This is a genomic window from Flavobacterium sp. W21_SRS_FM6, from assembly GCF_052119645.1.
In the GTDB taxonomy this organism is placed as follows: domain Bacteria; phylum Pseudomonadota; class Gammaproteobacteria; order Enterobacterales; family Alteromonadaceae; genus Paraglaciecola.
The window spans coordinates 1-50019 of the sequence record NZ_JBGQOM010000018.1 but is presented as its reverse complement, the minus strand read 5'-3'; the positions used below and the strand labels follow the sequence as shown (position 1 = coordinate 50019).

Below are 50019 nucleotides of genomic sequence, written 5' to 3'. Positions count from 1 at the left end.
ATCAATGCACCAAGAAGAGAGAAGCGTTTGTAGCCATAAGAAAATGTATTGTTTGCTTCTTTATCACTGAGTTTATTTAAGCCCCAAGCAGTGCCAATGGATAAACTATCGCCCAAGTCATGCACTGCATCGGCCATTATAGCCGTGCTGTTTGTCAGCCATCCGCCTATAAATTCAATGATAGTGAATACGACATTCAAGAAAAATGCCCAGCCAATGCGTTTTGATGCGCTGTTATCACTGTGACTGTGGTTATGCATCGTTGATTTTGTCCAATATAGCTTGATTTTCAGCACTTACCGGTAGTCGTTTGAATGGACTGATATTCGTGCCACCTGTGTTCCCTTTGGGTACAAGGCCGATAGCGGTTTTGGTTGCAGCACCAATTATTCTTATTACTTGTCCAAAAACGGCTCTCCAATCTTTGTTTCGAAGACCATGTTGCAGCATTTTACAATGAATTAAACAATGATAATAAGTAGAGTGCTGACCAATTACATGTGCGTCCTCTAGTGTAGAAAATGCTTGTTTTTCATTATTATTTGACATTGCGCCCGAGTAGTCCGTCAATTTGGAGTCGATATGCGGCTTAACAGCTTGGTTGTATTTCATAGGGAGCTTCTCACATTGTCTTTAGACAGTTCATTGTTAAGCAATTCCTGCTTAGCGTCTTTTAGGATCATCCATGCCCCGCGTAGTACGACTATTGATACGATACAACCTATGACAATATCGGGTATCCGGCTATCAAGCCATACCACCAGAATACCAGCGATGATGACACCCATGTTGGCGATGACATCGTTGGCTGAAAAAATCCAGCTGGCTCGCATATGTACTTCGTCATTTTTATGATTACGAATAATTATCAAGCAAGCGACGTTTGCAATTAGTGCAATGAATCCCATTCCTATCATTAGTGATGAGATAGGCTCACTGCCCAAAAATAACCTTCTGGTAATATCAATGAGAATGATCACGCCCAGCAATAACTGAAAGTAGCCACTGATTTGCGCAGCTTTGGCTTTGTGAAGTATAGATTTACCCACAGCATAAATACCTATACCGTATACAACCGCATCCGCTAGCATGTCCATAGAGTCTGCTATTAAAGCAGTAGAGTCAGCCAAAATACCAACGGTCATCTCAACGAAAAACATTGTCGCATTGATGCCGAGCAGCCAATACAGAACCCGTTTTTGTGAGGCATCTTTGATTTCCACTTCACAGCCGCAACCACTCATTATTCAACTCTTATTCCCAAAACTATAGATACAGTGTAAAGTCTATACCAAGTATAGGGTCAACAGCACAAAGTCATATTTATGAAAATAGGTGAGCTATCAAAAAAAAGTGGGTGTTCTATTCAGACGATCCGTTTTTATGAAAAACAGGATTTGTTTGAGGCTTGCAGCCGCAGTGAAGGCAACTACAGAATTTACGACGCCTCATCGTTGAGAGCACTGCGATTCATTAAACAATGTCGCTCATTAGATTTGACCATAATAGAAATTAAACAGCTGTTAGATACAAAAAATAATCCCGATAAAAGTTGTTCTAGTGTGAACAATTTGATCCATCAACACATGGTTGACGTCACACATCGCATTGCAGAGCTTGAGGAGCTAAAGCTTACCTTATCTGACATGGCTTCGGCATGCACAGATGATAGAAAAGTTAAAGAGTGTGGGGTATTGCAGTTGCTTGAAGAGTAATACTCATATCTATCAGTCTTATAGTTTTAAACTTTCCTACGGTTTCATCATGGTTCAGATTAGGTAAAGTTACTAATACATAGTTTTCTTCCTTAATTCCATATATGGCAAGCACTCATCAATACTAATCAACTATATAGTTGCCTGCTTTCTTAGCACTGACAATCGTCATCCATTATAAATTGATGATCCACAATTCGCTTGAAGCTGACATTAGACAATAAATAGATGCGTCTGCTACCTTGGGAATAGCGGCCGGACGACTACGATTGGCCGAACGACCGTTGATCGCTCAAAGCCGTCCGTCGTGTCAGTCAGTATTTTTGCCGTTCGATTCATTAATTTGTTTGGTCCGCTTTGGGCGTTTTCCTGCACAGCAGTAAATTATTTGGAATTGCGATTGAAGCAAAGTAGTGTAAGATTTTTTTTAAAATAGACCGTTAACGTCACCAACTAATATGTAAACGTTCCAATGACCTTGAACAACGAAAATATTCTAGATGCAGTATCAGAATCATCTGAGCAAGATCTGCTTGATAAAAAGTGTTCAAATCTAATGACCAAAATTCACAGGAAATTGGATTTGAGAAATGCACCGATTAAAACAATCGTCCAGGTACTTGGCGTAACTCCCGGACAAGCCAGAAACCTTGCAAAAGGCAACATTGAAAAATTCAGTTTTTACGAACTTCAAACATTTCTACAGCGGCTGTCGTCTGATATTAAATAGGCGGGAAATTCTTGTTGAATGACTCGGGACGTGAAGCCGAAGTTGTTGTGTATAAATTAAAAAAGTACTTTATAACATCCCTTTGATTACAAAAATTAAATACTGATAGTTATTTAAAATGGAGGGCTGAGGAAAAAGTATATAAATTATTTGGACACGGTGTGGACACGGGCTTGAAACTTCGCTGAATTTGGTCACAAAGAGCAACGGTCATTGTGTATGTGGCGAGATAAATTGGTTTTGAGTTATAGGGGGAATTGCTATTTTAAAAATAACATTACAAATCAATAGTTTGGCGCACTCGGCGAGATTCGAACTCACGACCTTCGCCTCCGGAGGGCGACGCTCTATCCAGCTGAGCTACGAGTGCATCATTAGTTTTGTGAACAATTTGGCCGTTGTCCTCGGATGATACCACACAAAACGCCCGTTACCTCCGGAGGGCAGCGCTCTATCCAGCTGAGCTACGGGTGCATTTTGATAGTTAGCTAAAAACCCTGAGGTTTTTTGCGAGCGCTGATTCTAATGAAAACGGCGCTGATTTCCACTGTTATTTTACTATTCCGTCGATTCAAGGCTTTGTGTTGTGGCATTATTCACTTTGTAGTGTATTGCTATTGCTTGTTTACCAACTATTACTTCTTTTCACCAATTTTGTCTTGCTTTTCATGGGGCGTGAACTTGCTGCTAAACAAAATATGGCTTTAAAACAGCAGCTTTTGTCCTTGCTGCGGAATGATGATTTCTAAACCTAAATCATTAGCGTCATCCAGCTGTTGTTTGATCTTTGTTCTCGGGTTAGTGCCGCTGGCCATGGTGTATTTAATGTGGCTGATCAGTACTTTTAAATCACTTAAAGGTTTATCACCACCGACTTTTTGGGCGAGATGATGTAATTCTTGCATAAGTAATTCAGGGGTGAGGTGACCAAACAGCAGATTGTGCGGGCGTTCATTTTCAAATGAGGTTTCAACAATCATGCCGCGCAGGTTTTTATGTGTCATTTGCTTGGCAAGATAAGTCCAAATTGCGTCCAGCTTACCCTGTTTTTCTACAATGTCTGGGCCGGTATCACCAAAATAAACAAATAAATCGTTAGCGTGTTCGATCACGAAGGCGCTTGATTCAACAGGATGGCTCAAGCTAAAAGCGGTGACTTTTAATTGAGTGCCTTCGATGTCAATGGCTTGTTCTGGTGGTAGGTCTACGATGTGATATTTGTTTAATAAAGGAGGAATGCCACGGTCACTGAAATTGGCCCAGGCTTTGCCATTAAAATAGGTCTCACCAATCATGGCGTTGACTGAGGTCAAGGCATAGATATTTTTAGCGCTGTCTTCAGGTGAGGCCACAAGCATTCCATTGACATGATCTAGGTGGGCATGGCTAAGTAAATAAGCCTTAACATGGTGGCGTAAGATGTTACCTGCAGGCTGCCAATTCGCGTCATCATATAGGGCTAAGTCAGAAAATGCCCCTTGTTTTAGGCCTTCATTAATGCCGTTTACTAGGGTACCTGCATCTAAGGCAATGTAGTGAGTTTCTGTAAGTGAGCGCAGTAAAAAGGCGCTTAAATTACCATCTTCAATGCCGCCACTATCACCTAAGACCACCACTTCAAATGCGGGTGCGCTTAGACTGTCGGAAGCAGTTGGTTTAGACAACGTTTGAGCAGAAAACAACAGCGAGAAGCCTAATAAGCATCCCGCCTTTTGTATCATGTGACGCATTTGATTTTGCTTTTTATTACGCACCAGGTTGTGCCATGCTTTGTTTAAACAATGCCAGTGCTTGCAAGTTATCTTGCTGGGCTTCTTTTATCGTTGCCATTAAACGTAAGTCTTCTTGTTTATGGCCTAGTTTGATGGCTTTATTGAGGACCTTTTCCGCCAGAATTAAATCGTTAGCGTGGTAGGCCACATGTCCCAAGGTTGATAGCAATTCAACGTTATTTTCGTCATATTTAAGCCAGCCTTCGAGTTTTTTCAGGGCTCCATTTGGGTTGGGTAACTTAATTTGTTTGAATAAGGGGATCAGCAGAGCGTGAGGTGCTGATTTTTGGTATTCGACTAAGGCTTTTTCTGCCTCGCTGTGCATGCCTTGAGCGATAAGTTGTTGAATATAAGCGGCTTGCTGAGCGGGGTCTTTACGCACCGAGCGTGACGAAGCGAGCCAATTTTCAATTAATTTAGTGCCGCCTTCTTTGCTAGCAATCTCGGCAAATTGGCCCTTGCTGGCCTGTTGCATCATTAAGTCGTAATCAGGGCCAAGGGATTTTTTCCAGCTGGGCAATTTATCTTTTAATACTTGCCACTTACCGGCTTCAGCGAGCGCTTGCGCCCATAGTTTGATAATAAGGGCTTGGTTACGCTGTTTTTCTGGCAGGTTGGCAATTAATTCGAGCGCATTGTCGGGCTGTCCTTGTTGCAAGGCGTCGCGGAGCAAGCATTGATTGGCAGCAAGTGACGAGCTGCTAATTGCTGCCGCTTTGTGCCACAAGGCTTTGGCTTTTTGTGGTTCGCCTAGTTGAAGTTCAACTTGGGCGGCAGCTAATAAATTGATGCCATCAAAATCGTCATTTTCAATTTTGGCAAAAGCATTTCTGGCTTGCGGGTAGTCATTTTCTGCCATAGCAAGTAAACCACTTCTAAACGCTTTTTGTTTTTTGCGAGAACCAAAATTGCCAAACCAAGCACGTGAAGTCGAGGTGGCATTAAAACTGAGATTTATTATCCAATTAAATAAAAGCAGAGTAATAAATACCAGTATCAATGAGATCGCCAGTGACATAACGTTCATTTCTATGGCATAGCCATTAAACTCAATAAACACGTAACCACGATCGTCGAATATCATGGCGCTGACAACTAACATAATCAACAAGATGACAAATATCATACAGATTCGAATGAAGCTCTTCATAATCAATTATTCCCGTTAGTGAAACGGTTGCCTAAGCGATCATTAATAATATCTTGTAGTGCATTACTGGCGGTAAATTGTTGCGGATAAGTTTGCTCTACTTCGCTACTACGCAGACGCTGGAGGCTTTCAGTAAACTGCATCACATTGCTTTGAGTGGTATCAAAATGTTCATTAACTAAACGTAAAGCGTTGTTTAATTGCTCTTCAAATACCACAGACTGTTGTTGTAATAATGCTGTTTGAGCGCTGACTAAGGTAAATTTAAGCTGCTCTTTGACCAACCACTGTTGCTGCTCAGACATGAAGGGTTTGACTTCTGTGGTGATTTTTTTGACGCTGAAAAATCCTTTTAACACTTGGCTAATACTATTGACCAAGTTCGTGTACCAGTCGTTGTCATCATTGACGATGTCTGAACTTGCTTCTAGATCTTCAGGTTTTTGAAAAAAGGTGAGGGGTAAACTGGCCACTTGTTTGCTCAAGCCACTGATTTCGAGTGCTAAGTTGGTCGTCGACAGAGGATTCAGTTGTTGCAAAGTGTACATATCAGCAGCGAGTTTTTCTCGAACCATCAATAGACTGGTGTCGTTCATATCTTGTAAACGGCCATCAGCGGCTTGTAGCATCAGTAATGAGGTGGCAACATCATGTTCTAACCACAATTTACGTCCTGCCATGTTGAGTAAATAATTGGCTTCGGCAAGTAACCAATCTGCCGGTCGACGACCAGCAATTTCATTGACTTTATTCAGAGTGCTAGCAGCTTGTTGGCTATTTTGCTCAATGGCACTGGCCATCACATTTAAGCGATCTTGTTCGGCTTGGCTCTGCTGCTGCCAGTCACTTTGTACCAATTGATTAGCGGCAATGGATTGTTGAATTTCAGCTTGTTGTTTGGCTAAACTGCTTTCTTGTAGAGCGACAAATTGTTGTTGCGCTTCTGTTTGGTTTTGCCATTGCAGCCAGCCCCAATAAGCTGCGACGATAACGCCAGTTAGTAGTAATAAATTGAGAAGCGTAAAAAACCATAAAAAACCGGTTTTTGCTTTCGCTGCCACAGGCTGTGATTCTGATTTTTGGGTATTCATAGTTGGTTGTTTTGGCGGCGCTTGGTCGCCCATCCCAGTTGGTTTTTTGGTAGATGCCGTTGACTGACTTACTGACGCTGTTTTGCTGAGTTGTTTTTCTAAGTCTTCCAACATTTTTTGGTCTTTGGGACTCAGCTTGTCTTGATTATCTGCCATTCATTACTCCATAAAATTTTAGCCATCGCCTATGGGCGATGAGATGCAGCCTTGGCACTTTTAATGAGCGCTTGGTCACTAGCACTGTCACTTATTTGTACTTGCGTTATGCCAAACTGGTACGCAATATCTGCGGTTCGCTCACTGACAACGATCCAAAGTTTAGTCTGTAGCCAGCTCGCTGCATAGTGATTAAATGCGGCTGCAATCACTTCACCGCTGGTGGCAATAATGCATTGTATTTGTTCGTGATGCCATTGGCGAGTGCAAAAGGGCTTAGCTAAGGCGACTCTTTTATATAATGCCCATTCTCTTACCTTTGCGCCGCGTAGGGTCAATGTGTTTGCTAACAATTCTCTGCCGCCAAAACCTTTTATAATAATAACTGTTTTATCAGCTACATCATTGAGCATTGGTAGGGCTAATAAACCCTCAGAACGGGCTTCTGTTGGCACAATGGCAGTCAGTCCCGCCTGATTAAGTATGTCAGCGGTACTTTGCCCCACAGCAAAAAATTGTACCTGAGAAGGCCACATGGACTTAAATAATACACATTGCTCAGCGGCCACGGTACTGGTGACGATAACCAGTGACTGTGTACTTAACTGTGCAATATGGTGCGGCAAAGCGGCTAAGGCTTGTTCATCAAGTTCGGTATCAATCAGTCCACAAGCAACCGCATTTAGGCCCTCATTGGCAAAGGCTTGCGCACTGCTTACGCACTTGGCTTGTGGACGAAAAATTAAAAAACTCACAGCTAATTTGTTTGGTGTAAGGCGTTTAATATTTTAGCTGCACCTTGTGACAATAAGCTTTCTGCGATTTGTGTGCCTAAGCTTACTGCCTCAGCTACTGGCGCGCTGGCGCTTGCTTGTAACAGTGTTTGTCCATCGGGAGAACCAACTAAGCCGCGTAATCGAATTGTACCGTTGTCAATTTCTGCAAAGCTACCAATCGGCACTTGGCAACCACCGTTTAATCTTGCGTTCATGGCCCGTTCGGCAATGACTCGGGTCGCTGTTTCAAGGTGATTTAGCGGGGCAAGTAAGGCAATAAGCTCTTCATCATCATTGCGACACTCAATACCCACAGCACCTTGTCCTACTGCCGGTAAGCTTATCTCTGGCGGAATTTGTTGTTTGATGCGGTCATGCATCTCGAGACGAATTAAGCCCGCTGCTGCTAATATAATGGCATCGTATTCACCGGCATCTAGCTTGGCTAATCGGGTATTAACGTTGCCGCGTAAGTCTTTTATGATTAAATCGGGGCGCATTTTTCGTAATTGGCACTGACGGCGTAAACTCGACGTTCCTACAGTGGCATTGAGCGGTAACTCGCTCAGTTCTGAAAATTGATTTGATACAAAAGCGTCAAAAGGGTTTTCACGCTCACAAATTGCGTGTAATCCAAACCCGCTAGGAAACTCAACCGGAACATCTTTCATAGAGTGCACGGCAATATCTGCACGGCCTTCAGCCATGGCAATTTCAAGCTCTTTGATAAATAAACCTTTACCACCAATTTTAGCTAAAGGGGTGTCGAGAATTTTATCGCCTTGAGTACTCATAGGGACTAACTCTACGCTAATACCGGTATGTGTGGCCTCTAGTTTGGCTTTTACATATTCAGCTTGCCAGAGGGCGAGGGCACTTTTGCGGGTGGCGATACGAATTACACGGTGTGTCATTATTGTCCTTGTAGGGCGAAGAATGGCTGAATCAATGCCTTTTTAGGCTTTAGCGCATTTAAAATCTGGAGCAAAGTTTACCAAAAGCCGGTGCAAAGTTAAGGCTAATTTACGCTTAGCTACCAACATTATGGGCATAATTGCGCACAGGGGCGAACAGGCTCTTCTTTTGGAATGTTAAACTGTTGTAAGTTGGCTTGGATAAATGCGTGGTTTGCGTTTAACCACTGGTTAAATTGCTCGATAATTTCTGGGTATTTTATGGTTGATAATTGATGGCTAAATAGGTCTTGAGGCAAGGTGTTACTGTAAGTCAGTACGTGGTTTAGGCCTAAGGTGTTGAGATAATAATCGGCCACCGCTATATCCACATCTATGCCATCGACCAAACCATTCACCAAGTGTTTAATCAATACCTTAGTGCTCGAATCATCAAGAATACTCACTTCGCCTTTGATTATTTCTTCTCTCCATAGGGTGGGGTCGAATCCACTGATCATGCCCAAGCTATGGAAGTAAGTCTTCGGTTTATCTGAGTTTTCTAGGAGCACAACCGTACCGGCACGTAAGTAAAACAAAGGGTCGCTGTAATATTCTGCGTTGTGTTCAGTAGCTGAAGGTTGATGCCAGCGTTTATTGTCAGGGTACTTAAAATCAATGTCGTTTTCGTATAACCACTTAGAAAACTTTTTTACGGGTAGGGCAACATAGGTGAGGGTGTAACCGTTGTCAGCAGCAAACTTATCAAGAATCGTTTTACTTAACGATGTGTCGCTGCCCGTGTAATCAAAATAAGGATAATAGGCGATATCTTCGACACCGATAACTAAGTTTTTTGCCTGCTGGGCCTTAGCACTAAAGGCGCAAAGAAAAATAAGCAAACAGCTATAAAATGACAACTTGGCCAAAACGACACTAAATTTCAGCAACACATCTTTCCCTTAATTATTATTCTGCACATACGTCATAATTTTTCACAAGCTAATAGTTATAGATGGCTTTTTTACAATTGTCTTTATTACACCAGCCTTTGTTTATTAAGGGGTAAAAGAAAAGTGGGTAACAATCGTCCAGGTATACTACCCGAGGGCTTTTTACCCTGCAGCTTGGCTCCAAATTTTATGTAAAAATCGCTGGCGTTTGGATCACCCTGAATAAGCATGCTTGTATAACCCTGCTGCGTGGCGGTTTGTTTAGCGAGGTTGATAAGTTGTCCACCAATTCCTTGACCAATAGCGCTTGGTTCAACAAACAAGGCTTCAAGTTCTACTGTTGTTGTTTTTGAATGCGCCAAGACATAAAACCCCAGTATTTGGTGATGATAATAATCTAAGGCTTTAATAAAGGTATAGCTGCCAGAGGCAATGTGCTCTGGCAAATAAGTGAGTTCGGAGCGACACCGCTCAATAAACTGCTGATCATAGCCCCAGTAACCTTTTGAGCGCAGTGCGAGAGCACTTAAATGAGCCGCATCCTCAGGTTTGGCTAGTTGAAATTCGACTTGGGTAATCATACCTTATGGCCTGTCTGCCTCGATACATCGATAACGCCCTTCTCTAATGGCGCGAGTCGCCCTTATGCTAAGCGTTGTTGTAACCAAGCTGATATGTCGTTGAGCTCTTGCATACACACATTGTGCTGCATCTGATATTCATGCCACTCAACAGCATACTGGTTACCCTCTAGTACTTGGCGAGCAGCGTTACCCATTATCATTGGAACAACGTCATCATGTTGCCCGTGACCAATAAAAATAGGAGTTGATTTGTTGGTTTGTTTGGCCTCAGCGGCAAGCTTTTCAGGCTCACTCATGTAGCTTGAAAGTGACATGATCCCAGCCAGTTTTTTCTCAATTCGAGTGCCCAAATGCAATGCAATGACGCCACCTTGAGAAAATCCAGCTAAAACGATTTTATCGGCTGGAATGCCTTTGGCTATCTCAGCGTCAATCAATTGCTCGACTAAGGCAGACGATTCTAAAACGCCCTTACTATCTGCGCGATTATTAAAATCGAGACTGGTAATGTCATACCATGCGCGCATTTTCATGCCGTTGTTGATGGTAACAGGGCGTACTGGTGCATGAGGAAAAATAAAACGAACAGCCAACTCTTCAGGTATCATCAGTTCTGGCACAATTGGCGCAAAACCATTACCGGAGTCACCTAGGCCATGTAACCAAATAACTAGGGCTTTGGGTGGATTTGTAGGGTTTACTTCGACAAAATCTAGCACGTGTTCGCTCATTTAATTCTCTCGTTATGCTCTATTAAAGGTAACGGGTTGTCCCGCTTGTTTACTGGCTGCGTCATCTAAAAATGACCAAAACTCAAGGCCGGTACGTTCATCAATCCACAATCCATCTTTAAAATTAAAGTGATGGCCGTTGAATTTAGTGGCAACCCATAATTGCAGTAAAGGCGGCTGTTTATTGATAATAATTTTACTGCCGTTGGTAAAAATCATGGTTAGAATACTGCTCGCCGATTCATAATCAATATCGGCACCGCAGTCGTCTAACATTTCTTCAATATCGATCAACAGATCGTCTACCATCTGATGATATTGGCTTTCGTTCATAAGCATTCCTGATTATTGCTAAGGGCAGATGTTATCCAACATTTGGAGACACCCGCTATGGATCTGGCGACATTATGCTAACATTGCAACTTACCGCCGACACTTTATTTATTGAAACTAACATATTATGGCCCACACCTTAGGTAATTTATTTATATTAGCAGCGCCATCAGGTGCTGGAAAATCTAGCTTAATCAAAGCCTTATTACAAAAGCATAGTGAAACAGGCTTGCATAATAATGCCATGCAAGTATCGGTATCACACACTACGCGTGCCCCTCGGCCAGGTGAAATAAACGGTGAGCACTACCACTTTGTCAGCCGTGAAGAATTCCAAGCGCTGATCAAACAAGATGCGTTTTTTGAGTGGGCCGAAGTGTTTGGCAACTACTACGGCACTTCTAAAATCGTGATCGAACATACTTTACGTCAAGGTATCGATGTATTTTTAGATATTGACTGGCAAGGTGCTCGACAAGTTAAAGCGCAAATTCCTGACACCGCGACTATATTTGTCGCGCCGCCTTCTCAACAAGAACTGTTGCGCCGCCTCACTGACCGCGGCCAAGATTCTGCAGACGTTATCGATAAACGCATGCAACAAGCGGTGGCTGAAATTTCTCACTACCATGAATTCGATTACATTGTGGTTAACGATGAATTTGAAGCCGCATTGGCTGAGCTCGATGCCATTGTTACCTCGCGCCGTTTACGTAAAGAAAAACAAGTGATGCGTCATCAACAACTGTTTGAAAACTTACTCGCACCATAAGTAATAAGGGCTGGCGTTTTAATGCCAGTCCCTTTCCCAATCCTTAAATATTGCTTGATAGCCTCTTTGGCTCAACATACTACTTATCTCTTGAACTGAGCGTTCATCACTTATTTCAAACTGCTCAAGTGCCTTGCTTGGGTTGGCATAACCGCCCGGTTGAGTTGAACTGCCTGCACTCATATGCGTGATCCCAAGGGGAATGAGATGGTTGCGCATGGGGGCACTTTCTCGAGTCGATAAGCTGATCTCAAGGTGAGCGTTAAATAGCCTAAAAGCACAAATAAGCTGCACTAAGCCGCTATCACTTAGCACAGACTTTGGTTGAATGCCGCCCACACAGGGCCGTAAGCGCGGTAAAGAGATACTTAATTTACTGCGCCAATAGCGGTTTTCTAAATGTTGAAGATGATAGCCCATCATCAATGCATCAAGTCGCCAGTCATCTAAACCGAGTAAAACCCCTAAGCCAATTTTGTCTATACCCAACTCGCCAAGCCTGTCGGGACTAGTGAGCCGGTAGCTAAAGTCCTGTTTTTTACCGCGGGTATGATGTTGAGCATAAGTCACTTGGTTGTATGTTTCCTGGTACAACATGACACCGTCTAAACCAAGCAGTTGCAAACTTGCGTAGTCCTGACTCGAAAGTGGCTGTACTTCCATATTTACCTGACTAAAGTGTTGCTTAATGGTGGGCAGAACTTGGCAAAAATAGTCAATGCCGACCTTGCTTTCATGTTCGCCAGCCACTAACAGCACAGAATCAAACTTGTTGCGTTTTAATATGTCGATCTCTTTGTTTATCTCCGCTAAATTCAGGACTTTTCGCTTGATTTTATTACTCATGGTGAAGCCGCAATAGTCACATTCGTTAGCGCATAAGTTGGACAAATATAGCGGAATAAACAGGTTAATGGTGTGTCCAAAGCGCTGTTGGGTCAGTTGTGACGCACGCTGAGCCATGGTCTCTAGGTAGGGTTGGGCCGCTGGCGACAGCAAGGCCATAAGTGCCTGAATATTGCCTGCCGGATTATGTAATGCTTGCTCAACTTGAACAGGTGTGGTGGCATAAAGTGCGAGGCGCAGATCCACTTGGTCAAGCTTTGCAAAAACGCTATCAAAGTGCATTGAGTCCTCCTTGATGCTCCTGATTTTCCCGTAAAAAACCTGTTAGCGGACTAGTGTGTTGGGCATGTTGGTACACCTGACCTAAACCTGCTTCATAGGCCATTCTGCCGGTTTCAACCGCTTGTTTAAAACACTGGGCCATTTGCTGCGGCGAGTGACTTGAAGCAATCGCGGTATTGACCAGTACAGCATCAGCGCCTAACTCCATCGCTGCGGTGGCATCGGATGGGCAGCCGATACCGGCATCAATGACGACCGGAACCGTTGATTGCTCGATGATGATCTGTAAAAAAGCTTTGGTGACTAAGCCTTGATTGCTGCCAATAGGACTAGCGAGGGGCATGACTGCCGCGCAACCTAAGGCTTCAAGTCGGCGACACAAAACAGGGTCTGCGTGTACATAGGGCAATACCACAAAGCCTTTTTTAACTAGCGCTTCAGCCGCAATTAATGTCTCGATTGGATCAGGTAATAGGTACTTTGGGTCTGGGTGTATTTCTAATTTCACCCAATCAGTGGCAAACATTTCACGACCAAGCTCAGCGGCAAATAGCGCTTCTTTGGCGGTTCTGGCACCTGAGGTATTCGGCAATAATTTAATGCCTGTTTTTTGCAGTGGCAGCATGAGATTGTCGGTGTGGCTGTGCCTGTCGATGCGTTTCATCGCCAGCGTTACCAATTCAGAGCCAGAAGCGTGTAAGGCATCTAGCATAGTTTGACTGTTGGCAAACTTGCCTGTGCCACAAAATAAGCGGGAGTTAAACGTGTGATCAGCAATTTTTAACATAGCTTACCCTCCCGCTACGGCAGCGAATAACTCAATATTGTCGCTGGCTTGGCATTGGTAGTGCGGCCATTGGCTTTTGGGCACAATACATTCGTTTACTACGGCGGCAACATTCGCGAACGCCTCATGCGATTGTTGAGTAGTTGTAACTAGCGCTAAGATATCGCGCAAGTTGGTATCAGCAGGCACTGAGAGTGGCTGACTATTAAAATATACAGTAATCATAACGACGCCTCTCGTTGGTGTGTGCTAGGGGAGTTGGATGGCGTGCAACATACTGGGCAATGTCTATCACGCTGGCGTTTTAGCTTTCGCCAACTAAGGGTATATCCATCATAAACATGCAGGTGATCGTCAGCTTCGCCAACCGTCAGAATATGTTTAAGGGTGAGCGCGGCTTGCATACTGGCGACCACTGCCACTGTCGGGCCCAAAACACCCATACTTTGGCAGTCTTGCGTTATAGCGTGCTCGTTAAATAGGCAGCGATAACACCCAGCGTGCTGGGCGTTTTGCAGATCCACCAGCAGCAATTGGCCACAAAAGGCACTCACGGCGGCGCTCACCAGTACAAGTTTGTGCTCAACGCACCACAGATTAACGCTGTGCCGAGTGGTTAAATTGTCAGAGCAATCCAATACCGTGAGTTTTTGCTGGTGCAGGGCGGCTGATAGTAGCGGCTGTTGTTGGATAAAGGTAGCGACAGAGTCAAGATCAAAGTGCCAAGGCCATGCAACAACATGGACATCGGGGTTGTGCTGGCGGATTTGCCTTTTAGCAATATCGACTTTGTTTTGGCCAATATCGGGCGCTGCAAAAAGAACTTGTCGTGGTAAATTTGAGCGTTCAACCTTGTCATTGTCCATCAGGTAAAGATGCCCCACACCCGCCGCCGCCAATTGTTGAGCAACATGTGTGCCTAAGCCGCCCACTCCTACAATTAGTACATGGCTTTGCAGAAGTGTTTGTTGGCCAGATTCCCCCACTTCTGGTAGTAAGATTTGCCGGTAGTAGTGGACAAAGCGCGTTTCACTGAGTGATGTTGTCATGCTTGCATCTCCCATTGCTGTTGCAAATATTGCCAACTACTAGCAGGGCACGATGCTTGTTCTATGGCGCGCACAATCGCGACATCGCCAATGCCCGTTCTTTTGACCTGTGCAAGGTTATCGGCGTTAATGCCGCCGATGGCGACTAAGGGCAGTTTGCCGCTGAGTAACTGGCAATATCGCTTGAGCTTAATTAGGCCCTGTGCCTGTGATGGCATGGTTTTGGTGGGCGTCGCAAATATGTGCCCAAGAGCCAAATAACTTGGGTGTAATTGTTGAGCAATGAGCAACTCGAAGTAGCCGTGAGACGACAGCCCCAATGCTAGACCTGCATTGGCAATACACGTTAAGTCGGCCTGAAGTAGGTCTTCTTGTCCAAGATGCACACCAAATGCCCCGTATTTTACTGCGAGCTGCCAGTGGTCATTAATAAACACCTGTGCCTGAAATTGTGTACCTAAGGCAACCGCTTCTTTTATTTGTTGCTCAAGCTCCCATTGATTTGTTGTGGATTTGACCCTTAATTGCACCGTGCGAGCACCCGCTTCAAGTACTTGCTTGAGCACTCCTAAGGATTGTGTCACGGGGTATATGTTAAGTGGCGTCGTCACTGGCGCGAAATCTAGAGGCTGATGGGTGTGTAACAGAGCAACGTGGGGTAAGGTAATTGTCGGGAATAAAGATAAAGTGTGCGGCCAGCCGTTTCTGGCAAGTACGCCCGCCCCTTGTCCTACTTTATAACCTGCTAACAAGCCTTGGTTAACATACGCTTTTGCAACACATACTGCATCAAGCATAGGATAATCGAGGGCTAAGACGGTGGCGATAGCCGATGAAAACGTACAGCCGGTGCCATGCTGATGGGGCGTATTAATGGCGGCACTTTTAAAGCCCACAATTTGGTGTTGATGTTGCTCTGAGCTATAGGCAATGTCATGTACCATCATCCAGTCAACGGCATAACCTTGCTGCATACCACCGCCGGTCAACAGCACATTGCTGCGTATTGAATGAGCCAGTATTTCAAGCCATAACCACCACTGTTCAGTATGCTCAACGGCCACATCTGCGTTAAGTAAATACCTAAGCTCTTGGGCATTAGGAGTCAGCAAACTCACTTGTTTGGCTAAGTGCAAATAGTCGGCTAGTAGCGGCGGGGCGCTTTTATCGGTTAAGCTTTGGCCCGTGGTTGCCAGCATCACAGGGTCCCAAATGATGGGTATCGACACTTGAAGCTGCTGTTGGTAATTTGCAAAGGTCTCACTGAGCCATTGACTCAACCAGCGTACCTGCTGCGCATTGGCCAGTACGCCAATTTTTATCGCCTTTGGCGGCATATCTTCCAGTAGACAGTTGACTTGCTGCGCCAAAATGGCCACCGAGGTAGCGACCATGTCTTTTACACCAAGTGAATTTTGCGCAGTAATCGCGGTGACAATATTACAGGCATGTCCGCCTAAATCGTTGATAGTCAGGCTATCTGCTTGAATGCCAGCGCCGCCGCCACTGTCTGAAGCAGCGATGCTCCATACAATGGGGCGAACCGCCTGCGACTTTGCATCGAAGGTCGCCATCTTTATACCGGCTCTTTTGTCAACGTCTGAGACAGCGGGGCATAAATCTGCGCACCTTGTGCCCTAAATTCAGCCGACTTTTCTTGCATATATTGTTCAAGTTCTTGTTCGTTGAGCATGCGACTGTCTACTAATCGACTGGCGTCTGGCTCTACTTCTATGGCTTGTTTGGCGCTGTAATCTCTGACTTCTTGAGTGATTTTCATTGAGCAAAATTTAGGGCCGCACATCGAGCAAAAATGCGCAACTTTGGCGGATTCTTGAGGTAAAGACTCATCGTGATAAGCTCGCGCAGTATCAGGATCAAGGCCTAAGTTATATTGGTCTTCCCATCTAAACTCAAAGCGTGCCTTAGACAAGGCGTTGTCGCGAATTTGCGCGCCAGGGTGTCCTTTGGCGATATCGGCGGCATGTGCAGCAATCTTGTATGCCATTAAACCCTGTTTAACGTCTTCTTTGTTGGGTAAACCTAAGTGCTCTTTGGGAGTGACATAACACAACATGGCACAACCATACCAAGCGATTAATGCCGCGCCAATGCCCGAAGTAAAATGATCATAACCCGGCGCAATATCGGTAGTCTGGGGGCCTAAAGTATAAAACGGTGCCTCGCTACAAATCGCCAGTTGCTTGTCCATATTTTCTTTAATCAGTTGCATGGGAATATGGCCAGGTCCTTCGATAATGGTCTGCACATCGTATTCCCACGCTATTTTTACAAGCTCGCCGAGGGTTTCTAATTCAGCAAACTGAGCCTCATCATTGGCATCAGCAATACAGCCTGGGCGCATGCCATCACCTAAAGACAGTGACACATCATAGGCCGCACAAATTTGACAGATTTCACGAAAGTGGCGATACAAGAAGCTCTCTTTATGATGAAATAAACACCATTTGGCCATGATAGAACCACCACGGGACACTATGCCCGTAAGGCGTTTGGCGGTCATGGGTACGTAGCGCAGCAACACGCCAGCGTGGATAGTAAAATAATCTACGCCTTGCTCAGCTTGCTCAATTAGCGTGTCGCGAAATACTTCCCAGGTTAAGTCTTCGGCCACACCATTTACTTTTTCTAAGGCTTGATAAATGGGTACCGTACCAATAGGCACAGGGGAGTTGCGAATAATCCATTCGCGAGTTTCATGAATATAACGCCCAGTCGACAAGTCCATTACCGTATCGGCGCCCCAGCGTGTTGACCATACTAGCTTTTCGACTTCTTCTTCAATTGACGATGTAACCGCTGAGTTACCAATATTGGCGTTGACCTTCACCAAAAAGTTTCGACCAATGATCATGGGCTCGGCCTCAGGGTGGTTAATATTCAGCGGAATAATCGCTCGTCCACGGGCCACTTCATTACGTACAAATTCCGCGGTAATGGGCTTGCCAATATTGGCACCAAAGGCATTGCCAGGCGCCTTTTGCGTTAATACGCCGTCACTCACGTGCTCGCGGGCCATGTTTTCACGCAGAGCAATGTACTCCATTTCTGGTGTAATCATACCGGCTCTGGCGTAATGCATTTGGGTAACGCATTTACCTTGTTTAGCTTTAAGAGGTGTTTGTAAGGCATCAAACCTGAGATGATAAAGGCCATCGTCAGCAAGGCGCTGTTGGGTATAGTGTGAACTGACTTGGTTAAGTTGTTCTACATCACCTCTTGCCAGTATCCATGCCTGACGGAGTTTGCTTAAGCCCTGGTGCACGTTAATTTCTGCATCTGGATCGGAATAGGGGCCTGCGCAGTCATACACCATAATGTCGGGATTTGACTCGGTGATTGGGAAATCTTCAGTGCCCCCGAGTAAAGTATCTGCTTGACTAATAGCGCGCATGCCCACTTTGATATTGTGCAGAGAGCCTGACAAATACACTTTTTTAGAATTGGGATGTAATAAGGGTTTTAAATTTTCAATAAATTGTTGTGCCTGGGCACGGGTTTGACGACGATTTGACATTAGCAATCTCACTTGTAGTTAAAAAGAAAGTTGCTTGTCTGGAGAAGTATTGTGTTGAAAAGCACTAACAACGTTTTATTTTCAGCCGCTTGATGTGGCACAAAAATACGGTTGTTAGCAAAATGATGAAAACCAATTAGATTCACTTTCATGAACAATTAGCGCTATCACGCTTGTTTCCTTCGCGAGTACTAACTCGATCAGGTTCAACGGATCCCGAATTAACGGTCTCAGCCCTTAGGCACTCCGACAAGAGCTTTAAGTATAAACATAAGAGGAAATTAGCCACAAGTGATTTGTTAATGAGGAGTAAGTCGATCTGATTAGTGCTTTATCGATCAAATTGCTTTTAAACGGGCGCATAAATCAGTACACTATGCGACCTTTTTTCAATAAACATTTAACGGAAATCATCATGGCTCGCGTAACAGTTGAAGATGCTGTAGATAAAATTGGCAATCGATTTGATTTAGTTTTGGTGGCAGCTCGCCGTGCTCGTCAAATAGCTATTGAAGGAAAAGATCCTTTAGTATCAAGAGGCACTGACAAGCCAACCGTAATTGCATTACGTGAAATTGAGCAAGGTTTAGTTAACGCTAAAACCCTTGAAGAGCAAAGCATTCGTGATCAACATGAACAAGATCGTGTTGAATTCGCATCTGTTGCAAACATCCTTTCTGAGCATTAATTCTATTTTTTTATAGCAAGGCTAAACATTCTCTGTGTTTAGCCGTTGGCTTGTAAACAAAATCCCCGTATTCTTGCTGTATTCATCACTGACTAAAAGCGTAATTTGTGTATTTGTTTGAGGGCTTAAAACAAAAACTTGAGAGCTATCTGCCACCCGATAGGGTTGCGGACATTCAACGTGCGTTTTTATTAGCACGTGATGCACATAGCGGACAAATGCGTTCAAGTGGCGATCCTTACATTACGCACCCTGTTGCAGTAGCCGGTATATTGGCTGACATGCGCCTTGATTACGAAACCTTGATGGCAGCGTTATTACACGATGTTATTGAGGACACGCATCACGACAAAGACGACTTAAGTGCCCAGTTTGGTCAAACTGTGGGTGAACTGGTTGAGGGTGTCAGTAAGTTAGATAAAATTCAGTTTAGTAGTACCCAAGAAGCTCAGGCTGAGAACTTCCGAAAAATGATCATGGCCATGGTCAAAGATATTCGCGTTATTTTGATTAAGTTGGCTGATCGCACGCACAATATGCGGACCTTGGGTTCATTACGTCCAGATAAACGCCGCCGCATAGCGCGCGAAACTCTTGAAATTTATGCCCCGATTGCACATCGCCTAGGTATTCACGAAATTAAAAATGAGCTTGAAGACTTAGGTTTTCAAGCCATGTATCCACTGCGTTACCGAGCGTTAAAAGGGGCCGTAAAACAAGCCCGTGGTAACCGCAAAGAAGTGATTGAAAACACGCGCAAAGAAGTCGAATCGCGACTCGCCGCTGCGGGCATTGAAGCCACAACCAGTGGCCGCGAAAAACACTTGTATTCTATTTATCGCAAAATGAAGAACAAAGAATTGATGTTCAACGAAGTGATGGATATCTATGCCTTTAGAGTGGTTGTAGAAAGTGTTGATCATTGTTATCGCGCGCTGGGGGCGATGCATGGTTTGTATAAACCCATCGAAAGTCGTTTTAAAGATTATATTGCGATTCCGCGAACGAACGGCTACCAGTCTTTACATACCTCGTTGATTGGTCCGCACGGTATTCCGGTCGAAATACAAATTCGTACCCTGGCCATGGATCAAATGGCAGATAAAGGAGTCGCGGCCCATTGGCTGTACAAAGATTCTGATGACGTAAATGATACCACCGCACAGGTAAGAGCCCGTAAGTGGATGCAGTCGTTAATTGAATTACAGCAAAGCGCGAGTTCTTCGTTTGAGTTTATTGAAAACGTCAAAACGGATTTGTTTCCCGACGAGATTTATGTTTTCACTCCAGACGGCCGTATTATCGAATTGCCTATGGGTGCTACCGCAGTTGATTTTGCTTATGCAGTGCATACCGATGTGGGTAACTCGTGTGTTGGTGTAAAAGTAGAGAGACGTACTTTTTCCTTAAGTAAGCCACTAGAAAATGGGCAAACGGTTGAGATTATTACTTCACCGCGAGCTAAACCGAACGCGAATTGGTTAAATTTTGTGGTCAGTGCGAGAGCACGGGCACATATTCGTCATTATCTGAAAAATCAGCGCTCAGAAGAAGCGGTAATAATGGGTAATCGCCTTCTTCGTCATGCACTAGGCACGGTAAAATTAGATGAGATCCCACAAGCCGATATCAATCGTGTCGTTTCAGAAACCAAACATGATAATTTTGATGCACTACTCGCCGATATAGGTTTAGGCAACGAACTCAGTATTATAGTTGCGCGTCGTTTATTGGGTGACTCACAACATTTATCTGACAAACAATTAAAGGTGGCAATCAGAGGCACTGAAGGGTTACTGGTTTCTTATTCCCGCTGTTGTCACCCTATTCCTGGTGATGAAATCGTGGCCATACTCAGTCCTGGCAAAGGCATGGTTATTCATCAGCACGGCTGCAGTAATATTCGTAAATTAAGCCGCGAAGAGCCACATCGTGTATTGGTGATGCAATGGGACAGCAATGTAAGTGGTGAATTTAATGCAGCACTGCGTATTGAACTGGTTAATCATCAAGGCACTTTAGCTACACTTACGAATACGGTTGCCAGCTGTGGTTCGAACATTATCAGCCTGCAAACCGAAGAAAAAGAAAGCAATATCTATTACATCGATATCGAGCTAACAACGAAAAACCGAGTGCAATTGGCCAATGTCATGCGCAAAATTCGGATCATGCCAGAAGTCCAACGCGTATCGCGACATAGTCAAAGTAGACACTCCAAGTCGACGAACGTCTAACTAATAAAGAAGGGTTAACATGTCTAAGTCTGTAATTCACACTGATCAGGCACCACAAGCTATTGGTACCTACAGTCAAGCTATTAAATGTGGCACTACCGTTTATTTATCGGGCCAAATTCCTCTAGTTGCTGAAACCATGGAGATGGTGTCAGAAGATTTTGCTGAACAAGCACACCAAGTATTTAAAAATATTACCGCTGTATGTGAAGCAGCTGGTGGCTCTACTGCCGACTTAGCTAAGGTGAATATTTACTTAACTGATCTGGGTAAATTTGCGACAGTGAACGAGATCATGAGCCAATACATTAAGCAACCTTACCCTGCACGTGCTGCAGTGCAAGTGAGTGCCTTACCTCGTGGTGCTCAAATTGAAATAGACGGTGTGATGGAATTACCTGAGTAAGGGAATATGCCTATCCGTTCTAAAAGTAACGAAGCGGCCTACACTACTATGTCAGCCGAACGTTACCAACGCATATCAAGCTTTGTTGACTTGCGCCAAGCAGACTTAACTGTCTGCTTGGAACAAGTGCATAAACCTCATAATGTATCTGCGGTGCTTCGTAGCTGTGACGCCGTAGGCATTCATACAGTGCATGCGGTATCTCGTGAAGAACATTTGATGCGCAAAGATACGGCCATGGGCGCCGAAGATTGGGTATTTACCCAGCGTCATAGCACCATTGAAAACGCCGTTGAATATTTTCATCAGCAAGATATGCAAGTGTTAGTCACCCATTTAGCCGAGGATGCGGTTGATTTTCGGGATATTGATTACACCAAACCCACTGCAATATTACTCGGCCAAGAAAAGTTTGGCGCGACACCACAAGCCGTTGCGTTGGCAGACAAAAAAGTCATCATTCCCATGGTTGGCATGGTGCAATCACTGAATGTTTCTGTTGCTGCAGCCTTAATCCTTTACGAAGCCCAGCGTCAACGTCAACAAGCAGGAATGTATAACAAGACGCAATTAAGTTATGAGCAACGCCAGTTATTGCTGTTCAAAGGCGGCTTTCCGCGCCTGTATGCCTTGTGTGAACGTAAGGGGATCAGTCATCCACCGATTGATGCCGCGGGTAAAATTGTGGCCGACCCTAGCTGGTGGCAACAAGTACAATTTACCCCCAGTCGTTAGCCTTTTCATTTCAATACTACGCCTTTCACCTGCGCAAAAATCACTCTAATCTTTTTTGTTTGTTATCACGTATAGTGTGGCTACGTCTTCTTGGTTTTCTTTTTAATGTTATTTAAGTATCTGAATTTTATTAATATTTCTTAATATAATTTTTGATCAAAGTGCTGCTTTGCACGGTATTAATGGAGTGTTAATTAATGCGCTAAGCCACTCTTTAAAATGGCTTACTGCGTCGTAAAAGCGATGTGAATTATCTACATAAATTAAGGAAAAATATGAAAAGCACTCTATTAAAATTTATCTCTGCAAGCGTAGTATCACTGTCACTAATAGCTGCACCTGCTATAGCAGGTCATCATGACGAAGCTAAAATGGATATCGTCGAAACCGCAGCGAGTAATTCCTCTTTTACAACTCTAGTTGCAGCTGTTAAAGCCGCTGGTTTGGTTGATACCTTGCAAGGTGCTGGACCTTTTACGGTATTTGCTCCTACTAATGAAGCGTTTGCAAAACTGCCTGCCGGAACAGTAGAGGACCTGTTAAAGCCAGAAAACAAAGACAAGTTAGTTGCCGTGTTGACTTACCATGTTGTTGCTGGCGAAGTGTACGCCAAAGATGTGGTGAAATTAACACAGGCTAAAACAGTACAAGGCGGCAATGTCATGATTAAAGCCAGCGACGCTGGAGTCATGCTCAACAATGCCAATGTAGTACAAACTGACTTAAAAACCAAAAACGGTGTGATACACGTTATCGATACCGTTTTATTGCCTTAGGCAATAACCATTAGCATGAGGCCATCTTAGATGGCCTTTTTTATGTTTATCTATCGGTTTTATGCAATACAAACTCCGGCCAGTTGACCTTTAGGGTATGTGTTTGCAGCGAGTTGTACAGTATTTAAACAATGAAGCACGAATGTGATGTAGTTGATCTACTTGAATGGGTGATGAAATGGTAGAAATGTAGCACAAACGCTTTTTACTCTTTGTGACTGATTTTTGACTTGTTTTGCAACAGCGTTTCACTAGGCCTACAAATCAGGGCCGCGCTTAAAAAGCGTGTAGATTGAACAAAATTTATACCACAAAGTTCAACAGGCCTTAAACAAGGCTTATCGATGAAAGTATTTTGCTTTGGCCTAGGTCTACCACAGTAAATCTTATTTTTTATTGAGGAATCCATGAAATATTCACTACTTGTTTTAATTTTTGTTGTATGCACAAGCTTATTTACACAAGCAGCGAGTGCTTTTGATCGCACTCAAATAGCTGATGTTGCTGATGACGTTAGCCCATTATTAATCGGCCAAAGTGTGCCTAATAGTACGCTTTTAACGGTTGATGGGGCGCCAGTGAGTTTAAAAGCACTGACCTTAGAAAAACCGTCTGTTATCATTTTTTATCGTGGTGGATGGTGCCCTTACTGTAATCGTCAGTTAGCGGGCCTAAAGGATATCGAAGAGCAATTAGATGCTTTAGGTTATCAAATTATTGCCGTATCACCTGAAACCCCTGCTCAATTACAAGCCCAAAAATTACAAGAAAAATTTACTGTGCGCTTGTTGTCAGATGCCAGCTTAGACACGATCAAAGGTTTTGGTATCGCTTTTTATGTTGATGATAAAACTACCAGTAAATATAAAACCAGCTGGGATATCGACTTAAATCAACAAGATAAAAGCGGTAAGGCAGTGCTACCTGCACCCGCAGTGTTTATTCTCGATACTAAAGGAAAAGTGAAGTTTAGCTTTGTTAACTCTGACTTTAAAGAACGTTTATCGCCAGAATTTCTGCTATCTGCTGCGCAATTACTGCAATAACGTTCCAGTCATTCAACTCAGAAAAACATCAGTATTCAAGTAATGCTTAAGCTCAATCTATTCGGTTGAGCTATTTTTTGGGTTTTTCCTTTTCAATGGATCCCAAATATCCGGTAAGCCTTTTGTCGCATTTGTTGTATTATGCCGTTCAAATTGTCACATAATTGCGTTTATTAGCGCCCGGTTTAACAAGGAATTCATGCGCGGCCTAGCCTTTACACTGGTCTCTGAGCTAAAAGGCGTTGGAGCCAAAGTAGCAGAAAATTTAGCTAAACTGGGCATCGTTAATGTGCAGGACTTATTGTTTCACCTGCCGCATCGCTACGAAGACCGCACCCGTATCTATCCTATTGTCGATTTACAGCCGCACTTATCTACCAATGTGCAAGGTGAAATCATGTCTTGTGATGTGCAGTTTGGTCGTAAGCGCATGTTAATTGTCAGAGTCAGTGACGGTACCGGTACCTTGACCTTACGTTTCTTTCATTTCAGTGCGGCGCAAAAAAATAACTTAGAAGTGGGAAAAACAGTACGTTGCTTTGGTGAAGTTAAAGCAGGCAAGTTTGGTTTTGAGATCATGCATCCTGAATACAAACTGGTAAATTTAGATAATCCCTCCCCAGTTCAAGAATCGCTCACACCGGTTTACCCTGCCACAGATGGCATCAAGCAAATTACCCTGCGAAACCTAACAGAGCAGGCTTTAAACCTAGTGCGTAAAGGGGGCTTGGCTGAATTGCTACCCGATGGCTTGTATCACCAACAAATACGCTTAGTTGACGCCTTGCAGCTGGTGCACCGTCCACCACCTGACGTCACGCTTACTTTGTTAGAGCAGGGTAAGCATCCAGCCCAGCAGCGCTTGATCATGGAAGAGCTGCTTGCTCATCATCTGAGTGTTTTGCAAGTAAGGGCGCAAAGTCAGCAGCATCAAAGTTATATGATTAAACCCAGTAAGGCACTGCTTCAACAGTTTTTAACCAACTTACCTTTTTCGCCTACGAATGCACAAAGCCGAGTATTAAAGGATATTCAGCAAGACATGCAAATTAATCGGCCCATGATGCGTTTAGTGCAAGGTGACGTGGGCTCGGGTAAAACCCTAGTCGCAGTGATGGCGGCCTTATCTGCCATTGATGCGGGTTATCAGGTAGCGTTAATGGCTCCCACTGAATTATTAGCTGAGCAACACGCGAATAACTTCAAGGAATGGTTAGCACCACTCGGTATTGAAGTAGGCTGGTTGGCAGGCAAGATGAAGGCAAAATCCCGTGAGCAAGCACTTACTGCTTTGCTATTAGGCGATATTCAGATGCTGGTTGGCACTCATGCCATTTTTCAAGAACATGTGCACTTTGCTAATTTGGCGCTGGTGATTGTGGATGAACAACACCGTTTTGGGGTTCAGCAGCGTTTAGCGCTAAGAGAAAAAGGCGAGTCTCAAGGCAGATTTCCCCATCAGTTAATTATGACGGCTACGCCTATTCCACGAACTTTAGCCATGACTGCCTACGCAGATTTAGACACCTCTATTATTGACGAACTGCCACCCGGTCGTACGCCAGTTAAAACGGTGGTGTTACCCGATACTCGTCGTGATGAAGTGATCCTCAGGGTGCGCAATGCCGCTGTTGAGCAGCATCGTCAAATATATTGGGTGTGTACTTTGATTGAAGAGTCAGAGTTTTTACAAAGCCAAGCGGCTGAAGACACCGCCGTCATTTTAACGACCCTTTTGCCAGAACTTAAAGTGGGTTTAGTCCATGGCCGTTTAAAAGCAGCTGAAAAACAAGCCATCATGGCGGAGTTTAAAGCCGATAATCTTGATTTATTAGTGGCCACTACGGTGATTGAAGTCGGGGTAGATGTGCCCAATGCCAGTTTAATGATCATTGAAAACCCAGAGCGCCTAGGTTTAGCGCAGTTGCACCAACTTCGAGGTCGTGTAGGGCGTGGTTCGGTAGAAAGCCATTGTGTGCTGATGTATCAAAGCCCTTTGTCAAAAACTGCCAGTAAGCGCTTATCGGTATTGCGTGAGTCAAATGATGGTTTTTATATCGCCCAACAAGATCTTGAAATACGAGGGCCGGGCGAGCTACTTGGCACCAAACAAACCGGTTTGGCCGATTTAAAAATTGCCGATTTAATCCGTGATGCTGAGTTAATACCGCAAGTTCAAAATATGGCGCAGCACCTTTGGCAACATTACCCAGCCAACGCCCAAGGAATTATCAACCGTTGGCTCGCTCATAAAGCACACTTTGGTCATGCCTAATATGTCACAAACTACTGATTGTATTCCCGTTACGGTGGCGGAACATGCCACTGAAATCCTCCGGATCAAGGCGCAACAAACCGCTCAACAATGGGGCTTACCCTTTGTTGAAATGAGCCATCAAGGTTTGGTGTTAGTACAAAGCGAAACCCATTTGGGCCTCAAGCAACTAGACGAGCCGAAAGTAGGGGAAGTGCTAGTCGATTTTGCATCTGAGGCATTAACGTTTCGCCGTTTACATGGCGGCGGTAAAAAAGAGGCGATTGCCAAAGCGGTGGGCTTAAAAGGACAAACCGCTTTGAGTGTACTAGATGCGACAGCAGGCTTAGGTCGTGACGCTTTTGTTCTGGCGAGTCTTGGTTGTAAGATGCAACTCATTGAGCGCTCACCTGCCGTGGCTGCACTATTGGCTGATGGTTTACAACGGGCTGGTGAACATGCAGAACTGGCTGGCTGGTTGCCACAACGAATGAGCCTACAGCATGGTATTGCGGTTAATATCATGGCAAATTGGCAAGGTGAGCGTCCTGATGTGGTGTATCTTGACCCGATGTTCCCGCATCGCAAAAAATCAGCAGCAGTAAAAAAGGAAATGCGCTTATTTCAGCAATTACTCGGCCCGGATGAAGATGCTGATGCTTTACTTGCACCCGCCTTAGCCTTAGCTAAAAAACGCGTCGTGGTTAAACGTCCCGCAGGCGCACCGTATTTAGCTGACAAAAAACCGCAGCTTGAATTACAAGGCAAAGCTAACCGCTTTGATATTTATCTGAGTCTCACAATCAAGGAAGCGGGTTTATGATGATAAGCAATATTAATCTACTAGGGCGTGTTGACCTTTGGTGTATGAATTTTGTTCAAATCCAAACGTTTTGATCGCGACGACGGATTACAGGCCTAGTGGGCTAAGTCAAAATCCGGCAACAAAGAGCAAAACGTTTTGGGTTGAACCCTTCGGGCAACGTTTGTGCAGCATTTCTACTGCTTCATCACTCGCTCATGTAGAATAACTACACCGCGCTCGTGCTTTATTGTATAAATACCGCACAACACGCTGCAAAAACACACACCAAAGGTCAACACGCCCTAATTACTGACTATGATCGCGCTATCGATTTTTATGTGAACAAGCTGGGTTTTACCTTGCTGTGTGATGTGGCTATTAATGAAGAGCAGCGTTGGGTACGTGTTGCACCAGCGACAAGCGCTGAATCAAGTAGCGCTTTGGTTTTATGTAAAGCCAATCCGCAGCAAAAGCAACTTGTAGGTAAGCAAGGGGGGGATGGCGTATTCCTTTTTTTGCAAAGCGATGATTTTTGGCGAGATTATCAGCGAATGCAAGCGGCAGGCGTGGCGTTTCTAGAGCAGCCACGAGAGGAAATTTATGCCACAGTAGTGATATTTCGTGATTGTGAAGGCAATAAATGGGATTTATTACAAGCTAAAAATTAATGAAGGAAAAAGGAGAGAATTATGATTAAAGTCGGAGATAGCTTACCTGAGGTCACGTTTAGTTTACGTAAGAATGGTATTAACTCAAACCCTACAACGGCAGATATTTTCAGTGGTAATAAAGTCGTGATGTTTGCTGTACCTGGAGCATTTACTCCAACCTGTTCAGAAGCACACTTACCCGGTTATGTGACTTTGTTTGATGAATTTAACGCTAAAGGCATAGATAAAGTTGTGTGCACTTCAGTGAACGATGCGTTTGTGATGACCGCTTGGGGCGATCTGCATAATGCTGAACATTTAATTATGTTGGCTGATGGCGGGGCTGATTTTGCCAAGGCGGTGGGTCTTGCCAAAGAAACCGGTACTTTTGGTGGCACGCGTTCAGTGCGATATGCCATGTTAGTAGAAGATGGTGTGGTTAAAATCCTTAACGTTGAAGCCCCTGGAAAATTTGACGTCAGTGATGCAGAAAGTATGTTGGCACTCATGTAATTGGTTTAAGAAATACGATTGCCACTGTTACAGTGGCAATCGACCGCTATTTACTAAGCCAATCAATAATCCAGCAAAACCCGTGCCCATACCCAGCACCATGCCCCAGAGGCCACAAAAGCGTTGGATCTTTCTACTGCGCAATTCTTTTGGATCAAGGCTTGGAACTGAATAAACCTCGATTTCAATTAACCTATGCATTCTTCTCACTAAGACAATAACCCCAGCAGCAAATAGCGAATAAGCACAGACAGGTGCCCACCATCCTGCAGTTAACTCATAAGCTAGAGTGAGCAATATGCCACCAAAAAGAATCCAGACAGTCATATGTTTACGGTAGTGTAGAACCTGTTGTTTGGCTTCCTCGCGACTTATTTTTTTAAGTAACAGTACCGTACTGAGGCGGATGGCAATGATACCAAAAAGTGCCCCGAACATTGAGCCGCCGAGTAAGGCAGCAAATTTAGCCAAAAAGCCTGATTTACCGCTCGCCGCACTGCCAGCTAGGGTGGCGGCAGCTACTGGGCTGCTGGTAGTGAGTGCGCCCAAAACTAAACTACTCAATCCAATGGTTGGCGCAGTAGACAACAATAAACGGCCATGTTTAGACAATATCTGTTCTTGTAGTAATTTTCTGACTCGCGACAGCTTCTGCCTAATATTGGCTTCGCTTTGTTCTAATAATCGGGCAACTTGCTGGCTTGATTGGTCTTCACGGTAATATAGCAAGACAATCTCGCGACTTTCTTCAGGTAGTTGCTGTATAAAATCACGGACAATGGCACTTTGTTGGTCGCGTTCAAGGGCGACATCTAACGTTTCTTCAGGGTCGCAAAATTGTGATAGCAACAAGTCCGCCTGCACACTGTCTAGTTTTTGTTTTACTTTGTTGTCACGTAAAAAGTTTAAAGCTTTGTAGCGCGTCATTTGGCGTAACCAAGGCAATATGCTTTTGCTGTTTTGCAAACTATCCAATTGTTGCCAAGCGCCAATGTAGACTTGCTGCGCCACGTCTTCACTGCTGTCTAAATCTTTCACAATTGACAAAGCAATGCTGCTGACCATCCTACTTGTTTGTTGAATTAGGCGTGAAAAAGCCTGTTTATCACCTTGCTGAGCCATTTCTACGTCGGCGAATAGTGTGTCATTTAGGTTAGAACTGATGCTCATAATGCTGCTCCTAAAAACTCACGTATTTGCGCATTCAGCCATTGCGAATCATCAAACATAATAAAGTGGCGTGACTGAGTATTCATTTTAAGTTTGGCGTTAGGCAGCGCCGCTAATTGCGCTTGATAAAGTTGCTCAGCTGCTGCTTGTTGCGCCTTATTATCAAAACCACCAGAGGCACCTAGTAACAATGTCGGTGCTTTTATGTTGGCAATATCTTGGCGTAAATCCGTGCTTAACAGCGTGTAAATGGCTTCACCTACTGTTGCTGGGTCAGACGTCGCTATCATAGCCATGACCTTGGCTTGCGCTTCTGCGCTGGTCGCTTGAATAGCCAAACCGTAACGACTTTGCGCGCTGAGTTGCTGCTGGGACATTAACTGATACATGTCTCTATACTGTGTTGCTTGTGCAGCCAAACTTGTCACCGTTGACGTATTGCTATGGGTAAATACTGGGCCAATATAGGGTAGGCCGTCAATGGAGATCACCGCGCCAATACTATCGGGTTGGCTACTCGCTAACCAAAACGCCATAAAACCCCCCAAGCTATGGCCTATCACAGCTGGATTTTGTAACTTGTTTTGCTCAATATAGCTGAGCAGTTGCGTTTTAACGTCAAGCAAGGAGGGTCGCTCAATGGCAGGTGTTTTGCCAAAGCCCGCTAGGTTTACTAAGTGCAGTTGATAATGCTTGGCTAACGCGGTACTTAAACCTTGCCAAACGCGTTCATCTGACATTAACCCCGGGATCAATATCACCGGTTTACCTTGGCCTACCACCCTCACCGTAAATTGATTGTTGGACCTTTCTTCGGCAAACACGAGGCCATTAGCCAATAGCTGAAAAACGATTGAGGCGATAAATATTGTCGTGAATATAAGCTTAAATTTGAACGATCTGCGGATACATATAGTTTGCAGTAGGGTTTTCATCTCTAGGTCTTCCTTTAACGTTGTAGAGTGGGTACAAAGTAAAGGCACGACGACTAAAGAATGTGTGACAAAAATTTTGTAAAAACCTAAAAATTGCTGGTACAGCGAATTAGCCGGTTAACATCGCCAGCTATTTAGGTTTCAGGTAGTTATCCAGCCAATTGATTGTCAGCTCAATCAGCTCTGACCTATTTTTATCTAAGCTATGGTTACCGCCAGCAAAAATAACCAATTTATGCGGGTAAGCTTGTTCACTCAACACTGCGGCCAACATAAGTGATTGTTCAACATTCACGCGCTTATCTTCTGAGCCATGCACCAATAAAATTGGCATATCAGCCGGTAGCCTATCGACCCATTTTATTACTGAGCGTTGGGCTAGCTGGTTAGCTCTGTCGCTTTGAAAATCCGGTATTCTGGCCTGATAAACTCGCTCCATTTCAGGGCGTATTACTAAGGCTTTTTCTGCATCTGCGTTACCGGCAATGGCCACTATCGTCTTAACATTTTTTAATTTTTTTGCCGCCAGATAAGATTGCATAACACCACGGCTCCAGCCAACCAATGCAATGTTAGCGCTATCAACATTTGGTATAGATTCGGCTAATGTAACGAGCGCGATAACATCGTTTACATCATTGCCACCAAACTCATCGTTACCATTATTTTGAATAAAACGCGTACTGGCACCACGATATTGACTGCCAATCACCATATAACCGTGCGTTGCAATGTCGGCAATAAAGTCCATCTTTTTATTAAAACCCACGTACCCAAAGTCAGCGTTACCGCCTCGGTTAAAAATCACAAGTGGTAACTTTTTATTATCATGCTGTTTAGGTTTAAGGTAGTAACCTTCGATGGTTAAACCGTCAACCTGATACGTGAAATCGACACATTCCAATGTGTCTTTTCGCTCATTGAATTTACTTTTTGGAAAGTATGCTAAGAATCGCTCTTTGTTAAAATTCTTTTTTGTGGCTGAATAAGCGATCCAACTTTCGTGACTCTCAAATGATCCTCTGAAACAGCTTCTGGAATCGTTTATCCCATCATTAGCGTGGCAAAATATGCTTATTAAAGTCAGATAGAAAAAGACTAAAAATAGCTTCATGCAACATTCCTTTTGAATATGACTTTTGCTTACACCGAAGCATAAAACCGGCTTTACTTTAAGTATTTAAATTAACCGACTGTGTTATTTTATAAAAGTCATTAGTAAGTGCTCCTTCGTTTACTTACTGTATTTATAGTAAGGATAACTTGGTATTAAGCAAAGCAATGATGCTTATAGAAGTTCCGAAACTTAAAAGTGGTTAATTTTTCTAGAAGGAGATACCAGTTTTTATGAATGGAATGACCGGTTTTTATCACTTATTATCATCCCTACTTCTGCCATTGTCTCGACAGTCTATGTTGCAGTAAACAATGTATACCACATTGGTGAAAAACAGATTAAATGTGCTGACAAAACCTGATTGAATGCAGTAGGTCCAACACGTGAAAATATTTTTCTAAATCACTTGTGCCGTACATCAGTTAACTCCATATCTCAGGAATCAACTAAGGAGTAAATATGTTCAGAATTCTGTTGTTTCTCGCCACTAACATTGCTGTGATGGCACTGATTAGTTTGGTGTTTAGTTTATTTGGATTTCAGGGCTTGTTAGCGCAAAACGGCGTTGATTTAGACTTGCAAGCCTTGTTGGTTTATTCGGCAGTCATCGGTTTTAGTGGCTCGATTATTTCTTTGTTGCTGTCTAAGTTCATGGCCAAACGCACTATGGGTGTTCATGTCATTAAACAGGCCAGCAATGAAACTGAAAGGTGGTTGGTGCAAACGGTAAAATTGCAGGCAGAGCGTGCCAATATTGGTATGCCAGAGGTGGGTATTTTTGATCATGCCAGCCCTAACGCCTTTGCCACTGGCTGGAATAAAAATGATGCCTTGGTTGCAGTGAGCACAGGCTTGTTGCACAACATGTCAAAAAATGAAATTGAAGCGGTGTTAGCTCATGAAGTGAGTCACGTAGCGAATGGCGATATGGTGACCTTAACCCTCATCCAAGGTGTGGTAAATACCTTCGTGGTGTTTTTGTCTCGCGTGATTGGTCATGTGGTTGACCGCGTGGTGTTTAAAGTTGAACGAGGCCATGGCCCCGCGTTTTGGATTGTGTCTATCGTGGCACAAATTATATTGGGTATTTTTGCCTCAATGATTGTGATGTGGTTCTCTCGCTATCGTGAGTTTCGCGCTGACGCAGGCGGTGCCAAGCTAGCGGGTCGTAATAACATGATTGCTGCGTTACAACGGCTAAAACAAAATCAAGATGCGCCCCCTTTACCAGATGAAATGGCCGCCTTCGCAATTAGCGCGGGTAAGGTACAAAAACTGTTTTCTAGTCACCCACCGCTTGATGAGCGAATTAAGCAGCTCCAGCAGGGTTAATCGTTTTTCAATAAAAACGAGGGCGTAGAAACTGACTTCTCGCCCTAGTGATGATGCCGTTAGGCCAAACACAAGTTGGAGGCTAAGGCTGCTCTGGCTGCTTGGGTTAAGTCTACTAGCTGCTGTCTTACTTCTTGTGCTGTAGTGCAGTATGCTGAAAAAGGCAGATAGTAATTATGCGTGTCGGCGCGAATATGAGCCCCTTCTTGGAAGCTTGAAACCATCATCACCGAACTGGCTTTATAGTTAAATTGATGGGCGATTATAGCGCGCATCGCATCCTGATGATCCTCATTCATATGAGCCACAATACCGTGGCTGATTTGCTGCCAATTTGTGCTTGTTATTAGCCAATCTTCTTTGCTTATCCAAAATATCTGACCGAAGCCACCAATGAAGCGCACCCTTTGCACGTCGATTTGGTAAAGCTGAAAGTCATGGGTTTGTTTGTAGCTCTGTGATTGCGGGAAAAGTGCTAAATATTGCACCATCAACTCGTCACTATCTGCTGGCTTGGCGTCGCCTAATAGGGTGACTCGACCTGCAGCTTGAGAATCATCTTCTAACGCATCAAATAGGGTCATAGACACTTTAGCATCTGCTTTAATATTGCGAGTATGCTGGGCTATTTGACTGATGTAGATAATGATATTGCCCTCGTTCGTCATAAAATAAGGCACTATTGAGCCAAAGGGATAGCCCGGTAGCGACACAGAAAGTGTACTGAGCACCCCCGAATGTTGCTGGCGAACAAGGGTTTTAGCATTAAAAATATGATGTTGGTTCTTCATTTCTTATCCTATAAAAATCAATGGGTAATGTAAGGAGCTGCGCCAGTTTGAGTTATCAGTCTTGGGGTGATGCCAAAACACTGCCTCAAATTTTCGCTGGTAATCACTTGACCGACGCTGCCAGACGCCAAGCAACGTCCGTTTGCCAGCAACATGACTTCCTTTGCGTATGGCAGCACTAAATTGATGTCATGGCTTACGCAAATTACGGCCAAGCCTTGCTGACAAAAGGAATGCACAAGGTCCATCATGGCTTTTTGAAAACGAAAATCGAGGGCTGAGGTGGGCTCATCCAACAACAATAATTTATCCTTGTAGTTGGTGATTTTTTCGTTTTGTTGTGGCACTAATTGAATTAAAGCTTTGGCGATAAACACCCGTTGACGCTCACCGCCTGACAAGGTTCGAATATCTCTCCCAAAGAGATGGCTGATACTGAGCATTTCTGCTATTTCACATATAACAGCACTACTTTGTTGTTGGCTTTCAAGCTGATTTGCACGACCTAATTGCAGAACCTCTTCGGTCAAAAAAGCAAATTGCAGTTGGCTATGTTGATTGACATAGGCCCGGAACTTCGCCAATTGTTTGATGTGCCATTGATGTAAATGCACCCCATTAAAAAGAAGTGTGCCGCGATAGTGCTTATGTAATCCAGCAATACAACTTAATAAGGTGGATTTTCCACAACCATTTTCGCCAATCACAGCAACAAAATCACCGCTTTGAACGTGCAATGATAGATCCTCTAATAAGTGAGTATTTCCGTGATGTAAAGAGAGGTTTTCGAGTTTAAGCATAGACACCTCTCGACTTGTTTCTCGTTAATAAATACAAGAAAAAAGGTGCTCCAATAGCAGATGTGACGATACCAATGGGTATCTCTATTGGCGCAAATAACGCGCGTGAAATAGTGTCAGCAACCAACATTAGGATGGCGCCCAATGCGCCGCATGCAGGCATTAAGTATTTATGGTCTGCGCTAAATAAGGATCGCGCAATATGCGGTACAACTAAGCCAACAAATCCGATTATACCGCACAATGCCGTGGCTAAGGCCACTGAAAATGCCACAAGCCACAAGACTAAGCGCTTGTATTTACTGACATTTAGACCCATACACTGTGCCTCATTTTCACCTAAGGCTAGCATATTAAGTGCTTGGCGCAGGTGCAAAAACAGATAACATACGGGGAGGAAAAATGCGCCTACAAAGACGACTTTAGACCAGTTTATGCCACCAAGGCTGCCCATGGTCCAGTACGTGATTTGACGCAGCGCATCATCATTGGCCATATAACTGATGGCACCAATATGGGTAGTGGCCACGGCATTAACGGCTACGCCTGCCAAAATTAAAGTGGATATGGCCATGCCAGCGGGGCTTCGAGCAATCACGATGACCAACCATACGGCAAGTAGCGCACCGAGAAAAGCTGACAACGCAACCAGATAATAGCCACTGAAGACAATATCAGGAAAGTGATTAGTCACTGCTAATACACTGGCCGCCGCCGCCGCGGCCCCAGCAGATATACCAATTAAGCCAGGGTCTGCCAAAGGATTTCTTACCAAACCCTGCATAGCACAGCCAGACATGGCTAATAAGGCACCCACCAACATGGCCATTATCATTCGCGGTGCGCGTAATTCGGCAAAGATATACCATTGAATTGTTTGCTCTTGACTAAGGGCTTGTTGGTCAAATTTTTGTAGCACAATATCCATCAAGACCGATACAGACTGCTGAACACTGCCAGTTTGTATGCCGACAACTAACATGCAAAAGCCCAGCAAGGTCGCGATTAACAGGCTTTTTACTTGCTTCTGTCGGCGCTTTTGCAAAATCAACTGTAATTGCTGTGTTGGTATGGTCAGCATCTTAGTCGACCTGTTTTTCTATCAATGCAGCTTTGGCAATTATGGCTTGTAGCGCCTCTGGATACCTAGGTGATAAACCCAGCGCACTGCTACTTTCCATGGTGGTAATGTTGCAGTTTTTGCCGGCCTTTGTCGCTTTTAAGGCGGGGTGTTGGCACAAAGCCAATCTAGCTTGCTCACTATAAACATTGTGGCTGGCAACAAAAATTAAGTCAGGGTCAGCCCGTAAAATAGACTCATTATCCATCACCTTATAGTCTTTCATATTAGCCGCAGCATTCACTATGCCGGCATCGTCAAATAAGGCCTGGGGAACCGTATTGCCACCTGCTACGGTTAGCCCCCTTTCACTTGTGGACATCACAAACAAAGCGGTGGATGGAGCAAGAGCATGTGCTTGAATTTTCAGTGCAGCGACCTTTTTATCAATAGCGTTAATCAGCTGTTGTGCTTTGTCTTGTGCATCAACTAACACAGCCACGTCGCGTATCATGTCATATAAGCCACCTAGGTTGCGTTGCTCGCCTAAAATGGTTACCGAAACGCCTGCCGCGCGCAGTTGTTCGGCAAGTTCTTCAGGTCCGGTAGCTTGTGCTCCGATCAAGTGAGTCGGTTGAAAGCTTAATACACCCTCAACACTCAATTGCCGAAAATAACCCAGTTTGGGAAGGTTTCGAGCGGCACTTGGGGACAAACTGGTACTATCCGTCGCCACAATAAGGTCTTGTTTATCTAAGGCGTAGATAATTTCTGTGATGCTGCCACCGGCGCTAACAAGGCGCATAGTTTGACCGCTATGGGCTATCCCCGATACAAACATGAAAAAATATAACAATGTCCTGAACATAGATTACTCGTGTTAGTTGAACGGCGAACCTCGGTTCGCCAAGGGTTTATTGCGTAGTTAGCGGATCAAAACGGAAACTGTAGTTACCAGAGGTACCTACTTCATCGTAATAGCTGGTGATTTGCAGTTTGTAATAGGCGGTGTTGGTTTTAATCACATACACCCCGTATTGCGACCACAACAGATGTCCACCATCTAAACCATATTGATACCAAGGCGCACTATCAAAGGCCAGTTGCTCGGTAACATCAGACACAAAGCCATAATAGGCTAAGGCTTGACTATCAATACCGGTATAAGTGTTTTCGGTATCACGTAAGGCGGTAGCGTCTGGCGCAATATGAATAGAGAAATTTGCGCCTGTTACATCGTCAATGGTCACGCAGGGTAAAGTGATATCCCAAGCATCGTTAAGCGATAAACTGGCGCCAAGATCAAAATCCACATAGATATCATCGCTGCATTGAGATGTGTCTATCACAAGGTCGGTTTCAGTAGAAAATTCAGTTTGACCGTCTAAGGCACTTTGGTGCTGAACACCCAAGGTGATTGACGACATGGTACGTCCTGCGGTGGTGAGGGCTTTTACTCTAAATTTAGTAAAAGCGTCATCAGAATTGACGATAAAATACTGGTCATCAGCGGCGCTCACCACGTGGGTGGTCATATCATAATGATAAAATTTAGCGCCGATGACATTCTCTTCAGAATCACCAGTAAACGCTTCGTCTGCAGGTATGTCGCTGGCACTTATTGCCAGATAATCCGCTAGTTCAGATTCAGCGTTAGCGGCGATAAATTTTTCTGCTATTGGGCTGCTATCGTCTGCGAAAAAATCGCTGTTAACGGCGGTAAAATACATACCTACGGTGTTGTCTGCATGTTTGTTTAATGACACTTTGGTGCGGTTAAATGCCACATCCCATGAGCTGTCATTCCGCGCTTGCTCATCAGTTAAATCAACCACAAGCCCCGCTTCTAAATCAAAATATACCGTCTTAGGGTCCCCGGTTGAGCCGGTGCTAAAGGGGCCAGCAATTGTGCCTTCTGTCACTACCGGATCAGCAGGCTCAGGCGTATTGGGTGTTTCAGCCGTGTCGTTTGAGCTCCCACAGGCACTGAGAAATATCACCAAGGTGAGGCTTGCTAAATAACTGATTTTCATATGTATTCCTTATAGTTAATAAAATTGATAAGACATGCCAACAAAGATACGTCGGCTTGAAAGGGGCCTCACATCTAACAAGCCAGCCGCGATCGCATTGCTGTTTTGATGGTTGTCAAACAGATTGTCGATGCCAGCGTTCCAGCGCCAATTTTGGTTAAACTGTTGACTGATATTGAGGTTAAGGCTTGTCCAATGATCCCTAGCAACACCCACTTGCTCCGCAGTGGGATATTCGCCACTTTCATACACCAAATACGCTAATGCATTGAAGTCGTAGGGAAGTTGCCAGTTCACATTGGCTTTAATTTGGTGAGTAGGTCTGTCGCTTAGGTGCTCACTCTTGTTATTTGTGGCATGCAAAAAGCTGTAACTGAGCTGATAATCGAGTTCGCCCCAGTTTAGTTTGGCTGTTAAATCAAGCCCTTTTATGTAAGCTTGATTGATGTTGTAATATCGCGAGATCAGCAATCCACTGGTGCTTGAGGCCTCAACGTCGGTCAAGGTCGCGATAAAATCGTTGGCTTTGCTGTAGTGTAAATTAGCGCTTAAAGATAAGTGCTTGGATGGCTCAGTTAAAGATCGTTGATAGCTTACTTCGAGATTGCTACTGAGCGCCGTTTCGGGCTGAAGTTCTGGGTTGCCCAGCACCATGTAACCAAGATTGCTATGATCAAAAATGTAAAAACGTTCTTTCAGGGTGGGGACTCGATAACTTTGCCCTACACCGGCTCGAAATTGCCACTGAGCGTCATCGGTGCTAGCTAGGTTATACAGGCTGTTTATCCGCAGTGCTGAATGCCAACCAAAATCGCTATCTTGCTGAACACGAATACCTGCCAATAGTGAGTGCTCATCCCACTGCCAACCTGCTTGTGTGTAGGCTTCAACACTATTTCGACTTTTATTGTCTATTTCAATCGTTGCTGATTCACTTGGCGAATTAGGGTGTTTCTCTTGATATAGCTCATCGCGATGTAGCACCAAGCCAGAGATAAAATCAAGAGAATCGAGGCTCCATTGATATTGGCTATCAATTTCTGCCAAGGTAATATCTGCATCGCGTAAGCCATTTGAATCGCCACTGGTTTCATTGTGCTGAATATAGCGGCCTTGTACTTTCCACCACTGAGCTTGGCTTAGACTGACATCTTGTTGCCATTGATTTACTTTCGACAAATACCCGATATTGCTGTTTTGCCCAGGTAAGGCGTATCGCACTTTATATTTATCTTCGCTTAAATAACGACTTTTTAGCCCTAGCGTAATGTCGTTTAGTTGGCGACTTAAACCAACGTTGACAAAGGATTTATCGTTGCTGGGGGCACTTTGCGCAAGGCTTGTTGCATCGTAATCAAAACCGGGGTCATCGATTTTTTGTAAATTAAAATTGGCTTGCCATACGCCTAACTGTTGATTGACATCCAATTGAAGCTGATGAGCAATATCGCCTGAATCTATCGCATTGTTGGCATAACTACTGCCTTGATAATGCATTGTAAGACGATTTTTACGCTGTTTACGGCTAATAATATTAATGACACCACCCATTGCTGAGCTACCGTACAGCACTGAAGCTGCGCCCCGTAATACTTCAATTCTTTCAATGTCCACCACACTGATTTGATCAAGGTCAACCGCCGCACCTGTTGGTGAGATTAGGGGTTGGCTATCCAGTAACACTAATACATGGTCACCATCAAAGCCTTGCATTTGCACGGTATAACCGTCTTTTGCATTGCGTTTAGTTACAATGCCAGGAATATAATTTAGGGCGCTCGCTAGGGTCCCTTGGCTCACTTGCTGCAACTGTGCTGCACTAATAACATCAATGCTGACAGGGCTTTGTGCTTGAGATATCTCTGCACGAGTGCCAGTAACAACCAATGTTTCCATATCGCCAGCATGTGCTACTAGGCTGTGATTGATATACAACAGGAGACAAGTAATAAGGTATTTTTTCATCTAATCTAAATGCTAACTATTCTCATTTGCATTTAATCTATCACAAGTACCCTGCTAACGGTCAAGCACAATCGAAAATTTTGGTATTAAAATATTTTAGGTAATCACTATTAATGTTACTAATCAATTGCTTAGGAGGAGATGAGGCTTTTGTAAGATGAGCAAAAGGATGATTAGGCAAGGTCAATCACTTAAGTGCTATGCAATGTCTACCAGCTTAGTCGGATTAAGGGCTCCCAAATAGGCGAGCTTCAACAATATAATTACTGCACTGTGTCTGTTAAATATGGGGTGGGGCTGGAGCAAATTCCGCGATGTATTCGGTGACGCGTTCGGCACTAATAGGTTTTGAAAATAGGTAACCTTGGGCTAAATCGCAATGGAGTTTAGTTAAAAATACTTGTTGTTGCGGGGTTTCCACACCCTCTGCAGTTAGGCTGAGGTCGAGAGATTTTGCTAATAATATGATTGACTGCACGATCGCTTCGGCTTTGTTATTGCTCTGTTCAAAACCTAAAAGTTTGACAAAAGACCGGTCTATTTTGAGTTTGTCTAAGGGAAAAGAATGCAAATAAGAAAAAGATGAAAACCCAGTGCCAAAATCATCGATAGCCACGGTACCGCCAGCTTGGCGAAACTCACTTAACACACCTAATAATTCGCTGCTTTGATTCATCAAAGCGGATTCAGTCAATTCCAGTTCCAGGCGATGCTGAGCCAATCCAGAATCAACCAACGCTTGATGAATGAGTTTATGTAGCCTTATATCTTCGCACTGCACCCCTGAAACATTGACCGCCACTCGTAAATGCTCAGGCCATACAACAGCGTCCCTGCATGCTTGTTGCAATACCCAAGCCCCAAGCTCAATGATCAATTTGCTGGTCTCTGCTAGTGGAATAAAGTCATCAGGCGAAATGAGTCCTTCGGTAGGGTGTTGCCATCTTACTAAGGCTTCAAAACCAACTAATTGGCCAGTGGCCAAATCGATTTGTGGTTGATAAAGAAGAAAAAATTGCTGATTAACAATGGCGGATTTTAAATCGATAAGCAGCTTTTGTTTGAATAAAGCACGTTTTTGCAGTTGTGGGCTAAAGAAGCTTAGCTTGTTCCGGCCCGCTTCTTTAGCGTCATATAGCGCGATATCACTAGCATTTAATAAATCAGCCGCAGTACATTGGTCATCCGGCGCAAAACTAATACCAATACTTGCCTTCATTTCTATTTTGTATTCTTGCAAGGTAAAGGGCTTAGCAATAGCAAACTGTAAATGGTGTGCAAAAATGGTGGCGCTTTCCTGAGTTAATCCTTCTCGCATAATAATGGCAAATTCGTCACCACCTAAACGAGCGAGTAGGGCGGATGGCGGAATAATTTTACCCAATGTCTCAGCCAAGTGGACTAATAATTGGTCGCCTGCGTAATGGCCCAAGGAGTCGTTTACTATTTTAAAATTGTCTAGGTCTAGCATCATTAAATAACATGGCGTAACGTCGGCGTTGTTGGGCACCAAGTCCCTTAGGACATTTAAAAAATGATAGCGATTAGCTAAACCCGTTAATGAATCAATATTGGCCAGCCTTGTCATCTCCAATTCGCGACTATAGGCGGCGGTAATATCTGACGTTACGCCGCGCCACCCTACAAATCGATTACGCTCATCAAACAACGGCTTCGCTTTTAAAGACCACCACCTTTGCTGTTCATTAACGTTAACTTTTAACCGGAGATCGTTAAAGGCCACCGGCTTTGCCAGAGCGTCTGTAATTTTCTCAAATTCAGTTTGGCTATACTCGTTATTTACTGCCAAAAACGTTTTGATAATGTCTGCTACGGGCTGTTTTTTTAGCTCTTTTTCAGTTTTGCCAGATGAATTAACTAATTGAACAGAAACATGGCGTAAAAAACCTTTGCTGTCTATTTCCCACAACCAGTCATTGGCATTTTCTTCAAAATCGTGGAGTAACAAGCTGATGAGTTCACCCTGCTGTTCGATTTTAGTTTCCGCTATTAATGAGGTAACAAATTTGCGGGAGGTGACCAATACCGTAACGATAAGAAATAACGAATACAGCAGTGATATGAGCCCCAAATCGCCATGCCTGTCAGAGTAAAAAAACAGTAAACCGATACCTAAGATGCCTGGCAGTAAAGCGCCCCATAAAACACCAGCGATGGGCATGCTAGCAAACATCCAGCATCCTGTAGCAGAAAATGCAGCAGCAGTACCAACCAAAAGAATGCGATGGTGATCTTCAAATAAACCAAACAGGGCAAGGCATAAGGAGGCATACAGTAAGGCTGCGACACCTAGATTGAAGGTCAATATCCAACTGAGCACGTTAATATTATGGGGTTTGATCTTGTGCCAAACAAATCGTCGCCATAACACTAAGTTAATGCTTGCAATGATGATTAAAAAAAGCGCCCAAACCCCAAGAGCCCAAAGGTTGATTTGCTGCCAAGTTGTTACTAGCCCTAAGCCAGCAATAAAGTAAGTGGCAAAACTAGCTAATGGGATGACATTTAACACCGCGATAAACTGACGGTAACGGTAGTAATGTTGAGTTTTTAAATCAGCAGTGGGGTCATTGCAACATGACTGCAGCATGTTAAGAGGTTTACTGATCAGTGAACTTAATTTGATACGACACTCCGAGACTACGTAAACGAATCATTAGCCTAATGGCCCATAAAAATACCAGAAAATTAAATGTAGTTAAGTGCTAAAAAGATGTCACTTTATTATGTTAAAAAATATACCGATTTAAACGGATTTATTGTCGGCTCGCCCAACAGTCTTAATCGCCCCTTAGAATCGCTGGGCACTAAAAAGCATTGAGCCTGCAAGGATACCTTCGAACAGGGTATTGTTAATATTATTACGGCCCACTGGCGCGGTTTTTTGTTAGTAGTGTTTCGATAAAGCCATTTTTGACCGCTTTATTCAAAGCCGACTCAATAGCGGGACCTAAGTGTGTGTACTGACTTTTTTTCGACAAGCCGACATACACTGCTCCAACTGGATTCAATTCGTCAGGTAGATCAAGGTGCCTAAAAAGATGCTGCTCTTGATTTTGCTGTTCAATATTCGAGGTGTTGGACAACGGAAGTAACACGCCATCAACGCGTCTAGTCTTTAATAAGTTTAGGGCAACCTCTGCAGAGTTGACAAAAAATGTGGAAGAACCGTTAGTCTTTTTAAATATGTCTTCTAATCTGTCACCGTAAGCATAGCCACGAACCAAAGCAAAATCGAGAGCCATCAGAGCATCAACAGAGTCGATGGTGTAATTAGAATCTGCTAGTACCACAAACTTGATAGCGTTTTGATTTTTAAGGTATTGATACAAATACAATGATTTTGCTAAAGCTGGGTGATAGACCAGATTAGTCATTATATCCACCTCTCCTTTTTGAATGAGTAACAAACAACGGGCCGAGGGAATAGGCGCTAAATGTCTGATCTCGAAGCCAACTTCTGTGGCGAGGTACTGCATTAATTCAACACTTTTGCCGCTGGGTTTAGGAGGAGAGCCAAGCATTTGATGGGCGCCATTAATATTGTCAAAACACCAATCAAGCTTTGCTGGTTTAACTTCCTGTGCCAGAACATGTTTGCTTAAAAACGCAAGAAAAAGAGCAAAAATTGCGTAGGAGATGGGTAAGTAATTGCGCATTGAACTGTCCTTCGTAGCAAACAAAAATGGCTTGCACTAATGTCTTTGTCGTAGGGGGTTAAGTTTCCCATTGAGTATCTAAGAATGTGCCCAGGCATTAGTATTAATCAATTATCATAAACGCTTAACACATGCAAATCTCTGTTATTCAGTCAGGGCGTTTTTGTATTAAATAGCGCGGGTCAAATTTTCAGTTGATTGCTTTTTATCAATCGTCAGAAGCGTATAAACTCAGTGCCAAATGTTGCTCAGAAGCTGGTAGAATTATGCCTTACCAAAGCATATGTAATGCTAGTTACCAACTTATTATGAAGAAAGAGTACTGATTCTGAAAAAACAAGTCGATGTTATTGTGATTGGTGCAGGTGCTGCTGGGCTATTTTGTGCGGCACAAGCGGGTAAACGTGGCCGCTCGGTTGCTGTGCTTGATCATGCTAAGCGTATAGGCGGTAAAATTTTAATGTCTGGTGGCGGACGCTGCAATTTCACCAATATGTATGCCAGTCACGAAAATTTTTTGTCGAGTAACAAGCACTTTTGTAAATCTGCTTTGAGCCGTTATTCCCAGTGGGATTTCATAGGCCTTGTTGCTGAGTATGGCATTGCTTATCACGAAAAAACCTTAGGCCAATTATTTTGTGATGATAGCGCCAAAGATATTTTAACGATGTTACTGGCTGAGTGTGAAAATGCCGGGGCCAGCGTCACCAACCAATGCGAGATTTTGAGTATTGAAAAGATTGATTCAGGTTTTGTGCTTGAAACCAGCCAAGGCGCATCTGCTGGCGTGCAGTACCAATGCGAATCTTTAGTGGTTGCGACTGGCGGTTTATCCATGCCCAAGCTCGGTGCGAGCCCCTTTGGCTATAAAGTGGCTGAGCAATTTGGTTTAAAGGTATTGCCCACTCGAGCCGGTTTAGTGCCCTTTACCTTACACGAGCAAGACAAAAGCGTACTAGCCGAACTCAGCGGAATATCCCTCGATGCCAGAGCAAGCTGCAACGACAGCAGCTTTAACGAAAATATTCTGTTTACTCATCGCGGCTTAAGTGGTCCAGCGGTATTACAAATATCGTCATTTTGGCAGCCCGGCCAAGCGGTCGAATTTGATCTATTCCCCCATGGCGATTTAAACGCTGAGCTGCAAAAACAATTACAGCAACAACCGGATATTCTGCTCAGTACAGCCCTTGCTGCGCACTACGCTAAACGTTATGTACAGACCTTTTTAGGCTATTTGGGTATTGATAATAAACCGCTTAAGCAATACCAAGGCAAACAGTTACAGCAAGTGGCCGAAGCGTTTCATCAGTGGCAGCTAAAACCTAATGGCACCGAAGGTTACCGTACCGCAGAAGTCACCTTGGGCGGGGTAGACACCGACGAATTATCATCAAAGACCATGGAAGCGAAAAACGTCAAAGGTCTCTATTTTATCGGTGAAGTGATGGACGTTACTGGCTGGCTGGGTGGCTACAATTTTCAATGGGCTTGGAGCAGCGGTTGGGTTGCGGGGCAAGTGGTTTAAGTGAAATTGTCTGACATTGAACTGGTGGTGTTTGATTTAGATGGAACCTTAATTGATAGCGTGCCTGATCTTGCTATTGCCACCAACCAAACCTTGCAGGCCCTAGGTCAGCCGAGTGTGAGCGAAGCGCAAGTGCGTGATTTTGTAGGTAATGGTGCCGATACCTTACTTGCCCGCGCTTTGAGCCAAAATATTGTTGTTAAGCCCGAACTCGCGCCTGAATTGTGTCTACGAGCAAGGCAGTTATTTGATGAGTTTTATGCCCAAACAGAGCACAAAAATAGCAAATTATATCCTACGGTAAGCACGACACTAGCTGCCTTACATCAGGCAGGCATTAACATGGCGCTATTGACCAATAAACCCAGTCAATTTTTACCCGCTATTTTGACCCAGCAGCATATAGCACACTGCTTTGTGGACATTATCGGTGGCGATACCTTTGCCCGTAAAAAGCCTGATCCGATGGCATTGGCCTGGTTGTTAAACAAATACCAGCTCAAGAGTAAGCAAGTACTAATGGTGGGTGATTCAAAACACGATATAGAAACAGCCAAAAATGCGGGTTGTCGCTCCTTTGGCTTGAGTTATGGCTACAACCATGGTGAGTCGATAGCCTTGTCTCGCCCTGACTTTGTGGCGCAGCAACTGGATGAATTATTGATAATATTAGGGCTTGTCGGTGAGCATGGATAGTAAATGCCTATGACGCATCTTAGCTATAGCGTGCCAGCTTCTCAGGTTGGTATAGAATTAGACGTTAAACGCAGCAAGTTTATGACTTTTGCAGCTAAGGCGGCTAATCGAGACGAAGCAGAAATTTTTATTCGCTCTTTACGAGATCAGCACCCGCAAGCCAGCCATGTGTGCTGGGCTTACATTGCCGGGCACCCAAGTACAACCGTGCGTTCCATGAGTGACGACGGCGAACCCAGCGGCACAGCAGGAATGCCCATGCTTAAAGTACTTCAGCACAGTGGCTTAGGTGATATTGTGGTGGCAGTGGTGCGCTATTTTGGTGGCACCAAATTGGGGACAGGCGGCTTACAGCGCGCGTATTCTGATGCGGTTACTGAAGTATTGAAAATCTTGCCAACAACAACAAAAGTCAATCGAACTGACTTAAAACTCGTTTATGACTATGAGCATGACGGTGCGGTGGGGCGCCTATTAGGGCGATTTGACGCTGCCGACATTCAGGCTAGCTATGATCAGCGCGTTAGCGTGTGCTTAGCCATCGCGAGTGCTGAGCTGAGTGTATTTAAACGTGAATTAATCAATATCACCTCAGGTAAGGTAGAGCTTAGCCTTGTGGATTGATTGGCTTAGATCGCTTGGCTCTTATCTTTTTGAATTTTTTGTTACCTCACTGAAATGTTTAGCTACCTTGCTTTTCGTTGATACATCGGCTCAACAGCCACGCACCAGAATAAGTCATTAACGTTAAAATAATTAACAACTTGCATGTAAATTTGCTGGGTGTTTCGAGTATAGTTAACACCACATGAAGTTAAGCAGAAGAGCACAAAATGAAATTTGAATTAATGGACAATGGGGTTGCCAAAATTTCATTGGATAACGGCAAGGTTAATCCAATTACAAAAGTGTTAGCAGAATCTTTGATTGAGGCTCTTGAGCGGGCTGAGTCCGAAGCCAAAGCCGTGGTGATCTGTGGTAATCCCGGTATCTTTTCAGCGGGTTTTGATTTAAAAGTAGTGGCACAAGGTATGGATGTGGCTAACGAAATGTTTCTGGCCGGTTTTTCCTTAGCCGAAAAAATGTATCGCCACCCGCAACCGCTGGTCATTGCTTGTGAAGGGCATGCCATTGGCATGGGTGTATTTATGTTGTTAGCTGCTGATTATCGGATAGGGGCCCAAGGTAACTTTTCGCTTAAATTACCTGAAACTGAAATTGGTATGCGCTTTGCGCCCATTCTTAAAATTTTGGCCAAAACCCATATCGACCCACGGCATCATTCTCAAGCTATTATTCAGTCACGGGGTTACGACCCTGAAACGGCTGCAAAAATAGGCATGTTAGATGAAACGGTTGAAGCTGAAAAAGTCATTGAGCGCGCCATCCAAAAAGCGGTTGAACTCGGTGCATTGCCAGCAGCGCAATATAAAGAAAATAAACTATACATGCGCGCAGATGAAATTACCTTGATGAGTCAAACAAGAGGTTTTTAAGCCAACTCAGCGTCACTAAGGCTCAATATGACGATGGACAATATTAATTTTTGTTCATCGTTATTATCTATTGTGAACAATAGCTAACTTATTAAACATCCCGTCGCTATCGGCTTATCACACTCAAATATAAACAGAATCGTGCCTGTTTATTAAAAACCTTAAGCGTACAATCATAATTCATTGGTAACATGCACTCAGTTTACGAATCCGTTAACACAAACATGCTTGGTCCATGTTCTAGTATCAAGCACTTGGTCTACAAGGAAATCGATGATGCAAAAGCAATATTCACCTCTATCCGTGTGGTTGCACTGGCTGATGTTAATTTTATTGGCTGGTGTGTATGCCAGTATTGAATTGCGCGGTCTGTTTGAAAGGGGAACCGAAGCTCGTGATTTAATTAAAACCACGCACTACCTATTGGGTTTGTCGATTTTTACCTTGGTTTGGTTTCGCATATTAGTTCGTTTAGTGACACCTACTCCTGAGCGTGAAACCTATGGTGCATTTCAACAGTGGGCCTCTAAGTTAATGTTTCTTGCGTTGTATGGACTGATGATCGCAATGCCACTGCTGGGTTGGACATTAGTGAGTGCCGAAGGGCATATTATTCACATTTTTTCATGGTCTTTGCCGCAACTAGTTGAGGAAAACAAAGAATTGGCCCTTCAAATTGAAGAAATTCACGAAACCATGGGTAAGCTGGGTTACGTATTGATTGGTATTCATGCTGTTGCTGGATTGTTTCATCATTTTATTAAGAAAGACGGCACACTGAAACGAATGCTGAAGTTTAAGGGCTAACATGGAATACAATCACGAACACAAAGCTGAACGTATTGGATGGATTAGAGCCGTTGTGCTGGGCGCAAACGATGGCATTGTATCAACCGCCAGTTTAGTGGTTGGTATTGCGGCCTCAGGTGTTGCTGCAGACCATTTGTTTTTAGTGGGGTTAGCCGCGTTGGTGGCAGGGGCAATGTCAATGGCAGCCGGTGAATATGTATCTGTGAGTTCACAGACCGACATTGAACGAGCCGAGCTTGCACTCGAGCAACAACATCTAAACGAAAACTGGACGGCCGAAGTACACGAACTTGCTACGATTTATCGGAAACGCGGGCTAGACAGTGAGTTAGCCCTTACTGTGGCCAAGAAATTAATGGAAGTTGACCCACTTGGCAGTCATGCACGTGATGAGCTAGGTATAACCGAGTTAGCGCAAGGTAATCCTTTACAGGCCGCATTATTTTCTGCGTTATCATTTTCTGCGGGTGCCGCCCTGCCACTTATTACTGTGCTGTTATTTTCGGTGGAAAACCTGATCCCAACGATTATTATTATTTCGCTGGGTTCACTGGTTTTATTAGGCGGTGTGTCTGCCCATGTGGGTGGTGCCTCAAAAACTAAGGCTGCATTGCGGGTGCTAATATGGGGAGCGCTGGCAATGCTGGTGTCGATGGGCATTGGTCAGTTGTTTGAAGTGACAGTCTAAATAAAAAAGACCAAGGGGCGGAGTGTCATCCGCCACCATTGGCCAAGGATGTTGATCGTTATAAACTTAGGTTAATTCTGTTTCTGCCTTCTGACTTGGCGCGGTAAAGCGCGGTATCCGCTGCGCATATCAATGCTTCAGGGGTGCGGTATTGGCCATTGTGCTCACATGCAATACCTTGGCTCACACTTATTCTAAAGTTGGCAGGCAAGCCTAAATCACTAAAATTAAGAATACTAATTTGTTGCTGAATACGCCTGGCCACTGTTTCAGCATTTGGTGCATGACTACGCGGTAATATAATCGCAAATTCTTCGCCGCCAAAGCGGGCAGCTAGGGCATCTCGTGAAGGCAGACAACTATTAATAGTTTGCGCAATTCGCTGTAGACATTTGTCACCATTGACATGACCAAATTGGTCGTTAAAGTGTTTGAAATAATCCACATCTATCAATATTAGACTCAGTGGCTGAGCATGCATTAAACAGTCGTTCCAGCTCGAATTTAGGGTTTTTTCTAAGTTAAAACGATTGGCTAAGCCCGTTAAATGATCAGTGCTCGCTTGGCGGCGTAATTCGCTATATTCCGCTTTATGGCTGGTTAGGTTATGCACTACACCAACAAATAGTGGGGCATTCTCAGTTAGGCTTTCTGGCAAACATGAAATCGATAAATCCGCTTCTAACCACGAGCCATCGGCGCGATTTAACAAAACCTCTTTAGGACCGTGATTAAGAGGAAGTTTATTGTTGTCTTTCCAATTTAAAAAAATATATTCGTAATGTTCACGGTGACGGTCATGCAAGTAATGAAACCACTTTTGTCCGACTAATTTATCTTGTGAGTTACCAAAGTATTTGGCTGCGATAGGGTTGATGACTTCGATAACGCCATCGGCGTTCACCACAAAAATCCCCTCTGCGATGACATTGATCATGCTGATAAACGAGCCCATTTTGGCGTTGGACAGTGGAATAGCAAAACGCTCTACTATCGAGTTTTGCTCAGTGTTGTATGCGTCATACGTTTTTATTTTTTTAAAGTCAGACATCGTTACTTCCTTAACTTACGCACATTATTTACACGAAGACTTGTTTACTTACGTCACTTTAGTAGGACGTTGAAGTGCTAAGCTTCTGGTCGTCTTCTTATCTTAAGTATATGTTTTTATTAGTAATTTTTATGCCGTAGTGAGAAAGTGAAATAAAACTTGAGCAAGTAAGCGATGATGATGGGTAAAAAAACGATGTTCAGTGCGATAAAGGCCAGTGTTAAATTCTGGGTGGGTAAACCTAGTTGAACCACATAGCCCAACAAGGTAAGCAAGCCGATATAAATGACTAGTATCAGTTTCATTGATTTCTCTCCAACATTTGCTGTTTATTTTACAACTACAAAAGACGACTAATTGCCTTTAGCACTTGGCTTTTTTTGAACAGAATGCGTTCTGCTCAATTCGATGGAATGAAGTTTAGATAAATCGATGTACTTTAACCTTCCGGTAATCTTCTGATTTTAAGTTATTGTTTTTTATAGTTTATTTTTGTTACAGAATGTTGTCGGAAGAGTGAGTGGACCTGTGGGGTCAGAGCCGATGATAGGGATGGGCTTATGTTGCTAAGCAAGTTTGGTAGTTTTATGTCGAAGTAC

The 50019-nt window shown here is 43.9% G+C and carries 50 protein-coding genes, 1 tRNA gene and 1 riboswitch; of the genes, 19 read left to right on the top strand and 32 right to left on the bottom strand.

Annotated features, from left to right (window positions below; genetic code table 11):
• The 3 genes from ACEN2L_RS20145 to ACEN2L_RS20135 all read right to left on the bottom strand — a co-directional run.
• Positions 1–260, bottom strand: a 260-nt coding sequence (locus tag ACEN2L_RS20145; protein WP_441745885.1) for a cation transporter, incomplete at its 3' end; no start/stop codon positions are given.
• Complete coding sequence (locus ACEN2L_RS20140) at positions 253–612, bottom strand: DUF3703 domain-containing protein (RefSeq protein ID WP_441745884.1); 360 nt, start codon at positions 610–612, stop codon at positions 253–255. The genes ACEN2L_RS20145 and ACEN2L_RS20140, both read right to left, overlap by 8 nt.
• Positions 609–1244 (bottom strand): cation transporter, encoded by a 636-nt coding sequence (locus tag ACEN2L_RS20135; protein ID WP_441745883.1) that lies wholly within the window; start codon positions 1242–1244, stop codon positions 609–611. Before ACEN2L_RS20135 ends, ACEN2L_RS20140 begins: the two co-directional genes overlap by 4 nt.
• Positions 1245–1325: 81 nt before the next feature.
• Between ACEN2L_RS20135 and cadR the strand changes: the two genes are divergently transcribed.
• Positions 1326–1715, top strand: coding sequence for a Cd(II)/Pb(II)-responsive transcriptional regulator (gene cadR, locus ACEN2L_RS20130; protein WP_441745882.1), 390 nt, complete (start codon positions 1326–1328; stop codon positions 1713–1715).
• Positions 1716–2738: 1023 nt separating this feature from the next.
• On the opposite strand, the gene ACEN2L_RS20125 is transcribed toward cadR, so the two are convergent.
• The 10 genes from ACEN2L_RS20125 to cyaY all read right to left on the bottom strand — a co-directional run bounded on the left by ACEN2L_RS20125 (position 2739) and on the right by cyaY (position 10884).
• Positions 2739–2815 (bottom strand) — tRNA-Arg (locus ACEN2L_RS20125).
• A gap of 334 nt (positions 2816–3149) precedes the next feature.
• Entirely contained in the window at positions 3150–4175 is a 1026-nt protein-coding gene (locus ACEN2L_RS20120; RefSeq protein WP_441745881.1) for an MBL fold metallo-hydrolase, read from the bottom strand.
• 16 nt (positions 4176–4191) lie between these two features.
• Positions 4192–5367 carry a heme biosynthesis HemY N-terminal domain-containing protein gene (locus ACEN2L_RS20115; protein ID WP_441745880.1) on the bottom strand — a complete coding sequence of 392 codons (1176 nt, stop codon included), beginning with the start codon at positions 5365–5367 and terminating at the stop codon, positions 4192–4194.
• Positions 5368–5369: 2 nt separating this feature from the next.
• A complete protein-coding gene (locus tag ACEN2L_RS20110; protein WP_441745879.1) occupies positions 5370–6614 on the bottom strand; it encodes a uroporphyrinogen-III C-methyltransferase in 1245 nt (414 codons plus the stop codon).
• A gap of 29 nt (positions 6615–6643) precedes the next feature.
• The gene (locus ACEN2L_RS20105) at positions 6644–7369 is read right to left on the bottom strand and encodes a uroporphyrinogen-III synthase (RefSeq protein WP_441745878.1); all 726 of its coding nucleotides are present in this window, start codon (positions 7367–7369) and stop codon (positions 6644–6646) included.
• A gap of 2 nt (positions 7370–7371) precedes the next feature.
• Positions 7372–8304, bottom strand: coding sequence for a hydroxymethylbilane synthase (gene hemC / locus ACEN2L_RS20100; RefSeq protein WP_441745877.1), 933 nt, complete (start codon positions 8302–8304; stop codon positions 7372–7374).
• Between the two features lie 128 nt (positions 8305–8432).
• Positions 8433–9236, bottom strand: a complete 804-nt coding sequence (locus tag ACEN2L_RS20095) for a hypothetical protein (RefSeq protein WP_441745876.1) — start codon at positions 9234–9236, stop codon at positions 8433–8435.
• Between the two features lie 86 nt (positions 9237–9322).
• Positions 9323–9817, bottom strand: a complete 495-nt coding sequence (locus ACEN2L_RS20090; RefSeq protein WP_441745875.1) for a GNAT family N-acetyltransferase — start codon at positions 9815–9817, stop codon at positions 9323–9325.
• 62 nt (positions 9818–9879) lie between these two features.
• Entirely contained in the window at positions 9880–10551 is a 672-nt protein-coding gene (locus ACEN2L_RS20085; protein ID WP_441745874.1) for an alpha/beta hydrolase, read from the bottom strand.
• Between the two features lie 12 nt (positions 10552–10563).
• Positions 10564–10884: an iron donor protein CyaY gene (cyaY, locus tag ACEN2L_RS20080; RefSeq protein WP_306020843.1), complete on the bottom strand. Its 321-nt coding sequence runs from the start codon at positions 10882–10884 to the stop codon at positions 10564–10566.
• Positions 10885–11011: 127 nt separating this feature from the next.
• On the opposite strand from cyaY, the gene gmk reads away from it, so the two are divergent.
• The gene (gmk, locus tag ACEN2L_RS20075; protein WP_306020841.1) at positions 11012–11656 is read left to right on the top strand and encodes a guanylate kinase; all 645 of its coding nucleotides are present in this window, start codon (positions 11012–11014) and stop codon (positions 11654–11656) included.
• 18 nt (positions 11657–11674) lie between these two features.
• On the opposite strand, the gene thiH is transcribed toward gmk, so the two are convergent.
• Genes thiH through thiC form a run of 6 tightly spaced genes read right to left on the bottom strand, consistent with a single transcriptional unit; the run spans position 11675 to position 18158 of the window.
• Positions 11675–12784 (bottom strand): 2-iminoacetate synthase ThiH, encoded by a 1110-nt coding sequence (gene thiH, locus ACEN2L_RS20070; RefSeq protein WP_441745873.1) that lies wholly within the window; start codon positions 12782–12784, stop codon positions 11675–11677.
• Positions 12774–13571 (bottom strand): thiazole synthase, encoded by a 798-nt coding sequence (locus tag ACEN2L_RS20065; RefSeq protein ID WP_441745872.1) that lies wholly within the window; start codon positions 13569–13571, stop codon positions 12774–12776. The genes thiH and ACEN2L_RS20065 overlap by 11 nt, the downstream gene beginning before the upstream one ends.
• Before the next feature lie 3 nt (positions 13572–13574).
• Positions 13575–13796, bottom strand: coding sequence for a sulfur carrier protein ThiS (gene thiS, locus ACEN2L_RS20060; RefSeq protein WP_441745871.1), 222 nt, complete (start codon positions 13794–13796; stop codon positions 13575–13577).
• Positions 13793–14620, bottom strand: coding sequence for a HesA/MoeB/ThiF family protein (locus ACEN2L_RS20055; protein ID WP_441745870.1), 828 nt, complete (start codon positions 14618–14620; stop codon positions 13793–13795). The genes thiS and ACEN2L_RS20055 overlap by 4 nt, the downstream gene beginning before the upstream one ends.
• Complete coding sequence (locus ACEN2L_RS20050; protein WP_441745869.1) at positions 14617–16194, bottom strand: bifunctional hydroxymethylpyrimidine kinase/phosphomethylpyrimidine kinase; 1578 nt, start codon at positions 16192–16194, stop codon at positions 14617–14619. Before ACEN2L_RS20050 ends, ACEN2L_RS20055 begins: the two co-directional genes overlap by 4 nt.
• A 2-nt stretch (positions 16195–16196) precedes the next feature.
• Entirely contained in the window at positions 16197–18158 is a 1962-nt protein-coding gene (thiC, locus tag ACEN2L_RS20045; RefSeq protein WP_441745868.1) for a phosphomethylpyrimidine synthase ThiC, read from the bottom strand.
• A 160-nt stretch (positions 18159–18318) separates the two neighbouring features.
• Positions 18319–18417: riboswitch (TPP riboswitch) on the bottom strand.
• Positions 18418–18573: 156 nt separating this feature from the next.
• Here thiC and rpoZ point away from each other — a divergent pair.
• The 10 genes from rpoZ to ACEN2L_RS19995 all read left to right on the top strand — a co-directional run bounded on the left by rpoZ (position 18574) and on the right by ACEN2L_RS19995 (position 28268).
• Positions 18574–18846 (top strand): DNA-directed RNA polymerase subunit omega, encoded by a 273-nt coding sequence (rpoZ, locus tag ACEN2L_RS20040; protein ID WP_306020830.1) that lies wholly within the window; start codon positions 18574–18576, stop codon positions 18844–18846.
• A gap of 107 nt (positions 18847–18953) precedes the next feature.
• Positions 18954–21083, top strand: a complete 2130-nt coding sequence (gene spoT, locus ACEN2L_RS20035) for a bifunctional GTP diphosphokinase/guanosine-3',5'-bis pyrophosphate 3'-pyrophosphohydrolase (protein ID WP_306020828.1) — start codon at positions 18954–18956, stop codon at positions 21081–21083.
• A 19-nt stretch (positions 21084–21102) separates the two neighbouring features.
• Positions 21103–21489, top strand: coding sequence for a RidA family protein (locus ACEN2L_RS20030; RefSeq protein WP_306020827.1), 387 nt, complete (start codon positions 21103–21105; stop codon positions 21487–21489).
• Between the two features lie 6 nt (positions 21490–21495).
• Positions 21496–22224 carry a tRNA (guanosine(18)-2'-O)-methyltransferase TrmH gene (trmH, locus tag ACEN2L_RS20025; protein WP_441745867.1) on the top strand — a complete coding sequence of 243 codons (729 nt, stop codon included), beginning with the start codon at positions 21496–21498 and terminating at the stop codon, positions 22222–22224.
• 275 nt (positions 22225–22499) lie between these two features.
• Positions 22500–23000, top strand: coding sequence for a fasciclin domain-containing protein (locus tag ACEN2L_RS20020; RefSeq protein WP_441745866.1), 501 nt, complete (start codon positions 22500–22502; stop codon positions 22998–23000).
• A gap of 407 nt (positions 23001–23407) precedes the next feature.
• Entirely contained in the window at positions 23408–24046 is a 639-nt protein-coding gene (locus ACEN2L_RS20015) for a peroxiredoxin-like family protein (RefSeq protein ID WP_441745865.1), read from the top strand.
• A 199-nt stretch (positions 24047–24245) separates the two neighbouring features.
• A complete protein-coding gene (recG, locus tag ACEN2L_RS20010; RefSeq protein ID WP_441745864.1) occupies positions 24246–26321 on the top strand; it encodes an ATP-dependent DNA helicase RecG in 2076 nt (691 codons plus the stop codon).
• Between the two features lies 1 nt (position 26322).
• Entirely contained in the window at positions 26323–27123 is an 801-nt protein-coding gene (locus ACEN2L_RS20005; RefSeq protein WP_441745863.1) for a class I SAM-dependent methyltransferase, read from the top strand.
• A 221-nt stretch (positions 27124–27344) separates the two neighbouring features.
• Positions 27345–27773, top strand: a complete 429-nt coding sequence (locus ACEN2L_RS20000; RefSeq protein ID WP_441745862.1) for a VOC family protein — start codon at positions 27345–27347, stop codon at positions 27771–27773.
• A gap of 21 nt (positions 27774–27794) precedes the next feature.
• Positions 27795–28268 carry a peroxiredoxin gene (locus tag ACEN2L_RS19995; protein ID WP_441745861.1) on the top strand — a complete coding sequence of 158 codons (474 nt, stop codon included), beginning with the start codon at positions 27795–27797 and terminating at the stop codon, positions 28266–28268.
• Between the two features lie 27 nt (positions 28269–28295).
• On the opposite strand, the gene ACEN2L_RS19990 is transcribed toward ACEN2L_RS19995, so the two are convergent.
• From ACEN2L_RS19990 to ACEN2L_RS19980, 3 genes are all read right to left on the bottom strand, one after another.
• Positions 28296–29438, bottom strand: a complete 1143-nt coding sequence (locus ACEN2L_RS19990) for an RNA polymerase sigma factor (protein ID WP_441745860.1) — start codon at positions 29436–29438, stop codon at positions 28296–28298.
• Positions 29435–30373, bottom strand: a complete 939-nt coding sequence (locus ACEN2L_RS19985; RefSeq protein ID WP_441745859.1) for an alpha/beta fold hydrolase — start codon at positions 30371–30373, stop codon at positions 29435–29437. Before ACEN2L_RS19985 ends, ACEN2L_RS19990 begins: the two co-directional genes overlap by 4 nt.
• 130 nt (positions 30374–30503) lie before the next feature.
• Entirely contained in the window at positions 30504–31487 is a 984-nt protein-coding gene (locus ACEN2L_RS19980; protein WP_441745858.1) for an alpha/beta hydrolase family protein, read from the bottom strand.
• Positions 31488–31949: 462 nt separating this feature from the next.
• On the opposite strand from ACEN2L_RS19980, the gene htpX reads away from it, so the two are divergent.
• Positions 31950–32822 carry a protease HtpX gene (gene htpX, locus ACEN2L_RS19975; RefSeq protein ID WP_306020813.1) on the top strand — a complete coding sequence of 291 codons (873 nt, stop codon included), beginning with the start codon at positions 31950–31952 and terminating at the stop codon, positions 32820–32822.
• A 59-nt stretch (positions 32823–32881) separates the two neighbouring features.
• On the opposite strand, the gene ACEN2L_RS19970 is transcribed toward htpX, so the two are convergent.
• The 8 genes from ACEN2L_RS19970 to ACEN2L_RS19935 form a co-directional block, all read right to left on the bottom strand.
• On the bottom strand, positions 32882–33613 hold the full coding sequence (locus ACEN2L_RS19970) for a HugZ family pyridoxamine 5'-phosphate oxidase (protein WP_441745857.1): 732 nt from the start codon (positions 33611–33613) through the stop codon (positions 32882–32884).
• Between the two features lie 17 nt (positions 33614–33630).
• A complete protein-coding gene (locus ACEN2L_RS19965) occupies positions 33631–34413 on the bottom strand; it encodes an ATP-binding cassette domain-containing protein (protein ID WP_441745856.1) in 783 nt (260 codons plus the stop codon).
• A complete protein-coding gene (locus ACEN2L_RS19960) occupies positions 34406–35494 on the bottom strand; it encodes a FecCD family ABC transporter permease (RefSeq protein WP_441745855.1) in 1089 nt (362 codons plus the stop codon). The genes ACEN2L_RS19965 and ACEN2L_RS19960 overlap by 8 nt, the downstream gene beginning before the upstream one ends.
• A gap of 1 nt (position 35495) precedes the next feature.
• Positions 35496–36341: a heme/hemin ABC transporter substrate-binding protein gene (locus ACEN2L_RS19955; protein ID WP_441745854.1), complete on the bottom strand. Its 846-nt coding sequence runs from the start codon at positions 36339–36341 to the stop codon at positions 35496–35498.
• A gap of 46 nt (positions 36342–36387) precedes the next feature.
• Positions 36388–37506, bottom strand: a complete 1119-nt coding sequence (locus tag ACEN2L_RS19950; protein WP_441745853.1) for an HmuY family protein — start codon at positions 37504–37506, stop codon at positions 36388–36390.
• Positions 37507–37521: 15 nt separating this feature from the next.
• Entirely contained in the window at positions 37522–39471 is a 1950-nt protein-coding gene (locus ACEN2L_RS19945; RefSeq protein WP_441745852.1) for a TonB-dependent receptor plug domain-containing protein, read from the bottom strand.
• A gap of 280 nt (positions 39472–39751) precedes the next feature.
• Positions 39752–42082: a putative bifunctional diguanylate cyclase/phosphodiesterase gene (locus tag ACEN2L_RS19940; RefSeq protein WP_441745851.1), complete on the bottom strand. Its 2331-nt coding sequence runs from the start codon at positions 42080–42082 to the stop codon at positions 39752–39754.
• 271 nt (positions 42083–42353) lie between these two features.
• A complete protein-coding gene (locus ACEN2L_RS19935) occupies positions 42354–43151 on the bottom strand; it encodes a substrate-binding periplasmic protein (protein WP_441745850.1) in 798 nt (265 codons plus the stop codon).
• Between the two features lie 352 nt (positions 43152–43503).
• Between ACEN2L_RS19935 and ACEN2L_RS19930 the strand changes: the two genes are divergently transcribed.
• The 6 genes from ACEN2L_RS19930 (at position 43504) to ACEN2L_RS19905 (ending at position 48369) form a co-directional block, all read left to right on the top strand.
• Positions 43504–44679 (top strand): NAD(P)/FAD-dependent oxidoreductase, encoded by a 1176-nt coding sequence (locus ACEN2L_RS19930; RefSeq protein ID WP_441745849.1) that lies wholly within the window; start codon positions 43504–43506, stop codon positions 44677–44679.
• The gene (locus ACEN2L_RS19925) at positions 44680–45375 is read left to right on the top strand and encodes a phosphoglycolate phosphatase (RefSeq protein WP_441745848.1); all 696 of its coding nucleotides are present in this window, start codon (positions 44680–44682) and stop codon (positions 45373–45375) included.
• A 3-nt stretch (positions 45376–45378) separates the two neighbouring features.
• Positions 45379–45999 carry a YigZ family protein gene (locus tag ACEN2L_RS19920; RefSeq protein WP_441745847.1) on the top strand — a complete coding sequence of 207 codons (621 nt, stop codon included), beginning with the start codon at positions 45379–45381 and terminating at the stop codon, positions 45997–45999.
• A gap of 209 nt (positions 46000–46208) precedes the next feature.
• The gene (locus ACEN2L_RS19915) at positions 46209–46871 is read left to right on the top strand and encodes a crotonase/enoyl-CoA hydratase family protein (protein ID WP_441745846.1); all 663 of its coding nucleotides are present in this window, start codon (positions 46209–46211) and stop codon (positions 46869–46871) included.
• A gap of 273 nt (positions 46872–47144) precedes the next feature.
• On the top strand, positions 47145–47678 hold the full coding sequence (locus ACEN2L_RS19910; RefSeq protein WP_441745845.1) for a cytochrome b: 534 nt from the start codon (positions 47145–47147) through the stop codon (positions 47676–47678).
• A gap of 1 nt (position 47679) precedes the next feature.
• Positions 47680–48369 carry a VIT1/CCC1 transporter family protein gene (locus ACEN2L_RS19905; protein WP_441745844.1) on the top strand — a complete coding sequence of 230 codons (690 nt, stop codon included), beginning with the start codon at positions 47680–47682 and terminating at the stop codon, positions 48367–48369.
• 58 nt (positions 48370–48427) lie between these two features.
• On the opposite strand, the gene ACEN2L_RS19900 is transcribed toward ACEN2L_RS19905, so the two are convergent.
• Positions 48428–49420: a sensor domain-containing diguanylate cyclase gene (locus ACEN2L_RS19900; RefSeq protein ID WP_441745843.1), complete on the bottom strand. Its 993-nt coding sequence runs from the start codon at positions 49418–49420 to the stop codon at positions 48428–48430.
• 119 nt (positions 49421–49539) lie between these two features.
• A complete protein-coding gene (locus ACEN2L_RS19895) occupies positions 49540–49725 on the bottom strand; it encodes a hypothetical protein (RefSeq protein WP_306020791.1) in 186 nt (61 codons plus the stop codon).
• Positions 49726–50019 lie beyond the last annotated feature (294 nt).

Bases quoted from the DNA above. Each gene is read 5' to 3' on its own strand.
- ACEN2L_RS20140 (WP_441745884.1), bottom strand. From the start codon at position 612: ATGAAATACAACCAAGCTGTTAAGCCGCATATCGACTCCAAATTGACG.
- ACEN2L_RS20135 (WP_441745883.1), bottom strand. From the start codon at position 1,244: ATGAGTGGTTGCGGCTGTGAAGTGGAAATCAAAGATGCCTCACAAAAA.
- cadR (WP_441745882.1), top strand. From the start codon at position 1,326: ATGAAAATAGGTGAGCTATCAAAAAAAAGTGGGTGTTCTATTCAGACG.
- ACEN2L_RS20120 (WP_441745881.1), bottom strand. From the start codon at position 4,175: ATGCGTCACATGATACAAAAGGCGGGATGCTTATTAGGCTTCTCGCTG.
- ACEN2L_RS20115 (WP_441745880.1), bottom strand. From the start codon at position 5,367: ATGAAGAGCTTCATTCGAATCTGTATGATATTTGTCATCTTGTTGATT.
- ACEN2L_RS20110 (WP_441745879.1), bottom strand. From the start codon at position 6,614: ATGGCAGATAATCAAGACAAGCTGAGTCCCAAAGACCAAAAAATGTTG.
- hemC (WP_441745877.1), bottom strand. From the start codon at position 8,304: ATGACACACCGTGTAATTCGTATCGCCACCCGCAAAAGTGCCCTCGCC.
- ACEN2L_RS20090 (WP_441745875.1), bottom strand. From the start codon at position 9,817: ATGATTACCCAAGTCGAATTTCAACTAGCCAAACCTGAGGATGCGGCT.
- ACEN2L_RS20085 (WP_441745874.1), bottom strand. From the start codon at position 10,551: ATGAGCGAACACGTGCTAGATTTTGTCGAAGTAAACCCTACAAATCCA.
- cyaY (WP_306020843.1), bottom strand. From the start codon at position 10,884: ATGAACGAAAGCCAATATCATCAGATGGTAGACGATCTGTTGATCGAT.
- gmk (WP_306020841.1), top strand. From the start codon at position 11,012: ATGGCCCACACCTTAGGTAATTTATTTATATTAGCAGCGCCATCAGGT.
- thiH (WP_441745873.1), bottom strand. From the start codon at position 12,784: ATGCACTTTGATAGCGTTTTTGCAAAGCTTGACCAAGTGGATCTGCGC.
- ACEN2L_RS20065 (WP_441745872.1), bottom strand. From the start codon at position 13,571: ATGTTAAAAATTGCTGATCACACGTTTAACTCCCGCTTATTTTGTGGC.
- thiS (WP_441745871.1), bottom strand. From the start codon at position 13,796: ATGATTACTGTATATTTTAATAGTCAGCCACTCTCAGTGCCTGCTGAT.
- ACEN2L_RS20055 (WP_441745870.1), bottom strand. From the start codon at position 14,620: ATGACAACATCACTCAGTGAAACGCGCTTTGTCCACTACTACCGGCAA.
- ACEN2L_RS20050 (WP_441745869.1), bottom strand. From the start codon at position 16,194: ATGGCGACCTTCGATGCAAAGTCGCAGGCGGTTCGCCCCATTGTATGG.
- thiC (WP_441745868.1), bottom strand. From the start codon at position 18,158: ATGTCAAATCGTCGTCAAACCCGTGCCCAGGCACAACAATTTATTGAA.
- rpoZ (WP_306020830.1), top strand. From the start codon at position 18,574: ATGGCTCGCGTAACAGTTGAAGATGCTGTAGATAAAATTGGCAATCGA.
- ACEN2L_RS20030 (WP_306020827.1), top strand. From the start codon at position 21,103: ATGTCTAAGTCTGTAATTCACACTGATCAGGCACCACAAGCTATTGGT.
- trmH (WP_441745867.1), top strand. From the start codon at position 21,496: ATGCCTATCCGTTCTAAAAGTAACGAAGCGGCCTACACTACTATGTCA.
- ACEN2L_RS20020 (WP_441745866.1), top strand. From the start codon at position 22,500: ATGAAAAGCACTCTATTAAAATTTATCTCTGCAAGCGTAGTATCACTG.
- ACEN2L_RS20015 (WP_441745865.1), top strand. From the start codon at position 23,408: ATGAAATATTCACTACTTGTTTTAATTTTTGTTGTATGCACAAGCTTA.
- recG (WP_441745864.1), top strand. From the start codon at position 24,246: ATGCGCGGCCTAGCCTTTACACTGGTCTCTGAGCTAAAAGGCGTTGGA.
- ACEN2L_RS20005 (WP_441745863.1), top strand. From the start codon at position 26,323: ATGTCACAAACTACTGATTGTATTCCCGTTACGGTGGCGGAACATGCC.
- ACEN2L_RS19995 (WP_441745861.1), top strand. From the start codon at position 27,795: ATGATTAAAGTCGGAGATAGCTTACCTGAGGTCACGTTTAGTTTACGT.
- ACEN2L_RS19990 (WP_441745860.1), bottom strand. From the start codon at position 29,438: ATGAGCATCAGTTCTAACCTAAATGACACACTATTCGCCGACGTAGAA.
- ACEN2L_RS19985 (WP_441745859.1), bottom strand. From the start codon at position 30,373: ATGAAAACCCTACTGCAAACTATATGTATCCGCAGATCGTTCAAATTT.
- ACEN2L_RS19980 (WP_441745858.1), bottom strand. From the start codon at position 31,487: ATGAAGCTATTTTTAGTCTTTTTCTATCTGACTTTAATAAGCATATTT.
- htpX (WP_306020813.1), top strand. From the start codon at position 31,950: ATGTTCAGAATTCTGTTGTTTCTCGCCACTAACATTGCTGTGATGGCA.
- ACEN2L_RS19970 (WP_441745857.1), bottom strand. From the start codon at position 33,613: ATGAAGAACCAACATCATATTTTTAATGCTAAAACCCTTGTTCGCCAG.
- ACEN2L_RS19965 (WP_441745856.1), bottom strand. From the start codon at position 34,413: ATGCTTAAACTCGAAAACCTCTCTTTACATCACGGAAATACTCACTTA.
- ACEN2L_RS19960 (WP_441745855.1), bottom strand. From the start codon at position 35,494: ATGCTGACCATACCAACACAGCAATTACAGTTGATTTTGCAAAAGCGC.
- ACEN2L_RS19955 (WP_441745854.1), bottom strand. From the start codon at position 36,341: ATGTTCAGGACATTGTTATATTTTTTCATGTTTGTATCGGGGATAGCC.
- ACEN2L_RS19950 (WP_441745853.1), bottom strand. From the start codon at position 37,506: ATGAAAATCAGTTATTTAGCAAGCCTCACCTTGGTGATATTTCTCAGT.
- ACEN2L_RS19945 (WP_441745852.1), bottom strand. From the start codon at position 39,471: ATGAAAAAATACCTTATTACTTGTCTCCTGTTGTATATCAATCACAGC.
- ACEN2L_RS19940 (WP_441745851.1), bottom strand. From the start codon at position 42,082: ATGCTGCAGTCATGTTGCAATGACCCCACTGCTGATTTAAAAACTCAA.
- ACEN2L_RS19935 (WP_441745850.1), bottom strand. From the start codon at position 43,151: ATGCGCAATTACTTACCCATCTCCTACGCAATTTTTGCTCTTTTTCTT.
- ACEN2L_RS19920 (WP_441745847.1), top strand. From the start codon at position 45,379: ATGCCTATGACGCATCTTAGCTATAGCGTGCCAGCTTCTCAGGTTGGT.
- ACEN2L_RS19915 (WP_441745846.1), top strand. From the start codon at position 46,209: ATGAAATTTGAATTAATGGACAATGGGGTTGCCAAAATTTCATTGGAT.
- ACEN2L_RS19910 (WP_441745845.1), top strand. From the start codon at position 47,145: ATGATGCAAAAGCAATATTCACCTCTATCCGTGTGGTTGCACTGGCTG.
- ACEN2L_RS19905 (WP_441745844.1), top strand. From the start codon at position 47,680: ATGGAATACAATCACGAACACAAAGCTGAACGTATTGGATGGATTAGA.
- ACEN2L_RS19900 (WP_441745843.1), bottom strand. From the start codon at position 49,420: ATGTCTGACTTTAAAAAAATAAAAACGTATGACGCATACAACACTGAG.
- ACEN2L_RS19895 (WP_306020791.1), bottom strand. From the start codon at position 49,725: ATGAAACTGATACTAGTCATTTATATCGGCTTGCTTACCTTGTTGGGC.